Raw genomic sequence first — 57671 nt, forward strand, 5'->3', positions numbered from 1 at the left:
GACTTCCAGGCCGCGGTTGATCTCACCGACAGCGTCCGGGAAGGTCTTGCCGTGTTCGGCGACGATGAGCCGGGCGATGTCTTCACGACGGGTGGCGAGCAGCTCACGGAAGCGGAAGAGCACCTGGGTGCGTTTGGCGACGGACATCCGTCCCCAGCTTTGCGCGGCGACGTGAGCACTCTCGACGATCTCGTCGACCAGCGCAGCATCCGCGAAGTCGACGGTGCCGGTGATTTCGCCGGTCGCCGGGTTGTAGACGTCACCAGTGCGGGTGGCGGTGCCTTCCCAGAGGTGGTGGCCGATCAGGTGGGTGATCCGGGTGGTGCTCACGGTGTTCCTTTCGGTGGCGGCGAGTCCCGCCGGGATGGTCAGTGCTGGTGGAGAGGGAGACGTACGTCGATCTGCTGGCTGGGCCAGGTGTCGCGCACCCAGGCGTGGGATGGGTCGTCGCAGATCAGCCAGACGCGTTGCTCGCCGGGTCCGGCCATGACGTTGAGGTAGTACATGTCGTAGCCGGTGGGGGCCATGGCAGGTCCGTGCCAGCCGTGGGGAATGAGGACGGCGTCGCCGGTGCGGACTTCTTCGAGAACGTCGAGGGGTCGGTCATCGGTGCCGTAGACACGCTGATAGCCCATCGGATCGGGGGTGACACCGGCTGGTACGGCGACGCCGGGTTCGGTGCGCATCTCGTAGTAGTAGATCTCTTCGAGGGCGGACTCGACGCCGTCAATGTCGACGTCGTGTTTATGCGGCGGGTAACTGGACCAGTTACCCGCCGGAGTGATGACCTCACAGGCGATGATCGAGTCTGCATCCACGGTGCCGGGCGTGCCGAAATTCTGCACCTGCCGGGAGGCTTGTCCGGCGCCGCGCAGTTCTACCGGGACGTCAGCGGCGGCGACATACGCGAAGGGATAGGCGGTGCGAGCTTTCGCGAAGGGCAACGCAATCCGCCCGTCCGTGACGGCAGTGACGGTGAAAGTGGCGTCGCGAGGAATGAAAGCACTGTCGGTGGGGCCAGCAAACACATCCGACCGGCCCGCCAGGTCAGCGTGACATTGCTGACCGTGGACCTCGGCGTCCACCCGGAACGATCCGGATAGCGGCAGCACGATCCATTCCGCGTCACCGCAGTCGATGTGTCGGCTTTGACCGGCGCGGAGCGTCGCGGTCCACAGGCCGGTGTGAAACCAACCGGGATCACCAGGGTTGATCTGCAGGTCGTAGCCGTCGTGGGCGGCGCTGCCCGCTCGACGGAACCAGTCGCTCATGCCATTCCTCCGTGTCCTTCAGGGGTGACCTGGGTGGGTGCTGCTGGGTCGGGTGGGATGTCTCCGAGGGGCCGGTCAGAGCGGGGGTGGACCAAGGCGGCCGCTCGGGCTACTGCTGCCGCCACGTCGTCATCACCGGGATAGAGCAGAGCTCGGCCAACGACGAGCCCACGAACGTGGTGATGGTGCAGCGCAGCAGCCCAGTCGTCGTACGTGGTGGCACCTGGCACACCGGGGTCGCCACCGAGGAGAAGCACCGGCAAGGTCGTCGCGTCGAGGACCCGCTCCATGTCCGGGACGACGGGCAGTTTGAGCCAGGTGTACGCACTGGTGGAGCCGAGACCGGCCGCGACATGCACGGATCGGATGACCGAGTCGGGGTCGAGGAAGTTGCACAGCTGCCCAGTCTCATCACGTCCCGACCAAAACGGCTCAATCAAGGCTGGCAACCGATGTGCGGCGAGATCAGTGACTGCCTGGCTCGCAGCGTGCAGCACGCTCACACACGCTGGGTCGGCCAGACTGATCCGAGTCAGCATCTTGCCGCCGTCCAGGCCTTGCCTGGCCAGTGCCGACGCACTATAACCGGTGAACCGGTCATCGAGTTCGTAGCTGGCGCCAGCAAGCCCACCACGATTCATTGATCCGATAGCGAGTTTGCCGTCCAGGAGACCGAGGAGCAGCAGGTCGTCGAGGAGGTCGGCGGTGCCGAGGACCCCATCGACGTCGGGGTGGGCCAGCGCGGTGGCGAGGCGGTGAAGCAGCCCGCGACGGGACGACATGGCGCGGGCATGGCCAGCCACGGCGAGCGCGCCGCGGGCCGGGTGGTCAGCGGCGACGATGAGAAGTCGTCCGTCGTCGGGGAGGAGCGGGCGCCGGGTTCTGGTGGCCCAGGCGTCGCCGATGGCTTCGGGGTGGGTGGCGCGCCGGTGGGTGAGCTCGGCGATCCGGGAGTCAAGGTCAGTGGGCACGGTCGGGCCTGGTGGTGTGTCGGGTGAGCAGGTCGTCGACTTCGCTGTGGGTGGGCATCGCGGTGGAGCAGGCGAGGCGGGAGGCCACGAGGGCTCCGGCGGCGCTGGCGAAGGTGAGGGTGTGGTGCAGGGTCCAGTGGTGGAGTAGTCCGTGGCAGAGTGCGCCGCCGAAGGCGTCGCCGGCGCCGAGGCCGTTGACGACGTCGATGGGGGTGGGTGGGACGATGACGCGTTCGCCGTCGCGGGTTTTGCCGAGGACGCCCCGGGGGCCCATTTTGACGATGGCGAGGTCGAGGCCGTGGGCGAGGAGTGCGTCGGCTGCCCGGTCGGGGTCGGTTTCTCCGACGGCGACGCGGCATTCTTCGAGGTTGCCGACGGCGATGGTGCAGCAGGTGAGGGCGGCTTGGATCTGGCCGGAGGCGTTGGCTTCGTCGTCCCAGAATTGGGGGCGGTAGTCCAGGTCGAGGATGGTGTGGCTGCGTCGGTTGCGGGCGGCCCAGGCGGCACGGTGCGCGGCGCGGCTGGGTTCGCGGGAGAGGCCGGTGGCGGTGGCCCAGTAGATGTGGGCGTCCCGGATGGCGGCCAGGGGCATGTCGTCGGCTTCGATCATGAGGTCGGGGGCGACGGGGTAGCGGTAGAAGTAGAGGGGGAAGTGGTCGGGCGGGAAGATCTCGCAGAAGGTGACGGGGGTGGGGAAGCGGGGGACGCGGGTGACGTATCGGGTGTCGACGCCAATGTCGTGCAGGCTGCGGGTGACGAAGCGTCCGAAGGGGTCGTCGCCGGTGCGGCTGATGAGGGCGCTGGTATGGCCGTAGCGGGCGGCGGCGACGGCGACATTGGCGGCGCTGCCGCCGAGGAATTTCCCGAAGGTATCGACGTCTTCGAGGCTGACGCCGGATTCCATCGGATAGACGTCGACGCCGCAGCGGCCGATGACGACGAGGTCGTACGTCGGTTCGTGTGGGGGGTTCATCGTGCCTCCCGTCGTCCGTGGGTGGGGCGGGTTGGGGGTGTGGTGGTGGCGGTGTTTCCACCCTGCCGGAGGTGGTCGACCCATGTCAACACTTTGTTATTACATATTGACGTCTGATGTTAGTGCATCGGTGTGAGGCTGGACGCACGGCGGGCGAGACCCCACAGGGCCTCGCCCGCCGCCCTACCGACAGACCACACCTGCCGGATGATCAGCGCCCCGAACGACGGTTCTTCCGCTCATCCAGGATCACCGCGACCACGATGATTGCGCCCTTGACGAAGATCTTCATGAACGGCGAGACCCCCATCAGATCCAGACCGTTGTCGATGACCTGGATGATCACCGCACCGACCAAGGTGCCGTAGACCGTGCCGACACCACCGTTAAACGAGGTGCCACCGATCACGGTCGCGGTGATCGCGTCCAGCTCGTAGCCCGTCGCCAAAGTGGGGTTACCCGAGTCGACACGAGCGGCGTAAATCAGACCGGCCAGACCGGCGAACAACCCGATCAGCGTGTACACCCCGACCTGCACGCGGCCGATGTTGATCCCGGATACCCGGGCAGCCTGCTCATTGCCACCGACGGCGTACACATGCCGACCGAAACGGGTGCGCTCCAGGATCGTCCAGGTCAACAACGCGATCAGCGCGAGGATGATGATCGGCACCGGGATCCCCAGCACCGTGCCACTCCCGATGACGGTGAAACCACTGGCCAGACCAGAGACCGGGCGGCCGTCGGAGTAAATCATCGCCAGGCCACGCGCCATGGACATCATGCCCAGCGTCATCACGAAGGGCGCGATCCGGAACCGCGCGATGATCACCCCGTTGAAACATCCCACCAAGGCACCCACAGCCAGCCCCACCACGACCGAGACAAAGACCGGCATGGGCGGATACCCGAACTGGGAGCCAGCGGTCCCGGCTACCTGCGCCAGACTCGCCGCGACCACAGCGGACAGGGCCACTGTCGATCCCACCGACAGGTCGATGCCTTTGGTGATGATCGCGAACATCATGCCCAACGCCAGGATGGCGATCGGGGCGACCTGCACGATGACATTCGACAGGTTTTTCAGTTCCAGGGAACGACCCTGAGTCAACCCGGCGAAAATCGCCATGACCAGGACCAGCACCAGGATGGTGCCGTACTTGCGGAAGAGTGCGCCCAGGTCAACGGAACGCTGCTGCGGCCGGCTCTCTTCAGGGGCCACAGTGGGGGTGGTGGACATGATTGCCTCTCTCAGACCGCAGCGGGGACGCCGCCGGTGGCCAGTTGCATGATCTTCTCCTGGGTCGCCTCGGACCTGGCGAGTTCGCCGGTCACACGCCCCTCGTGCATGACGATGATCCGGTCGCTCATCCCGAGGATTTCGGGCATCTCGGAGCTGACCATGATGACGGCTTTGCCCTGCTGCGCCAGCTTCGACATCAATCGGTGGATCTCAGATTTGGCACCCACATCGATCCCGCGGGTCGGCTCATCGATCATCAGGATGTCCGGTAGCGTGAGCATCCACCGTGAGATCAACGCCTTCTGCTGGTTGCCACCGGACAAGTTCTGAATGAGTTGGTCCAGCGAGGGCGTTTTCACCGCCAATGCGGTGCGCTGATCCTCGCAGTCCTGTCGGATCCGCCTCGGCTGCAACAGCCCTCGCGGGCTGTATCGCGGGAGGGCCGCAGCGATCATGTTGTCCCGCACCGAGAGCACGCCCATGATTCCGCTAGCTTTACGATCCTCGGTCAGCAAGGCCATATCCGCCCGGATCGCGTCCTGCGGCTGCGTGATCCGCACCTGACGCCCCTTGACCGTGATCTGTCCGCTCTGCGCTTTGTGGATCCCGAAGATCGTCTCCAACACCTCGGTGCGACCGGCGCCCATCAACCCGGCGATCCCCAAGATTTCCCCACGCCGTACGGCGAAGCTGACGTCCCGCACTAACGGTCCGCGGTTGAGGTCGGTGACCTCCAGAACGACCTCGCCGATCTCCGCATCCTCTTTCGGGAACATCTGAGTCAGCTCCCGCCCGACCATCAAGGTGATCAGGCTGTCCCGGTCCAGTTCTGACGCCGGACGCGTCGTGATGAGGTGACCATCCCTGAACACCGTGATGTAGTCGGTGATCTTGAAGACCTCGTCCATCTTGTGCGTGATGTAAATGATCGCCACGCCCCGCGCCGTGAGCCGGGCGATCATCGCGTGCAGGTGGTCCACCTCACGGTCAGTAATCGCCGAGGTCGGCTCATCCATGATGATCAACCTGGCGTCATAACTAATGGCCTTGGCGATCTCCACCATCTGCTGCTGGGCGACAGACAAATCCTTCAACTGCGCGCGAGGGTCAATGTCGATCCCCCATTCGGTGAGCAGCTCTGCGGTCATGGCGTCCATGAGTCGGCGACTGACCAACCCGTAACGTCGCGGCTCACGACCCAGGTAGATGTTTTCGGAGACGGTCATCTCCGGGACGGGCGCCAACTCCTGATGGATCATCGAGATCCCCAGGCCCAACCCGGTCTTGGTGTCCGGGATGGTGACCTGACGGCCCTCAAACGTGATCGTCCCAGCGTCCTCGGCGTACATCCCGATGAGGATCTTCATCAGCGTCGACTTACCGGCACCGTTCTCACCCATCAGGGCATGCACCGTGCCGGCCCGGACATTCAGATCAACGTCATCGAGCGCGACGACACCCGGAAAGGTCTTCCGGATCCCTTTCATCACCAGGAGAAACTCGTCCACCATCAACTCTTCCGTCTCGTGCCGTCGGCCCGCACCGACCGCTTGCTGTGGCACCGCCCCGGAGACGTGGAGGAGTCCAGAGCCAGGAGGACTCCTCCACGCCGTCCGATGGTGCGCCGCCCTCGACAGACGGCGCACCGGATCACTTGTTGGCGAATTCCTCCGCCTTGTCCTTGGTCACGGCCTGGAAGGGGACGTTGACGAAGGAAGGCACCTGCTCCTTGTTGTACAACTGCACGATCGAATCGACACCACCGGCACCCTGCCCCTTGGCGTCCTGGAAGACCGTGACCGCCAGGTCACCCTCCTTCAACGCCTTGAGGGCGTCCGAGGTGGCATCCACGCCACCGACCTTGATCTTGTCGAGCTTGCCGGCGTTTTTCAGCGCCTTGATGGCCCCAAGAGCCATGTCGTCGTTGTTGGAGCAGATCGCGTCGATCTGCTGCCCGGACTGCAACCAGTTCTCAGTGATGGTCAGGGCCTTGTCCCGCTCCCAGTTTGCCGACTGCTCCAGGACGACCTTCATGCCGTTCTTTTCAGCGGTCTCTTTGCAACCCTTGGTGCGCATCGTGGCGGCCTCATTGGCCGGGTCACCGATGAGGACGGCGACATTGCCCTTGTTGCCCACCTGCTTGGCGAGTTCGGCCATCTCCAACTGGCCCGCCACGATCGAGTCTGATCCGACGTACGGGACCTTCTCGGGAAGGTTGGCCGGTTTGCGGTTGACATACACCAGAGGAATCTCAGCCGATGTCGCTTTCTGCGTCATCGGGCCGGTCGCGGCAGTGTCCACCGGCACCACGATGACGCCGTCATACTTTTGGGTCACGAAGTTCTCGACCTGACCGAGCTGCTTATCAGTGGACTTCTCAGCGGAGACGATGTCGACCTCAACGCCGTTCTCTGCGGCGCGCGCTTTGATCCCGTCGGCCACTGTCTGCAAGAACTGGTCGTAGACGGCGAAGGTCACCCCGATCTTCAGCTTCTTGCCGTCTTTGGGCTTGATCGGCGTCCCCTTGGTATAGGTCACCCCTGCAGCAGCTGGCCCGCTCGCTCCACCCGCGCTGCCACCAGATGGCGCGGCGGTGGAACCACAGCCCGCGACAAGACCGGAGGCGGCGAGCGCGACGCCCGCCCATGTGAGACCGTGCTTCATTGTCACTTTCCCTCTCTGGCCCGACAGGAAGCTGCCGCCTCCGCCGATCCGTTCGGTCACGCCATCGTGACCGATCACAGCGACCGTAGTCAGCGCTCAGGCCGGATGTCAATACAAACGAACAATTGGATTCGGAGGGGTTTGAAAACCCCCTGAGGAGAACCAGTCTGCGCTGCAATCGGGACTCGGTGAGCCGTCCTGGACCACTGTCTGGGATCACCGCAGCCCGCCCCTCCCCGGACCATCGTGGCTCACTGTTCTCGGTCAGCGATGTCACGGCCGGTCAGGGCTGGCCCGGGTGATCCACAAGATCCAGAGAGCGCACCCCTTTTTTTCCGGTGCTGTCGATGTGACTTCGGGGGCACGGCACGATCAGCAGCAGTCACTGAACCAGCTGGCCATTCCCTTTGTGATTACGTCAACACACCCTCACGAAACACTGGTTCACCGGTGCGTGGGGCCGTATCCTGCCGGTCATGGCCGCTGAGATTCCCCTTGTCATCGACCGGTTGAGCCCGGTTCCCCTCTACCACCAGCTTGCCCAGCAACTCACCACGGCCATTGAGAGCGGCCAACTCAAACCGGGCGATCCTTTTGAAAACGAGATTGCGCTGGCGGAACGTCTCCAGCTGTCTCGTCCTACAGTGCGCCGAGCCATTGCCGAGATGGTCGCTCGCGGTTTGCTGGTGCGCCGTCGCGGCGTGGGGACCACGGTGGCCAACGAGGTCATCCATCGTCGGGATGAGCTGACCAGCTTGTACGACGATCTGCAACGTCAAGGTCGCACCCCCGGCACTCAGGTCCTCACGTTGGAGACTGAGACGTACGACGATCGGGCGGCCACGGCGATGAATCTGCCGGTGGCGACGCCGCTGGTCCTGATCGAGCGGCTGCGCCTGGCAGATGATCAGCCCATTGGGATCCTGCGCAACTGGCTCCCACCGGCGTTCAGTGACCTGACGATGGACGAGCTCACCGCTCATGGCCTGTACGAGTTGTTACGGGCGCGTGGGGTGCGCCCGGCAGTGGCCCATCAAACCATTGGAGCCCGCTCCCCTGGCTCCAAGGAGCAGCGGCTGTTGCGGCTGACCAAGTCGGAACCGTTGCTGACGATGACACGGAAGGCGTTCGACTCAGCTGGCGCGCCGGTGGAGTTCGGCGATCACTGTTATCGCGCCGATCAGTATGCCTTTGACATCACCGTCTATGAGCGGTGAGTCGCTGCGGCAGTTCAGCGGGTCGCCATCGACTCTTCCTGAGTTCCAGCTGTGAATCGACAATGACTCTGCTATCACCGCCAGATAGCAGGTCTCAGAGGAACATTCAACGCCTAGGGTGAGCTCACCTCTCCGATATGAAGGAGCCACGGTGAGCCACACCCCCTCCCCTCGCCTCGCCTCACGCATCGCTCTAGCGGTCACGCTCGGCATGACCGGATCTGTGCTTCACCCCCTCGGGACAGCGTCCGCCGCTGATCCGGTCACCCCCTGGTCGACGCTGCGCGCCGATGCCAATAGGGACGGTGTCGTTGATGTCGACGGCGACGGTGATCAGGAATCCGGGACTGCCACCGTCGATCGGGGGGCAGTGTTCCTGGCGAATGTCGACGACGATTCCGGCCGGTGCAAGGCCAAAGATGGGGAGAAGTTCCTGCCTTTGGCTACCCTAGCGAGCTGCCACGACGGGGCCGATGAGGTCGTCAACGGCCCTGACGATGAAAAAGATTTGGCGCCACTGCGCACCAAAGCGACCCCATCGCTTCCGGCGGACGCTGTGGGACGGCTGCACGTCGAAGGAGCTGCGGCCCGGCGGACTCATCTGTTTCTGCACCGCGGGAAGAACTGGGTGCTGGTCCGACCAACGACCATCATCACCGCCGCTGAGCTGCGGGCTGGTTTACGGCTGGGCTTGGAGGGGACCGACATCCTGCGTGACACGGCAGCCTGGGATGGCACGGCCAAAGTGACCCTGACGATCACCTCGCAAGGGACCTCCCAACGTCAAACGGTGTCCTTGCGGCAAGCTCCCCTGAAGCTGCAACACAACACTCAAAAAGTCACCCGTGCCTTCATCAGCGAAGCCGGTGACAACGTTGATATGCCCGCGTTCTTGTCCCAGTTCAAGGCGGCGCTCACACCATCAGGGGCAACTCTCACCGAGATCACTGGTGGCAACGACATCTGGATTCAAGACCTCTTCGAACCGATGTATCAGCAGATGCCCACTGCCAAGGGCGGCATGCAGACGATGCGGGTCGCCTTGTCTTCCGACCAAGTGCGCAGCGGCAGCCAAGCGATCTATCAGTTGCGCGGCAAGGACATCGGCGTGGTCCGAGCCGGGACCAGGACCGACGAGGACACCCTGAACTCGATGGGCAACCTGGAATCCTTACCGCCGTACACCCATGCCGGACAGTCCTTCCCGATGGGGCGGGCGGTCATCGGGATCCGGGAGAGCAGTCTGACCGAGCCTGGTCGCGCCCCGACACCGACCCCCAAGCCGAGCCGCAGCACCGCGCCGAAACCCAGCAGCACCACGTCCAGGAAGCCCACGGCCAAACCCACCACACCACCCACGGGATCGCCGTCGAGCACCCCACAGCTGAAAGAACCAGGCAGCGACGGACACATCCTGGGCGACCAGAACGTCAAACCCGAGGTGGACAATGACACCCGCCCGTCCACGGCTCTCGTCACCTTGCTCACCGCCCAGTACGGCGTCGCTCCCCTCGAAGTCGATACCGGGTTCCTGTCGGTAGGACATGTCGACGAAATCATGAGCGTGATCCCGGCCAAGAACTCCCGCGGATGGAAACTCGCTGTCGCCGACCCACGAGGTGGAATCAACCTCATCAAAAAAGCCATCGCTGACGGGCATGGCTCTGCGCCTCTGTTTGCTGGTGAGAAGCAGGCCCAAACCCTGGAACAGGTCCTCAAGGACCCGATGGTGATGCTGTCCAACAACAAGGCTGTCCCGGCGATGGATAAGAACATTGCCCGGCTCAAGGACAAGCTCGGCTTGAGCGACGACGACATCGTGAAAATTCCGGTGTTCTACCGCACCGAGTTCGAGGACCCTGAGGAGGGCAAGAGTGGTGTCGGCGCCCCGTTGGGTGCGGCCTCGTTCATCCCCAATGCGGTGAACGGAATCGTCATGGGAGATGACACCGCCATCATTCCCTTCCAGTACGGACCGGAAGTGGGCAAAGACAAGAAGAACATCTTCGGCGACGCGGTGAAAGCGGCCTATACCGCAGCTGGCCTGCGGATCACGACGGTGGTGGACAAGAACGTCTACTACGTCGGTGGTGGAGATATCCACTGCGGCACCAACACATTCCGGGCCGTCCCCACAACCAGCGCTTAATCACGCACCGGCTGTCGCCACGACCCAGTCTGTGGCGACAGTGACAGATGTTTTCAATGTTATTCATGCGCCGGATGTGCCGAAAGGTACATCCGGCGCAGCGTCGTGATCGGCCCCGCAGCATTCAATCACCCCCGTCGACAGCTATGTCACCGGTGATATCCACGGCAATGTCACTCGCCGTCCACCGTGGTCCCACATCGCGGACGTAATATGTCGCGAAATGAGAACTTTGAGCCGGATGATCACCAAGAAAATTTGGGGTGAACTTGCGGCTAACAATCCGATGCGATTGAAGCTAAAGTGATTTCGCATCGCGCCGGCGGATGGGGTGACCGGCTAAACACGTCTGGGGATGGACTGTCGGCACTCACGCCGGCGGGGGCGAAGGGGGCTTTTTCATGTCATTACGTCGAGGTATCCGCTCGCGCAAATTCCTGGTGACAGGACTTGCCATCGGACTCATATCAACCGCCGTCGCTGCCGGAGCGACCGGAGATGTGCCCACCGGGATGTCCCGGGGCGCACCCACCACGACACCCCGAGCGGCACCGGCACCGCCGATCACCCGACCCATGGCGCCGGCCCCCGTGGCCATCGCTCAGCTGCCACCGGTCACACCTCGCCCCATCTGGGGTGAACCAGCATCCCGCGAGCAGCGTGAAGCCACTGTGGCAGCAGTGCGCGCTTATCTCACCGCAGCTGATGCGGTTTACACCCGTGGCTCAGCCGTCGGAGACGCAGAAAAACGCGTCGCCACCGGCGCCGCCCTGGGTGAGATTGCCGCCGCAACTGAGGAACTGACCTCCCAGAAACGCCACCAGTCAGGATCCGTCACGATGGCCTCCGCCTCGGCGTACCTCCAGCCTGAAGAGGACCGGGTGTTGGTGGTGACCTGCCTCGACAGCTCCGCAGTGACGCTGACAGAAGACGACGACACCGGTCGCAACCGGCGGGTACGCACCGCCAGCCGCGCCGGGACCCGTACGGCTCTGCACGAATACACCCTGGAGAAGGCCGGGGACCACTGGGTCGTCCTCCTCCATTCCCTTCCCGACGACATGTCATGTGCACGGTGAGAGGACGATCATGAGCCGCTCTGTCTTGAATGTGCTGACCCTGTCTGCGGCCGCAGCCACCCTGGTCATCGGGACCGTGGCGCCACCGGCGTCGGCACAGACTCTTCCCGTGGCATCTCCTGGTGCCACCACTCGGGCCCTGGCTGACCCACCGGCCGCGCCCACACCTGACGGGTCGTCACCAGCGCGGGCCGCCGCATCATGTTGGGAGGCCAAACAGGTCAACCCGCAAGCCGCTGACGGCATCTATTGGATCGTCACTCCCAAGCTCATCCGACCGGAGCAGTTCTACTGCGACATGACCACGGACGGTGGCGGCTGGGTGCTCATCGGCCGCGGCCGTGACGGGTGGCGCAGTGAATACGAAGGGCTAGGCACGACCGCGGACGTCCGGTCCGTCGTGGACGGCACAGGCGCTTTCCGACCTAAACAGTTGTCCTCCCTGGTCGTAGACGGGCTGCTCAACGGTCAACGAGTCGATGCGCTCCCCGACGGGGTGCGCCTGCGCCGAGCCACCACCCGAGACGGCAGGTCGTATCAAGAGGTCCGCTTTGGGCTGGCTCACCGTGACCGGTGGGTCTGGGCGTTCCGGGCTCGTCACCAACTCAAAAACATCTCGTTCAACGGCATCAATGGCGGCAGCGGATCCTCCAAAGACTTCCAGCAAGGCTTGGACTGGCTCGGATACATGCACGTCAACACCGACATCACTGCTGCCCAAAATTGGAGCGGTGGTTTTGCCTACGGCAGAGCGGTGACTGGATCGTCGTCCTGGGATAGCTACCTGTGGTCAGCCACCGATGGCGGCGGGGCCGCTCGACCGTTCACTCAGGTCTACCTCCGACCACAACTTCGCACCTCTGAGATGACCTACCCACAGGTGCCACCGAGTGGCCTGACCGCGATCACCCGTCGCCCACTGGCAGAGACCAGCGCTATTCCCCAGACCTGGGGCGTCTCGGGTCTGGCCGGAGCCGATGGAGTCACCTCCGAGATGCGCACCGAAGTGCAAGCGTTCGCCCAGATAGGCAACGTGATGTACGTCGGAGGGAACTTCAAACAAGCCCAACGCGGCCAGTACGGCGCGGGCGCTGTCGAGCAGTCCTACCTCGCGGCGTTTGACCTCAGCACCGGGGAGTTCATCCCTGGCTTCCGCCCCGTACTCAACGAACAAGTCAAAGCACTCACCGCGCTTCCCAACGGGATGCTCGCCGTTGGCGGTGAATTCACCGAGGTCAACGGCAAACGCGCTTCCGGGGTCGTGGTCTTGGACCCGGCGACCGGACAACAGGCGCCCGGGTTCAACTTGCAGGTGGTCAACGGGCTGACCAATGGCGTGCTCTCGGTGCGCTCCCTCAAAGCTGAAGGCCGATACCTCTATCTCGGTGGAGCGTTCACCCATCTCATTGGCGGCCCCACCAGCACCAAGGTCTACGCCCGAGCAGCCGGTCGCGTCGACTACGAGACCGGCCTGGCCGATTCCTCGTGGAATCCCGCCTTCAACGGCACCGTCACCGAGATCACGCCGTCTCGGTTTGACCAGCGCGTCTACGCGACCGGGTACTTCAGCACCTCCAATGAGACCGATGTGCTCAGGGTCGGAGCGATCAGCTCTGCGTCCGGAGCAGCCGTGGTGCCATGGAAGCCCAAGTTCAGTGTGTTGGAGGGTGCCCCGGACAGCTTCCAGTTCACCGTGAAAGAAGGAGCTGACCTGGTCTGGGTCGGCGGGTCACAGCACAGTTTCTTCTCGTACAACCGTCCTGAGCTGTCATTCCGTGGCGGCGGCATCTCGTTGGCTGGCGGTGATTTCCAGACGAGTTATGTCGACGGCGGGACGGCGTACGGCGGCTGCCACTGTGGTGATTTCTTCTACTCAGGGGTGACCACATGGAGTCCACGAGAGCTCCCGACAGAGTTCAATCAAGCGGACAAACTCGGCTTCGTCGGCGCCTTCGATGCCTCCACCAGCGAGTACCTGCCCGAGTTCAACCCGATCCTCAATGCCCGCAAGGGGTACGGCGCGTGGTCCAGCATCGTTGACTCCCGAGGCACCCTGTGGATTGGCGGCAGCTTCGACCAGTCCACCGACATTAATGGTCGAGTCCAGTGGTCGGGCGGCTTCGTCAGGTTCGCTGCCCGCGATGTCACTGCCCCACCCGCCCCGCACAATGTCAGCTCCGCCACCCACGGCGACACCGTCACTCTGTCCTGGACCGCGGGGACACCGGCGGAGCCGGGCACCGTCCACGAGATCCTTGCCGACGGCAAGGTCATCGCGACCACCACCGCTACTTCTGTGCAAGTGCCCGTCCCGACCCGGGATACGGCGTACGTCGTGCGTTCTGCCGACCCCAGCGGTAACCGGTCGGACAGCACCGAGGTGATCACCCTCTCCCCCACCCCAGTGGTGCAGCGCACCACCTTGGTGGAGTCGCACTCGACGTGGCGTTGGCGTTTTGACAGCACTGACCTGCCCGCTTCCTGGAACCAGCCCACCTTCGATGACAGCAGCTGGCCTGAAGGCGCTGGGACGCTCGGATATGGCACCGATGGGCTGGGGACCACCCTCACCCCTGCTGGGGATAACCCACCGGTCACCGCGCAATTCCGCCGCACGTTCGCCGTGGATGACCCCAACGCTGTGGGCACCGTCACCATCCGGTTGCCCGCCGATGACGGCGTCGTCCTCTACCTCAACGGTGTCGAGATCGGCCGGAAAAATCTCCCCGACGGCGAGATCACCGCAGGAACCTTCGCGACTCAGGCGCCGACGAGCGCGGACGCTGCCGCCGATCCACTGGTCATCACTCTTCCTGGTTCCGCGTTGATCAGCGGCGCCAACGTCCTCGCCGCGCAAGTCCATCGGCATGACGCGAACACCCCGGATATCTCCTTCGACCTCAACGCAGTAGGAGTACACACATCATGACCTTCCCCGACGACATGTCGAGTGCCCTCCCCACCGTCAGCGCGGTGGTCGGCACCCACGACAGACCGGTTCTGCTCCGCAGAGCCGTCACGTCGATCCTGGAGCAGGACTATCCAGGCACGATCGAATGCATCGTGGTCCGGGATCGCTGTCAGGACGACCTGTCGATGACAGACCTGCCCCCCGGACGGTCGGTGATCGTGGTCGACAACGTCCGCAGCCCTGGCCTGGCTGGGGCCCGCAACACCGGGATCAACCGGGCTAGCGGGGAGTTGATCGCGTTTTGCGATGACGACGACGAGTGGCTGCCGGGCAAGATCTCCGTCCAAGTGGAGATGTTGAGCCAGCATCCAGAGGCCAGTCTGGTCGCCACCGGGATTCGGATCGTCACTGCTGACGACGCTGTCACTCGGATCCCGCCGGCTCAGGTGACCTTGCCCGACCTGTTGCGTTCCCGGGTGGCGCAGATCCACCCGTCGTCTTTCCTGCTCCGCCGGGATGACCTGATCGCTGCCGGACTCGTCGACGAAGAAGTGCCTTCGTCGTTCGGGGAAGACTACGAACTGATGCTGCGGCTGGCACGGCGCGGCCCGATCGTCTCAGTGACCGCCCCGCTGACCGTGGTGCATTGGGACCGGTTGTCGTTTTTCAGCACCCGCTGGAATGGCATCTGTGACGGGCTGGGCTACATCCTGACCAAGTTCCCCGAGTTCAACAGTGACCGGGTGGGGCGGGCAAGATTACGCGGTCAGATCGCTTTTGCGCATGCGGCGGCGCATCGTCGTCGCGATGCCACTCGGTGGGCCGCCGCGACCCTGCGAGATGACCCTCGTCAGCTCCGCGGATATGCGGCGCTGGCCGTGGCCACGGGGCTGGTCCCCCCACAGGCGCTGCTGGAGAGGGTCAATGCCCACGGGCGGGGCTTGTGACTTCCTCGCCTTCTGTTTGCTCGGTCCACTTGCCGGCGTGGCCGCTGCTCGTCGCGCTGGGCGGTATCCCGCTGTGGTGGGTGTTGGGGCTGCTGCCGTTCCTGCCATTGGGGTACGTCGTGATCGTCGCGGTCCTGCTGGTGGGGCTGCCTGATCTCTCGCAGATCAGGCTGCTCCCCGGCAGCGGCTGGCTGGGGATGTTCGTGATGTGGATCCCGTTCAGTATGGCGATGTTGGACTCGGGGATGCGGGTCATCGGTTTTTCGATGCGGTGGGGTGCCTTGCTGGCCGCAGCGACCGTGTTGGTCCATGTGGCGAACTGCCCCACGTTGACGCAGCGGCGACTGCTGACCGCACTGGTCCCGTTGTGGCTGCTGCTCGTGGCCGGGGGCTATCTCGGGGCGCTCATCCCCGATGGCGGCTTCACCACGCCGATGGCTGGGGTGTTGCCCTCTGCGGTCTTGGAAAATGACCTGGTTGCCGAGATGGTTCGGCCACGGTTCGCGGAGGTGCAGCATCCCTGGGGTGCGCAGAGCGCCTTCAACCGGCCGTCGGCGCCGTTCATTTACACCAATAGTTGGGGCTGCGCCTTCGGGCTGCTCACCCCGATGATGCTGGCGTTGCGCAGCCACCTCGATCATCCGGGGTGGCGCGCTGCGGTGCTCGTGGTCATGGCAGCGTCGCTGTACCCGGCCACGATGACCGGGAACCGCGGGATGCTCGTGATGACGGTGTCCGTGCTGGCGACGTATGCCGTCGGGACATTGATGCGGGGTGACCTGCGCCGGTTCGGGCAAGTCGCCATCGGCGGGGCCGTCCTGGCGGCAGGTTTTGTGGCGTTGGGGGTGCCGCAACTGATTGCGGATCGGTCCGCGGTGTCGGACTCCGCTGGAGGGCGGGCCCGGCTGTATCAGCAGACGTGGCAGGTGGTCCTGAACTCACCGATCTTGGGGTACGGGGCTCCACGCCATGCTGAGGAAATCGGGGTAGCGATGGGCACACAGGGGGCGTTTTGGATGTACTTGTTTTCGTACGGAATCCCGGGAGTCGCCGTGTTCCTGGTGTTCCTCGCCGGGGTGATCGTGCGGGGGATCCGGGTGGTCGACCCGTCTGCCACGTGGCTGGTCGCCGCGATGGTCGGGGCCTTGGTCGGGATCTTCTTCTACGGTTTGGACAGCGTGCACCTGCTGGTGTTCGCCAGTGGGGCAGCTTTGGTGCTGACCGCAGCTGCAGACGCTCCTCCCGGTCGGGTCGGTCAGGATGGCCGGGCAGGGTCCACGCATCGTCCTGCGGGGGTGACGGTGTGAGGTCGTCGACCGTGTCCGAACGCGGGGGGATGGTCGCGACTGGGGCGTTGACTCTGGGCGCCGCGATCGTTGGTGCGGTAGCAAATTTCGCGATTGCCGTGGTGGTGGGACGTTCGTACGGCGCCGCCGACACCGGGGTGTTCTTCGCAGTCATCGGGGCTTTCCTGGTGGCAGGGAGCGCCTTGCGGTGTGGCGCGGATACCGGTCTGACCAGGTCAATGTCGCGGCTGCGGGCGTTAGATCGCCAGGCTGACTTGGTGCCGACGGCGGTGGTCGCGGTGGTGCCGGTGGCGGTGGCTGGACTGCTGGTCGCGGTGACGGTGTGGGCGGTTTCGGGTCGAGTCGGGGCAGCTCTGGGCGGCGCGGACAGTGTGGCGCCGGATCTGGTGCATGACGTGGCGCTTTTTGTGCCGTTGTTGTCCTTGCTGACTGTGGTGACTGCTGGCACCCGGGGTCTGGGGCGGGTCGCGCCGTATGCCTTGTTGCAGCATGTGGCGTTGCCGATGACCCGGCTAGCTGGGGTGGGGGCTGCTGCTGCGCTGGGGGCGGGAATTGTCGTCGCTGCCGGATGGTGGGCGTGGGGTTTGCCAGTGGTGACGACTGCTGCTGCAGTGATTTTCGTACGTGAGATCCGGCGAGCTGCGCCGCCCGGGCCGCCATCCTGGGATCGATGGCGAGAGCTGGCAGTGGAGTTTTGGACCTTCAGTCTGCCGCGGGCGGTCTGCGCGATCGTCGAGATCGTCCTGGAGTGGTTGGACGTGATGTGGGTCGCGGTGCTTGCTGGTCAGGAAGCAGCTGGGATTTACGCGGTGGCGACGCGGTTGGTGAAGGTCGCGTTGATCGTCGACCAGGCAGTGCGGGTGACGATGTCGACGCGCATCTCGGCGTGGCTGGCCGTGGGTGAGGTCGCCAAGGTGCAACGTCTCTATGAGGTGGGCACCACAGCGATGGTGTCTTTGGTCTGGCCTTTTGTGATCGTGTTGGGGTGTTTCCCCGACACAGCGATGGGGATGTTCGGGAAGGACTTCCCTGCCGGGTCGGCACTGCTGCTCGTGTTGTGTGTGGGGATGGCCGTGCTGGCTGCGGCTGGGTCGATCCAATCGATCCTGCTACTCGGTGGTCTGAGTTCCCGCCAGTTAGTCAACAAGTCCGTAGCACTGGTCACCTTCGTGTCGCTGGGGATGGTGTTGATCCCTCGATGGGGTGCCTTGGGTGGCGCGTTGACCTGGGCAGGGACGGTCCTGGTGGACACTGCGCTGGCTGCCTGGGCCGTGCAGACCCGCATCGGAGTCCGGCTCACCACCAGGGTCGCCGCGCGTGTCGGTCCGACCGTGGTGCTGTGTGTCGCTCCGGTCGCGGTGGCGATCAGGTTCACGGTGGGCAACAACCTGGCCGGGATGGCGACCGCCGCGCTGCTGGGGCTCTTGGTGTTGGCGGTCGTGATGCGCCGCGACGTCCGCGACGGGTTGTTCGAGATGCGCTGAGGGGGAAACACATGAGCTGGAAGCCCTGAATGGTCCATTCGGTGTGGCGGCCCGTGCCTACCACTGGGGTCGATGGTGGCGAGCGCAGTGCGCTCCGGGTTGGTGTCCGTGATCTTTTCGTGTCGCAGATGGGAAGTGGATGTCGATGAACGTGCAGAAGAGCACGACGGTGGGTGCGGTGTTGTCTCGGCTGTGGGCGAGGCGGTGGATTGTGGTCGCCGGGGCGGTGCTGGGCGTCGCGGCGGGTGCTGCTGCCCCGGTGGTGCTGCCGTCGACGTACACCGCGACGGCGGTGGTGAATGTGGCGCCGACGACGGTGACGCCGTTCAGCACGGTGCAGAGTAATCAGGCCGTGAACATGGAAAGTGAGCGGTCGACGGTCACGTCTCGCAATGTGGTGTCTCGGGCTGCGAAGACGGCGGGTGATGGCGTCAGTGTGGAGTCGTTGCAGCGGTCGTTGAGCGTCTCGTTGCCGACTCAGTCGTTGACGTTGAAGATCCGTAGTACGACGTCGGATCCGAAGACGGCTGCGACGTGGGCGAATGCGGTCGCGAAGGCGTATCTGGATGATCGTGCCGAGGCGGCTAACAGTGCTGCTGCGGTGATCATCAAGCAGTTGCGCTCTGATCTGGAGGCCCGCACTCGCGATTTACGCACGTTGCCGCCCGCGGAGCGTCCCCGGCAGGACCAAGAAGTAGCGGCGCTGAAGGAACGGATGTCGGCGCTGTCCACTGTCGGGTTGAATCCGGGTCGGGTGGTGACGACGGCGTCTGCTCCGTCGGAGCCTTCGTCCTTGGGGTGGTCCGATGTGCTGGTGGCGGGTCTGGCTTCGGGCTTGTTTCTGGGTCTGGTGGCGGCTCTGGTCCGGGATCAGACTGATCGGCGGGTGCGTTCTCGGGCGTGGCTCGCTGCGGTGACGGGTAACGCGGTGGCGGTGGGTGCTGGCGATGGTCGGGCTGCTGCGGCGGAGGTCGCGGAGCAGGCGTTGACGCGGCATGTGCGGGCCCGCGCCGGTTCTCGCTGTGTGGTGATCGACTTGACTGGGGTGGGCGACTCGCCGTTGGTCGAGGCGGTGGCATCGCAGGCTCGGGAGTTGGGCTTGCCGGTGGTGGAGGTGTTGTCGGCTGCCGTGGCGACGTCGAGCGCTGCGGCTGTGGGCACGGTGCAGGTCGTGGATCTGTCCGGGATGTCTCGACCTGCTGCGGCGACAGCATTGGTTGATCAGGGCGACATCGTGCTGTTTGAGGTGGCTTCGAAGACTCGACGTGAAATCTTCCGCACTGCTCACGACGCGGTGTTGGAGCGTGGCGCCACGGTGGGCCCGGTGCTGATGATGCGCCGCCCCCGTCCTGCGCGGTCACGGACCGTGCGTCCCGATGTCGCCGTGGAACGCCCCACCACCAGCCCTGACATGGCTGGTGCTTTCCCCACATCCGATGCTGCTTTGCAGCACACGACCTGAAAGTTGTTTCGTTGTGAAAGCCATGCTCATCGCTTCGACCGGTGGTCATCTGGCCCAGTTGCATGCCGTACGTCGGCACTGGGTGGACACCGATGTTCAATGGGTGACCTTCCCGCAGGCGGATGCCCGCACTCGGTGTGAAGGTGACCAGGTCATCTGGGCGCATTTCCCGACGACGCGTCATCTGCCTAATGCGATCCGGAATTTGCGTCTTGCGTTGCGGACGTTGCGTCGGGATCGCCCTGATGTGATCGTCTCTGACGGGGCGGGGGTGGCGGTGCCATTTTTCTTCGCGGCTCGCCTGTTCCGCATCCCGACCGTCTACTTGGAGGTCTTTGATCGGGTGTCTAGCCCCACCCTGACCGGTCGGTTGTGTTACCCGATCACCGATCAGTTCTTGTTGCAGTGGGAACAACAGCAAGCGAGTTACCCGGAGGGTGCTGTCGTGGGGAGGGTGTACTGATGGGACTGCGCATCATGGTGTGTTTGGGCACTGACCATCACCGTTTTGACCGGCTTGTTGACTGGTTGGACGGATGGATGGAGAGCCACCCGGAGGGGCATCAGCTCACCTTGCAGCACGGGCATTCCCGGCCGTCGCCGTACGCCGATAATCACGTCATCATCTCCCGGGAGGATGTGGTGGCGCAGATGCGGCAGGCGCATGTGGTGATCACGCAGGCTGGTCCGGGGTCGATTTTTGATGCCCACGAGACGGGGCATCGCCCGGTGGTGGTGCCCCGCCGTCGGCAATGGCACGAAGTGGTAGACGACCATCAGGTGGCATTCGCAGATCTGATGGAGAGTCGCGGTGACTGCGTGGTCGCCCGTGACCCTGAGCAGCTGGGTGACCTGCTGGATCAGGTGGTGATCACTCCTGATCTGCTGCGCCGCCCTTATCGGGCCCCGGCCACGGCGCAATGCGCTGACGAGGTGCACCGTCGGATGGAGATCGCGGTGGCTCAGGGCGCGGGATGGCTTGCGCTGCGGCGGTTGGCGCATTCCCTCACTGGGGGAAGGAACGACCCAGCTCAGCTCCCCACCACCGTCTCTTCGTCTGCGCAGTGATCGTCGACACCAGCTACCAGAGGACACCTCATCATGCCCACCGCATCACCTGTCCGCCCGTCGTACCGGGATAATCTCGCGCTGCTCACCTCACGGCAGAAGCGGGGGTATACGGTCGCGGCGTACAGCCATTACATCAATCGCCCGATGGGGCGGCGCCTGGCCGCGGCGGCGGCTGTGCTGGAGATGACGCCTAACCAGGTCACCGCGATCAGCATGATCGCCTCGTACGCCGGGATGGCGTTGCTCTGTCTGGTGGCGCCATCCCCGCTGGTCGGGGTCGGGGTGGGGGTGTGTCTGATCGCCGGATATGCCTTGGATTCTGCGGACGGGCAGCTGGCCCGGTTGCAGGGCAGCGCAGGTCCTGCCGGGGAGTGGCTGGACCATGTCAGTGACCAGGCTCGCACCGTGTCATTGCATCTGGCGGTGCTGATCTGGCTGTGGCGATATGTCGACGTCCCTGCCTGGGCGTTTCTGCTGCCGATGCTGTGGACGGTGGTGTTGAGCACCCGATTCTTCGGTCAGATCCTGGCGGGGCAGCTGCAACTGAAACGGGCTGGCGGGGTGGAGGCGGCTGCCGCGATCGGGGGCGCGTCCCGCCACCAGATCCTGCTGCTGCCCATGGACAACGGCGTGATCTGTCTGGCGTTTGTGCTGGTGGGTGCGCCAGCGCTGTTCCTGTGGGTGTACGGCGCCCTGCTTGCCGCCAACACGGTGAGCACCGTCGCATCTTTACGGCGCCGACACCGGGAGTTGGCGATGGGCGGGTGACTACCACCTGGTGGTCACCCGCCCATGTCACACGGTGCGGGCCAATCAGGCCGGGGTGTAGACCCGCACGTAGTCGATCTCGTAGCTGGCATCCCGCCACGGCGCGAACGCCAAGTTGGTGGTGGGACACTTCGCGGCATCTTTCTCTGGCATCGCCTTGTAGTTCAGCGAGCACCGGCCACCATCGGCAGCCATCCAGCCCAGTTTCTGCTCGGGGTGGCCGACCCAGATGCCACCGACGTTGAGTTGCAGCGCCATATCCCAGGTGGCGTTGCGATCATCGGAGGTGAATGCGGTGGCTTTGGTGTTGATCCAGTCCAACGTGGTCGCACCGTCGATTTTGAAGACGAAACGCACCTTGCTGTAGTCGCCTGCCGTCACCGGCAGGATGTCCACGGAGAAGGTGTGCCAGCCACCTCGGCCCACCACCGGGGTCTCATATTTGGTGGCTTTCTTCGCGACGTTGTATCCCAAACTCGTGGGGAAATGCACGGTGCTGGTGGTCCCGCCAGGGTTTTGCGAGTAGAAGTTCTCCTGAATATCAACCTCCGCGGTGGAAGAGCCCTTGCGGTGCCGCAACCAGAATCCCGGATAGAGGCCCTGACCGTTGGGGATGCGCGCCCGGATCTCGTACCGACCAAACAGCGGATAGTAGCGTTTCACATCACGAGTACCCAAAAAGCCCGACGAGTAATTCCACACGGTCCCATTCGGGCAGGTGACTTTTTCTTTCTTCGCAGTGATCTTCATCGTTCCCGCACTGACCGACACATTATTGGGGGTGAGGCACTGCAACATGCCCGGATCCGAATCGCCGTACGTGTTGTGGTAGGCCTGCCAGCGGGTGGTGTCCAGAGCGGTCCCGTTGAACTCATCAGCATAAAAGAGCTTCCACCCGGCCGGGGCAGGGGTCGCGGACGGCGGGGTGTTGATGACGATCGCCGAGACCGTCGGCAGGTCAGTCTTCGCCACAAAACCCAGATCCAACTGGCCGTCAGTGACCTGTACTCGGAACGTCCGATCGTAAGCGGCATTCTTACCCACCGTGGCATACACATCGACGTCGGCCAACGCCAACGCACCCTCCGCAGTGACATCGAACACCCGTTTCTTCGGGGCGTTCCAATAGTTCTCCTGCATCTTCAATGTCACGTCATACAGACCGTTCGGCACGGCCCGTTTCCATGCGGTCATTCCGTACCGCACCGGACGGTACAGCGCGTCTTCAGTGGTGCCTGCAATATCACCGGCGTACGGCGTACTCAGCTTGCCGCCGACAAAACCGCTTTGCGCGCTCCACGTCTTCCCCGCACTATCCACGACCGCTTTGTCACCGGCGACCATCCGGAACGGGAAACCACTGGCGCTCACGTCCGGCACCGGCGCAGCCACCGGAGTCGCCACCACCGACACCTTTGCGTCGAAGGTCGAATCACTGCTGATCCACGTGCCAGTGAAACTCTGATGCACCTCGACCGCCAGAACATTGACCCCGGCACGTAAGGCGCTAGCCGGGACCGTCCAGGACTGCCAGCGGGTGCCATCCCAGGTGTCCACACCAGAAGCAGAGGTGTCAAACCCGACGGGACCTGACGGCATATTGGTCCGCGCCAGCTCCACCCCGTTGAGATACAACACCGCACCGTCATCGACCCGAACGTTGATCGTCGCAGACTGCGCAGTGTGCGACGCGGGAATCGTGAACGCACACCGGTGGTACGTCGTCTTCGCGGGAATGCCAATGTCCGTAGCGACCTTCTCCTGGTGCCCCATCGGCAGGGCCCCCTTGGACCACCCAGACTCGTCAACAGACACACCTGACCAGCCCTGTGGCGGAGCAGCTTTGGGATTGAGATAGCTGCACGTTGAACCGGCGACCAGCGGCTCCAAGGTCACCGGAGCCGGATCAGCTGCTGAAGCTGGCACCGCGGCCAGACCCGCGCCGAGAAGAACGACAAGAACACTGCTGGATGTCAAGGCACGCCGATATGAAAGGGCCACGCTATCTGCCTCTCTGCGCAGGGATTGCTCACCCCTGACGAGACGAGACGATCGTCACCGGACGCAGGCACACCTGGGTAGGGAAACAGGTGGCCTGGAGCAGGGGAGGCGACGATCCGCCGTCAGGGGGAAAGTGGGGTCGCTGTGAGCATCGACCCCAGACCAGCCGACCTGAGCCGAACAGCCGGAACGAACCCCACCCCATCGCGGGAGGGTGTGGTGCCTCCCGGCCGGTCCGTCACCACAGACGCACAGGCCGGGAGGAGCAGAGAGCGGCAACCGTGGAGTCCTCAACCCACGGACGGTGCCACCGGAACGGACTCGAAAGCCCGGAACGGAACTACAGGTAGTGACGCTGCGCGCGCTTCTCCACGACGTAATCGTCGTACGCCGTCTGCGTCGACTCCAACTCGCTGACCTGCGCGACCGGCACATCCCACCAGGCACACCCCGGCGGGTTAGGGCCGTACAGGTCTGTTTCGATGTAGAGCACGGTCGGACCGTCGGCGGCGACAGCCTGCACAAAGTTGTCCCGGAACTGCGCCACCCCCTCGCAGCGCAACACCGTCGCACCCCAGCTCTCAGCGTTCTTCGCCAAGTCAAAGGGCACATCGGACCCGTCCAGACGCCCCGACCCGCCGTCACGACGACGGTACCTGGTGCCGAAGCGTTGGCTACCGCGACTCTCCGACAGCGCCCCGATCGACGCGAACCCATGGTTCTGCAACAACACCAGGACGACCTTCAACCCCTCCTGCACCATCGTGGCGATCTCTGCAGGCAACATCTGATACGTGCCATCCCCGACGATCGCGACCACCGTGCGGTCCTGATGACCCGCGTCATCCAACGCCATCCGCACCCCGATCGCCGCCGGGATCTCATACCCCATGCAGGAGAACGCATACTCCAGGTGGTACTGCTCCGGGGTGCTCGCCCGCCACAATGCCTGCAAATCACCAGGCATCGACCCAGCCGCGTTGATCAGGACATCCCGCTCCCCCATCAGCTCGTTCAACGCGCCAAACACTTCGGTCTGCGCTGGCAACGGCCCATGCCCCCGGTGATAACACTCGTCGACAACGCCCTGCCAAGCGGCATACCGCTCCCGGCCACGCGCCGCCCACTCCTCATCAACCCGCCAGCCCGACAACGCCACCCGCAACGCATCCAACGCCTCACGAGCATCAGCGAGCACCATCTGAGCCGCATGTTTACTCGCATCAAATGACCCCACGTTGACGTTGACGAACCGCACCTGCGGATCCGCGAACACCGAATGACTGGCCGTCGTGAAATCACTAAAGCGCGTCCCCACCCCGATCACCAGGTCCGCTTCGCGCGCCAACGTATTTGCTGCGTCATTACCCGTCGAGCCGACCCCACCAACGGCGCACTCGTGATCCCAGTTGATCGCGCCCTTCCCAGCCTGAGTGTCCGCGACCGGGATCCCCGTCGCGCTGGCAAAAGCACGCAAGGCCTCGCTCGCCCCGGAATAGACCACACCACCACCGGCGACCAGCAACGGCCGTTTCGCCGTACGAATCGCCTCGACCGCCCGCGCCAACGCGGCCGGTTCTGGCACTGGACGACCCACATGCCAGACCCGCTTGCGGAAGAACTCCACCGGCCAGTCGAACGCCTCAGCTTGCACATCCTGCGGCAGGCACACCGTCGCTGCGCCCGTCTCCACCGGATCAGTCAGCACCCGACAGGCCCCCAACAACGCCGGAATCAGCTGTTCCGGACGGTGCACCCGATCAAAGAAGCGCGACACCGGCCGGAAGGCGTCATTGACCGTCACCTCCGGGCTGTACGGCTGCTCCAACTGCTGCAACACCGGATCCGGCACGCGCGTCGCAAACGTGTCCGAAGGCAACAACAACACCGGCAACCGGTTCGTCGTCGCCAATGCAGCGCCAGTGACCATATTCGTCGCCCCCGGACCGATCGACGTGGTCACAGCAAGCGTCTGCAAGCGCTCGGTGGTCTTCGCGTACGCCGCCGCCGCATGCACCCCGGCCTGCTCGTTCCGGATCAGGAAATACGGCAGCTCTGCGTCCTGCGCGCCCCGGTCAGCCGCCAGCTCTGCCTGCAGCAAGGCCTGACCGACACCGCACACATTGCCATGCCCGAAGATCCCAAACACTCCCGCGAACAGTCGATGCTCCACCCCATCCCGTTCGGACCATTGGTTGGCGAGGAAACGCACCACGGCCTGGCCGACGGTGAGACGGATCGTGGACGACATCGAGACTCCTTCGTCAGAACTGGCCGACCCCGCACGGACCGACCCGGTACAGCACTGCCACGACACGACATATCGACGCACCGCAGCTGGTATCGCTTCCCGTACGTCGTACCATCCTCAGCCAGAGACGGGCGGCGTACGGGAAGCGACAGCTCACGGAGCGGGAACGATCACATCAGCCACGATCTGATCGAGTTCCGCGTCTGCGGCGAGGAACTGCCGCAACGTCTTACGGGTCGCCCCAAAATCGTCGAATTCAGCTGGAGACATCCCGTCGACGTCGTACGCCTTGCGGAACTCCGGCATCTGCGCATACAAGGTGTCCACGATCTGCGGGTCCACCGGCTCGTCCATCCGCGGCTGGGGGTCGATCCCACTGCGTTGGAAGCGCTGCTGCCACGCGAAAGGCGGCGACAACACCAGGTCACCACCGACGAATTCGGTCCACTGCAACGCATTCCGGTACGCCGCAGCGAGCAAACGCGGACGCAACCCCCGCGACCGGAACTCCGCATAAGCCTTCTTCATCACCGCAACACCTGCCCACTCCAGGTACCCCGGATCGAAACACAACGCGTCCTTGGCGTAGCACTCCTTCAACCAGTCATCGATCCGCCCGACCATGATCGTCACCACCGGGCCCATCTCATCGACCGGTAGGCCCTCCGCTTCCCGCCGTTGCAAACCCCGCTCGATCGCCTCCCCAGTGGCCACCGCCTGCGCCACCGTGAACGACACCGTCACATTGACCGACACACCCCGGTAGGTGGCCTCTTCGATCGCTTCAACACCCACCGATGTCGCCGGGATCTTCACGATGATGTTTGTGGCCAACCCGTGGAAGTACTCCGCCTGATCGGCCAGCGCCTGAGCATCGCGGTGCAGCCGCGGATCGGTCTGCATCGAGAGCCGGCCGTTGCGTCCGGCGTACGTTTTGAAGGCCGGTTCCAGCAGTTTCGCCGCATCAATCGACAACTCTTCGACGACTTTCCAACCGATCTGCGACTCCCCCATCGTCGGGTGCTCCGCCGCGATCTGCGCGATCCGAGCACTCCACCGCGGCAGATCCGCTTTGATGCAGGTCACCGCGATGACCGGATTGCAGGTCGCTCCAACCGCGCCATAGGAGATCGACTCGGTGAGCTCACGCGGGTCAGCCGAGTCATTCCACAGCACGGTGGGTCCGGCCTCGGTCATCGTGTTCAACGGACGCGGGTTGGAGCTCATCAAAAGGCCTTTCGATCCGGTAGGGCCGACCCGGCACAGTGCGCGACGGTCGTACGGCGAGGAACAGCAGCGGACGAGGCACCGGGGACGAGCGTCACCCGTCGTACGACGTCATGACATGACCGAATGTCATGACTGACGGCGCACAGCGGGACGATACGGCAGGGCCGGAGCTCAACCACGGACAAACCGCACTGTCCGCTCATGATCGGTCCCGTGGAGCCGGTAAGCCCGACCGGCTCGGCGGGTTCAGTAGACCCGGCGGGCTCGGTAGACCCGAGTCGCTGACCGATCAGGTCGCCGCAGTGCGTCCTGTCGTGGCGCTACCCATTCAACGACGCCCCTGAGTCGCTGTCAACATATTGTTCGGACATTCAGACATCGGTGGGCGGTGGTGGTGACTTCCCTAGGCTGATGCGAGGCGACGGCCAGCGCCCTCAAGACCCCTGACTAGTGCGGGAATCCACTCGACCAGCATGACCATCCGTGCGCCATGGCGCGCCCGCCCGACGCTCATACAACGCCAGCGCAGCACTCACCGACACGTTGAGAGATTCGACATCCGGATGGATCTCAATCGTGACAGTCGGATCGGCGTGCGCTGACATCGCGGCAGACGGGCCATGCTTTTCACTGCCGAGGAGCAATGCGACCCGCCCTGGAAGTGCCGCGATACTCGACAGCGGCTGCGGCGCCCGAGGTTCCAAAGCGACGATGCGAATGCCACGGTCCGCCAGCTCTGGGAGCACCGTATCGGCATCGGCAAGGGCGATCGGCAGGGAAAACACACCGCCACGGCTAGCGCGAATGAGGCGACGATCCATCACGGTGTCTAAAGCGCTATCCAACAACAGGATCCCTGAGGCACCGAGCGCTTTGGCGCTGCGGGTGATCGCGCCAATGTTGCCCATCAGCCGCACCCCGTCAAGGATGACCACATCTCCGGGGAGGTCCAGCAGCTCCGAGACCTTCCACGGGCGTGGTTTCAGCGCCAACGCAAACACCCGCGACCGGCGTTCGACGCCAAACAATTCCTTCGATAGCCGTATCGACAATTGCTGAATGTCAAGGTCATCCGCGAGCAAATCCACCAGATCAGCACTAAGGTCGGTCCCCTCAGAGATGAAGACCGTGAAGATCTGGATGCCCTGCCGAAGAGCTTCAGCGATATTTTCTTCATCATCGATGATCATCACGCGGGTGCGCTTATTTTTCCCTTTAAGCAGGTCCACCACTTTGCGGACGCGAGCATCATGCTTGTCGTCGATGATCGGATCCGGCAGGTTGAGGGACATGAACTCCTCCTGAGTGTCAGTGCTGACGTGGGGACGTGGAGCCCACAACGGCATGCGCCGCACCCGGGACAGAGCCGACGCATCGATGCCCCTGATCAGGCGGAGAGCGATGGTCGACCTCTCACAGGTCCGTCACATCTGTCGCCGAGTCTAGGTGGGTCACAGCTGCGCCATGAATTGACAGACCCCGTCGCGACACCGGAGCGAGGTCGCATCGATGGACGGGAGCGGCGGGGACTCAGCCGAGGCGCGCCAAAGTCAGGTCGTCCCGGGATCCGCCAAAGCGCCCATCCAGTACGTCGGAAAACACCGTCCAGGCGCTGTCGGAATCAGCAGGAAAACTGACGGGACTGACGGTGCGATGTGACGGTTCACCATCAGGGGTACCGGCCGGGGGCTGAGCGGCTAGCGTCGTCGTTGATGCCGCTTCAAAGAGCGTCATGGAGCTCCGCAGTTTCATCGCATCAACGGGCCCAAAAATCTGCTGCACGTCCGTGACTACCGATGTCAGCACCGCCATCGACGCCTCGTGCAGACGCGGCCCCAGAACCGGGTGGCTCAGATAGGCGCGGGCATCATCACGACCGGATATCGCAAATCGCTGCGCCATATGGCTGCGTCCCAACCCCGCGACCTGCGGAAAAATGAACCACATCCAATGGCTGTCTTTGCGTCCCCGCAGAATCTGCGCGACAGCACTGCGATAGCAGTCATGGCTGTCTTGTGCTGCCTGAAAATGCGACAGGTCAACGCTCATGGCTTTATAGTGCCACGAGCGTCGACCTGTCGGCAGGACGCGTCAGAGACGGGGATTGACATCATCCTCATCGAACACCACGAGGTTATTCACCGATGGTGGCCATCAGTGAAGAACCTCGACACATCCATCAGCTCATAGATCTGGATTCCAGAAACTATCACCGTTAATGATGTAGTCATCAAGGGAAAATTCCTGCCCTGGTGCAAGATCAGCCTCAACAACAATGACATGCTTCCCCGGGTTCATCACGGTATACCCGAGGTGATCATAACCCTCATGATCCGCATGTGAATGCAGTATTCCTAGCACCTTCCCATCAACATACACCGTGGCATTACCTCCACGAGGCCCCTTGTGCCCTAAGAAATCAATAGAAGCACTGCTACGCTCATCAGCTGTGATAGTCACACGTGCTTTATTCACAGTTGTCATCACGTTAGTCCCAGCCCAAGCTTTGTCGTCACGCCGCTGAACCCACGACGAATCTGCCATTTTGCCAGTGACATCTCGAGGTGTTTCCGGAGTGGCAAATTTATACTGAGCGGTACTACTGTACTTCCCATCTGGGAAGCGAGCTGTCACCCGCACCTCATAAGCCGCCGAGTACTGACCGTGGAAAACTGCACTGGTCCGAGGTGTCCCAGCAAGCCAAGACTGCTCAGGTCCATAGACACTGCCGTCCTTCCCCTTGCCCAGGATCGGAAGATAGTTCACGAAGTAGATCGTTCCTTGAGGAGTCACTGTCAGCGGCCATTCGATCTCACGATCAGGACTAATGACACTCGCTGTTTTAAAACTGATCTGGGGCATCGGCACTGAAGCATCAAAAGAAAGATCTTCGTATGGGAATTGATTCCCCTTGAGAATTAACCCACTTTCGGCAGGCGCCCCCACCGGAACACCATTGACGACCCTCGATATTCCCGACTGTTCTGACGCATCAGGACCAAGATTGGCACCAGCAATCGGCGCCGCCCCAGCAGGAGCAGCCGTAGCCATCACCAGACCGGTGACGCCAGCGGCCAGAATTGACACTGCACAGCGATACGAAAACATCACAACGCTCCTACCTGGGCGGCGACGAAAAATGGATGACGTCATCGATGAATGTCACTGAACTACGGCCCCACCATCGACATCCTGGATGACATCACTCAAACTAATCCCGACACTCTCCCGCAAGGAAGAGGGGGTTACCGACACGTCACCGACGTATCCTTAATGCAACCTGATGACTCTGAAAGCCAGCGATTCCGTGATCTCGCCGATATCGCACCGTAAGCTCTGACATCTGATGGTGACCTGTCGCTCATGACCTGCTCACGGCACGAAGCCTCATCCTCCGTGTCTTCTCGCGATTCGAACCCCTCAGCTCCGGTTCCTCCCCACGGCTATGGCACTGGGGTCGGCTCATCGGTTCCGCGCTAAGTCGTTTCGTCAGACGCAAAGCCGCCCACGGGCGACACACCACTCAGCAAAAGCCGCCCACGGGCGACATTCCCCCACAAAACCCCAGGACACCCCCCACCAAACCCGCCCACGGGCGACACACCACTCAGCAAAACCCGCCCACGGGCGACATGGTTGAGATTCATGTCACCCACGGGCGGGAAGTGCGCAACGGCGCGTCAGGTGACGGGGCAAGGACCACTCCACATGGGGAGCGCAGCCCTGTCAGACGTAGCGGGAGCCGACCACCCCGGCCTGAGCGGACGCGGGCACCCCAACGTCGCAAGACACGGCCAGATCAGACGCCGGAAGACGCGATCCGGTCAGGCGTTGGGTGCGCTATCGGTGCCGACGCCACGGCGACGGATCTTCACCGCGGTGACACCGTCAGTGCTGCCCATCTGCCCAGTCGCCGCGTCACCGTGGCCGCCATGCTCACCGTGGCCGCCATGCGCACCATGGTCCTCATGCGCACTGTGCCCGTCATGGTCACCGTCGTGGCTGTGGGCACCTCCGCCGCAGGATCCCGAACCACCACATGATCCGGAGCCGCCGCAGGACCCGGAGCCACCACAGGTTTGACCGACGACGTGGGAGTGTCCTTCAGCGACCCCGTGGACATGGCCGTGGGTGGCGGCTTCAGCGGCGGCGAGGATCTCTTCGGGGGTGCCGCCGCCTTCGATGGTGAAGCCGAGGTCGGAGATCATCTGTAGGTCCGCGGCGCCAGCCTGGCCTTCAGAGGTGAGGTAGTCGCCGAGGAAGATGGAATTGGCGATTTCCAGGGCAAGCGGTTGCAGACTGCGCAGGTGGTATTCGCGTCCAGCTGCCGCGCGGACCTCGGTGTTGGGGTGCACGAAACGGACCATCGCGAGGATGCGCAGGCAGCGTTGCGGGGTGAGCGCGAGGTGTCCACCGAGGGGGGTGCCTTCGAAGGGCAGCAGGAAGTTGACGGGGACGGAGTCGGCGCCGATGTCCCGAAGCGCGAAGACCACGTCGACGAGTTGTTCGTCGGTTTCGCCCATGCCGGCGATCAGGCCGGAGCAGGCTGACATTCCACCGGCGTGGGCAGCTTCGACGGTGGCTTCCCGGTCGGCGTAGGTGTGGGTGGAGCAGATCTCGTCGTACGCCGATTCAGCGGTGTTGAGGTTGTGGTTGTAAGCGTCAGCACCTGCCTGGTGCAGGCGGCGGGCTTGGTCTTCGGTGACGAATCCGAGGCAGGCGCATACTTCGACCTCGGGGTTGTCGGCTTTGATGCCTTCGATGATTCCGGCGACTTTTTCGATTTCCCGGTTGCTGGGGCCTCGGCCGGAAGCGACGAGGCAGACGCGTCGAGCGCCACCGGCGACTCCGGCAGCGGCGGCTGCAGAGGCTTCGTCTTGGCCAAGCCAGCTGTATTTGAGGACGCCTGCTTCAGAGCCGAGGGCTTGGCTGCAGTAGTGGCAGTCCTCGGGGCACATGCCGCTCTTGAGGTTGATGAGGTAGTTCAGTTTGATGGTGGTGCCGAAATGGGCTCGACGGACGGTGGATGCCGCTGCCACCAGGCTCATCAGCGTGTCGTCACCGGAGCGCAGGATCGCGAGGGCCTGCTCCCGGGTGACGGATTCGCCGCGCAGCCCAGCCGCGATGAGGGCGTGCAGGTCCAGCGTCGCAGCGGTGGGCGGCGTTTCGAGCGTGGTCATGCGGTTCACCTTTCGTGGGTGGGTCCGAGGGCGGGTACGACGATGCCGGGGTCAGGCGTGGGAGGCCCGTCGGATCGAGGTGGGGGTCATCAGGGGAACGACGTCGGAGATGTCGCGAATCGCGGTGGGATCAGCGCCGATCCCTTGAGGAATGCAGCAGAGCAGGGGAGCGGCGCAAACGTCGGCGAGTTCAGCGAGGTTGCATCGTTCGGCGAGGTGGTCTTCGCTGTCAAGGGATTCCGCTGGGGGGCAGGATCCGACGACGAGCCCGGCCAGGTCGTGGCCGTGGGCGCGGATGGCTCGGCAGGTCAGCGCACTGTGGTTGAGGGTGCCGAGGCCGGCGCGGGTGACGACGACGAAGCGGGTGGCGACGCCACGGCCGCGCAGGGCGTCGGCGAGTTGGAGCAGCCCGTGTCCGGCGCTGTCGAGTCCGACGAGGATGCCTCCGGCGCCTTCGACGAGGACGGATTCGTGGCGTTGCGCGAGCAGGGCGATACGGCGGGCGTGTTCGGCGACAGTGGGCAGAGCCACGCCTGCTCGTCGTGCCGCGGTGGTGGGTGCGAGCGGCTCGGGGAGACGCACGTATTCGTGGCGTCGTTCCGCGTCGATCCCGGCAAGGTCGCCGATGATGTCGACGTCGCTGCCCTGTTCGCTAGGTTCCAGGCCTGTTTGGGCGGGTTTGACCACGGCGACGTCATGTCCGTTGCCGATGAGTGCCGCTGCGAGGACTGCGGTGAAGACGGTTTTACCGACGTCGGTGTCGGTGCCGGTGACGATGGTGACTCCGGTGGTAGGGAGCGCCGCGACGTGCACGGTATCGCCGGGGTAGGGGGTAGCGCTGTGGTGGGGGGTGGTGAGCGTCGTACTCATCGGGTGTGCTCCTCGTGCGCCGCGACGACGGCGCGGATTCCTCGGGCGATCGTGGTCAGGTCATCGTCGCTGCTGATGTACGGCGGCATGGCGTAGACCAGGTTGCGGAAGGGGCGTAGCCACACTCCGTGGTCGACGGCGACGCGGGTGGCCAGTGTCATGTCGACGGGGTGGGTGAGGGCGACGGCGACGCTGGCGCCGATGATCCGGACGTCTTCAACGAGGGGGCTGTCCAGGCTGGTGGGGGTATCTGGTCCGGTGAGTTCGCGGCGAAGGACGTCTCCGACACGGCGCACGTCGTCCTGCCAGTGGCCATCGCGGAGCAGCGTGATGCTGGCTCGGCTGACGGCGCTGGCGAGGGGGTTGGCCATGAAGGTGGGGCCGTGCATGAGGGCGCCGAAGGGTCCGTGTCCGATTTCAGCGGCGATCTCGTCGCGGGCGATGACGGCAGCTTGGGTGAGATATCCGCCGGTCATGGCTTTGCCGACGATGAGGATGTCGGGGGTGATATCGGCCCATTCGCAGGCGAAGAATCTGCCGGTGCGGCCGAATCCGGTGGCGATCTCGTCGGCGATGAGGAGGAGTTCGTATTCGTCGGTGAGGTCGCGCAGCGCCCGCAGCGCGAGAGGTGACCAGGACCACATGCCGCCGGCGCCTTGCAGGATGGGTTCGACGATGACAGCGGCGAGATCGTCCCGATGGGTGTGGAGGATCTGGCGGGCTTGGTCGGTCCAGTCGGTGACGTGGGTGTGGTCGGCGTCGAACGCGGGGGGTCGGGGCAGGAAAATCTGGGCGGGGATGCTGTCGGCGAAGGCGGCGTGCATGCCGCCGTCGGGGTCGCAGACGCTCATCGCGGCGAGAGTGTCGCCGTGGTAGCCGCCGCGGAGGGCGGCGATGCGGGTGCCGCCAGCGCGGCGGCTGCTGCCGTCGGGTCCGTGGACGTGACGTCGGGCAGCCCGGGTGAGTTGCAGTTGTCGGGCCAGTTTGAGGGCGACTTCGACGGCGACGCTGCCGGAGTCAGCAAGGAAGACCCGGTTGAGCGGGGCGGGGGTGATGTCGACGAGGTCTTGGGCTAAGGCGACTCCGGCCGCGTGGGTCAGCCCACCAAACATGACGTGGCTGAACTGGTCGACTTGGTCGTGAAGGGCCTGGTCGAGGGCGGGATGTCGGTAGCCGTGGATCATGCACCACCACGACGCCATGGCGTCGACGACGTGATGGGTGGTGGTGCCGTCGTCGAGGGTGAGCCGAGTCCCGGCAGCGGACTGGACGACGTACAGCGGGCCAGGGGTGGTGGTGGAGGCGTAAGGGTGCCAGACGTGGGCACGGTCCTGGGTCAGGATCGTGCCAGCGTGGTCCGTGCTGCTCGTCGGCATGACAGCGAGGCTACCAGCCGAGTTGAACGCCGTTCAGGTGCGAAAGGTCCCGAAGCCAGACGGGTGTTACAAGGTGGTGGCGCTGCCGCCGAGTGCGGCCATGGCGGAGTCGGACAGCAGCCCGTGGCCGGCGGCGTTGGGGTGGTCCCCGTCGTCGATGAGGTATTTGCCGGGATCTTGGTCACCGGCCCCTTTGAAGGGGGTGTAGAAGTCGGCGTACCCCACTCCGGCTTGGGCAGCGACGTCATTGATGATCGTGTTGACCCATCGGGTGAGCTGATCGGCTCCCGTGACGTAGACCTCGCCTTGTTGACGACCGACTTCGCCGTCACGGAAAACGTTCCAATAGCCAGCGACCAGGATGGTGGCGTTGGGCACGGTCTGGAGCTGTTTGACCCGCTGAATGATGGTGGTGAGGTTGTTGCGCAGCGCGGTGGCGGTCTCGGCGTAACACGGGGAGTTCCGGGACGGTTGGCAACGAGTGTCGTAGGCGTGACTCTCATCAAAGTCGTTTGCCCCGATCTCAATGACGACCAGTTCAGCGGTTTTCAGCGCGGATTGCACGCCAGGGTCGTCGAGTTGGGCGAGGAGATCTTGTGAGGTGGCTCCCGGGACAGCGGTGTTGGTGACGGTGACGGGGCGTTGTTGGATCTCCCCGAGCCGATGCCCCACTGATTCGACGTAATTGGTGCAGTCGCAGTTGTAACCGGATTCGATGGAATCACCGAGTCCGACGACGGTGAGAGGGCCACGAGATCGGGGCGGTGGCGCCGAGGGCGGCGCAGGCGGCGCTTCGGGGGTCCCGTCGTCTGGCGCGGGGCGTTCTTCGTCCGGGGCAGGCCGATCAATGGCAGGGCGGTTGCCGCTGATGATCGAGGACGAGTGCGACGGGTCGGTGGTCTCACCCGAGGTGGGGGCGAGGCCCTTCAGTCCAGAGTCGAGGCCGACTCCCACACCGGCTGCTGCGGGAATACTCACCGCGCCGACAGCGGAAGACGAGGCAAACAGCATCGACAAGAAAGCCGCCCTACGACGGCCGCTGCGCCGGGGTTTCCGGTGCGCACCGCCGGAGCGGGGTATCGACGTGTTCGACATCATCCACCTCGTGTAGTCGGCTGACAGACCGTCGCCATCGACGCTTCTGGACGCATCGGTGAAGGCGACCCGTGCGCACCTCGGTCCCAGGGTGACGATCGGCGGTATGGACCAGTACACCTGCACGACATAAGGCGATACCTATGCTATGCCTGTCAAGGACCTGTGACCGATCAGCCTAGTTGTCGACACCTCGACGACACCGGAGCGCTCACCCTCAATCGGCACCGCCACCACGTTCCCAAGGAAAACTCCATCACGTCGAGTATTTCCGATGATGACGTGAAAAACCTTGAACCGCTAGGCGAATGGTCCATTGACAGTGGCCCTCCACCGTGACGACCGCCCTAGCCTCGCTCCTGCCCGGACCTCCACACCCCCAGGAGCACCCCCATGCCCGACCCCCGAGGCACCATCACCACCTACCGGATCGCTACCACCCTGACCATCGCCACCGTCGCCATGGGATCTCTCGTCTGCGCCACCGAATCCGGGGCGGCCTGCCCCACCTGGCCTGGGTGTTTCCCCGACCGGATCACCCCCGGCGCCCACCTCAACCCGGTCATCGAATGGACCCACCGCGTCATCTCCATCGCCTGCGGCCTGTCCATCGCCGCTGCTGCCCTCGCCGGACGACGACTCCCCCGCCGATCCCTCGCCCGCATCGCACCCTGGGTCGCCCTCGCCGGCGCAGCCATCGCCGCCATCCTCGGCCGACAGATCGTGCTGCACGGCCTCAGCCGTCCCTGGGGCGTCGTCGACCTCGCCGCCTCACTGATCGCCATGGCCGCCCTCATCATCGGCGCTGTCGCCGCCCCTCGCATCCCCTATGCCATCCACTTCGACCGCGCCGGACAATGCGCCTGGGCTGCTGTCGGCACCACCATCGTGATGCACCTCACGGGAGTGCTCACCGCCGCCGAAGGCTCCTTCACCCGATGCTTGGGCTGGCCCATCTGGCGGATCATCGAATCCGACCAGATGGTCGGCCTCCAGATCACTCGGATCATCCTGGCCCTGGCAACAACCGCGCTCGTTATCACCGCCCTGATGACCGCCTGGCAGCGCCGCGACCTGCACCGCATCGCCGGGATTCTGGCCGGATGTGGGGGCGCCGAACTCGCTGTCGGTATCGCCATGGGCGGCCAACGCCTCGAACCAGTCTCGGCAGCGCTGTACTCCCTCATCGCCGTCGCTCTCCTGGCCACCATGATTCTCTTCGCCACCCGCCTGGTCCTCGAACCGATCGACCGGCCCCAAAGCGACCACCCCGAGAACAGCCTTCCAGACTCCGAGCTGTGCGATCCTGCTCCCCAACGGCCGGTCACCACATGAGACTCGCTGCACCCCAGTCCACCTCGCCATAGTCGTCGAGTCCGCCAGGAGCCCCAGTCATGACCCACGCCTACCTCGTCGGAGGCGCCCGCACCCCGGTAGGCCGTTACGGCGGAGCCCTCGCTGCGGTCCGCCCCGACGACCTCGCCGCCTTGGTCATCGGGGCAACGCTCCACCGCGCCCACCTCGACCCTGAAGCCGTCGACGATGTCATCCTCGGCAATGCCAACGGCGCTGGCGAGGAAAACCGCAACGTCGCGCGCTTAGCTTGGCTCCTCGCCGGGCTCCCTGACACCGTGCCTGGCATCACCGTCAACCGGTTGTGCGCCTCCGGGCTATCCGCCATTGCCCTCGCCGCTGACATGATTCGGGCCGGATCTGCCGACATTGTCATCGCTGGCGGGGTCGAATCCATGTCTCGCGCCCCGTGGGTCCTCGCCAAACCCGAAACCCCCTACGCCAAACCCGGAGAGATCGTCGACAGCTCCCTCGGCTGGCGCCTGGTCAACCCGCGGCTGACCACGGGCCCACTCAGTCGCGGCGGCAAGACGACATACTCCATGCCACAAACCGCTGAAGAACTCGCCGACATCGACCGGATCAGCCGCGCCGACGCCGACACCTTTGCCGTCCGCAGCCACCGCCGCGCCCTGGACGCCATCGCCGCCGGACACGGCGCCGACGACATCGTCCCAGTGGAGGTCACCGGCCGGAAAGGAGCCCGCACCACCGTCACCACCGATGAGGGACCGCGCGAATGCACCCTCGACGATCTCGCCGCGCTCCGCCCCGTCGTCCGCCCCGACGGTGTCGTGACCGCAGGGAACTCCAGCTCCCTCAACGACGGCGCCACCGCCCTGATCGTGGCGTCCGAAGAGGCGGTACGCCGCCACAATCTGACCCCACGCGCCCGCGTCGTCACCAGCGCCGTCGCCGGCGTACCACCCCAGATCATGGGAATCGGGCCGGTCCCGGCGACTCGACGCGCCCTTGACCGTGCGCGCTGGGATCTCGACGACCTCGACGCCATCGAACTCAACGAGGCGTTTGCCACCCAATCCCTCGCCTGCCTGCGCCGTCTGGGACTCGCCGACGACGATCCTCGCGTCAACGCCGACGGCGGCGCTATCGCGCTCGGGCACCCCTTAGGCAACTCCGGTGCCCGCATCACCCTCACCCTCCTGGACCGCATGCACCGCGACCACGCTCAGCGAGGCTTAGCCACCCTCTGCATCGGCGTCGGCCAAGGAGCAGCACTCCTCCTCGAACGGTCCTGACCAGATCCTCCAGCCTGACCAGACACTCCAGCCACGAGAGGCCCCCGATGAGCGACTTCCCCACCCGCGTCGGTGTCCTTGGCGGCGGCACCATGGGCGTCGGCATCGCCCACGCCTTCCTCCTCGCCGGGAGCCACGTCATCATCGTCGACCCCTCCCCCACTGCGGTGCACACTGCCGGAACCCGGCTCGATCAGACCCTGCTGGCGTCCGTGGAACGCGGCCGCCTCGACAACGCCGAACCGTGCATGCAACGCACCACCCTCAGCACCGACCTCGCCGACCTGACGGACCGGGACCTCGTCGTCGAAGCGATCCCTGAAGATCTCAGCCTCAAACAAGAGGTCCTGCGCGACGTCGAAACCCGCATCAGCGCGCAATGCCGCCTCGCCAGCAACACCAGCGCCCTGTCCATCGCTGACCTGGCTGCATCCCTGCAACACCCCGAACGATTCCTCGGCTTGCACTTCTTCAACCCGGTCCCCGCGAGCGCGTTGGTAGAGGTGGTCGTCGGGCCGCGCACGGAGGCGCATCTGGTGGAGGTGGCGCGGGGATGGGTGGATCGGTTGGGCAAGTCTGCGGTGGTGGTTCAGGACAGTCCGGGTTTTGCGTCCAGTCGCTTGGGAGTGCATCTGGCGTTGGAGGCGATGCGGATGGTGCAGGAGGGGGTGGCGTCGGTGGAGGACGTGGATCGGGCGATGGAACTTGGCTACAAGCATCCGGTAGGTCCGTTGCGGACCACCGATATCGTCGGATTAGATGTTCGGCTCGGCATCGCAGAACATCTGCACGCCACTCTCGGTGATCGCTTTACCCCACCGCAGATCCTGCGCGACAAGGTCGCCCGCGGTGAACTCGGCAAGAAAAGCGGCAAGGGGTTTTACGACTGGTGACTCGTCGTACCCCTGTGGACTCTCCTCGGGAAGGGAACGCCATGACAGCACCACAGCTTGTGCCCGCCGTCGTCCCCAGCTATGTCGCCGATCGGTGGTGGCAGCCCTCAGGAGCAGTGACTGCTGAGGACATCCATGACGCGGCTACGGGGGATGTGATCGCCCGGGTGTCGACGACAGGTTTGGATGTCGCGGCGGCCGTGGATCATGCCCGATCGGTGGGCCGCCGACGTCTGGGCCGCACCACGTTGCACGAACGGGCGCTGCTCATTAAAGAGTTGGCGTTATATCTCGATGATCCGGGTCGTAAGCAGCAGTTGTATGACTTGAGTGCGGCGACTGGTGCGACGAGGGCGGACAGCATGATCGATGTCGATGGTGGCATCGGGGTGTTGTTCACTATGTCCAGTCGAGGACGCCGGGAGCTCCCCAACAGCAATCTGATCATCGACGGGGGCATCGAAGTGATTTCCCCCGACGGCAGCTTTGTGGGGACGCACGTTTACACCCGGATCCCAGGGGTCTTGGTGCAGATTAATGCGTTCAACTTCCCGATCTGGGGGATGTTGGAGAAGTTTGCGCCAGCGTTCATCGCGGGGGTGCCGTCCATTGTGAAACCGGCCGTGCAGACCGGGTATCTCGCGGAGGCGGCTGTCCGGATGATGTTGGAGTCCGGGGTGCTCCCTGATGGGGCGATCCAACTGGTCAGCGGCGGCGCGGTGGATTTCTTGGAGTATCTGGACCATCGGGACGCGGTGCAATTCACCGGGTCGTCTGCGGTGGCACATCGTCTGCGAGGTCACCGTCACGTCGTGGAGGGTGGGGTGCGGTTGACCTGTGAAGCTGACTCGTTAAACGCAGCGATCCTCGCCCCGGACGCTGAGGTGGGCAGCCCGGAGTTCACCGCGTTTGTCCGCTCAGTGGCGGTGGAAATGACAGCGAAGGCCGGGCAAAAGTGCACCGCCGTACGGCGAATTCTGGTGCCGACGTCGATGGTGGACGCGGTCGCTGAAGCGATCGGGGCAGCGCTGGAGCGTCGCGTCGTGGGGGATCCGCGCAGCACCGGCACCACCATGGGCGCGCTGGTCAGCACCGACCAGTTGCAGGCCACCGCGGAGCGGGCCCGCCGGATGGCTGCATCCGGCGGTGAACTGGTGTGGGGTGATCTGTCCGATGATCTCGGCGGGTCGGGGGCGTTCATGACGCCAAAACTGTTCCGGTGGGCTGACGCAGGCAACGCTGTCCTGCATTCGATGGAAGCGTTCGGGCCGATCAGCGGGATCGTCGGCTACCGCACTCTCGATGAGGCGGTGGCGCTAGCGGCGCGGGGCGGCGGGTCGCTCGTGGCGACGGTCTGCACGAATGACCCCGATACGGCTCGTCGGCTTGTCCTGGGGATCGCTGCGCACCACGGTCGGGTCCTCATCCTCAACCGTGAGGACGAACGCACCTCCACCGGTCACGGGTCACCGATGCCGATGCTCACCCACGGCGGGCCGGGTCGAGCTGGTGGTGGCGAAGAACTCGGCGGGGTCCGGGCCATCCTGCACACCATGCAACGCACCGCTTTGCAGGGGTCACCGGACATGCTGACGGCGGTCACTGGGGTGTGGCATCCGGGTGCGCGTCGACGGTGCGCTGGCGACCCGACGTACGGCGGTTCCCCGGACGAGGTGCATCCGTTCCGGAAATCGCTGGTGGATCTGCGGGTCGGTGACGCGTATGCGTCATCATTGCGACCGGTCCGCCCGGAGGATATCGCTGGGTTTGCCGACCAGACTGGTGACACTTTTTATGCGCACACCCACCCGCAGGCGGCCGCCGCGAACCCGTTCTTCCCAGGGATTGTCGCGCACGGATACCTGCTGGTGTCGTGGGCTGCCGGGCTGTTTGTCGACCCGGCCCCAGGGCCGGTCCTCGCCAACTATGGGCTGGATCATCTGCGATTCCGCACCCCGGTCAGCGCGGGCGATGCGATCCGGGTGACCCTCACCGCAAAACGGATCACCCCTCGTGTCACCGACGATTACGGCGAGGTCGTCTGGGACACGGTGCTCCATAACCAGCATGGTGAGATCGTCGCGACGTACGACGTACTGACCTTGGTCGCGAAGACCTGGCCACTACCTCCGACCCAGGAATAAGCGGCACCGACAGCGGTGCAGGCGCCGACCCCGTCGAGGGTCGGCGCCTGCACCTTGAGCTGTCGGTCAGGTCAGGCCGCCGTACGTCGACGGTAGGCCCGGTAAGCGACCACGATGCCCCCGGAGAGCACCACCGTGACCAAGACGCTGGCTTCTAGGCCGTAGGAGCCGCCGCTGAGCAGTGCACCAGTGGTCGGGTCAGGGACCATGCGGAACAGTGACGTCCCGCCGTACATCCCGGAGACCGGTGAGCCCCACAGGCTGCCTTGGGACCAGTTCCACACCGCGTGGAAGGCGCACACCCCCCACAGACCATTCTCCGCCAATGCCCAATACCCCAGGAAGACCGACACCAGGACCAGGTTCAGGACCGCCATCGGGTTGATGTTTTTGTTGCCGAGGTGCAGCGCGGTGAACACGACAGTCTGGACGACCATCGCGACGACGATCCCCTTTTTCCAGGCGATACCTTGCATGATGTAGCCGCGAGTCATGATCTCTTCAGTGCTGGCCTGCACCATGAAACCCATCAGCAAAATCGCGACCGGGAGCAATGCTGCGCCGGAGAAGTCCGTCAGCTCTGCGTGACCGGTCATCACGTTGAGCAGGACGATAATCGTGGAGAAGGCCACCGCGATGCCCGCGCCCCGCAAGAAGAGCTGACCCGCTCCGTGAGTGGCGAGCCCCAGCGACGCCAGCGGACGCTGCTCCCGATAACGCACCCACGCCAGCAAGAGGAGCAACTGCACGGCGAAACCGAAGGTCAACGCCGCCTCAAACCAGAACGGCTTCGTCCCCGCTGCCGGGTCAGGAATCACCGCCAAGAAACCCTGACCGAGCAGGGTGGTCCCCACCACAGCCCCCATCACCAGCCATGGGCCGCTGGGTCGACGCGCCTGAGCCATCCCCGACATCAACGTCGAGCCTTCAACCTCAACCGATTTCATGAAGTCCCTATCGAGCAGAAAACCAATGATCTGAGCCGACCCCTCCACCGAGGCATCCCCCGGCACAGCTCCGAGGCCATCAGGAAGTCAGGCCTGATCACAGGGTGTCACTGCAGGCCGGACGACACCTGGGAAGTCCCTCCACGTCCCCTCTTGACCCGCCCCGCCCACCAGCCGTGCCGCGGCGCACCAACCCAGGCCACAAAAAACAGCGCCGAGGACACCAACACGATGGTCCCGCCCGCCGGGAGGTCTAACGACCACGACAGGTAGATCCCGAGCACCGCAGCACCAGCCCCGAAACCCGCCGAAGCCAGCATCATCGGAGCCAACCGTTCGGTGAGTAGCCGCGCCGTTGCCGCTGGCGTGACCAGCAGAGCCAACACCAAGATGTTGCCGATGGTGCGGATCGAAATCACCACACTGAATGTGACCAGCAGATACAACGCCAAATCGAGCAGAAACACCGGCAAACCCAACGCCCGAGCCGTCTCCCGCTCAAAAGACACCGCCACCAGTTGCGGACCGATCGCTAGGACCGCACCGACAATCAGCACCGTCGCCCCCGCCACGACGTACACATCCGTGGCCGGGACCCCACTAATCGACCCAAACAAGAAACTCGTCAACGATCCGGAATATCCAGGCGCTTTGGAGATGATCACGATCCCCAAAGCAAACGCCGCCGTAAAGAACACCCCGACGACACTCTGCTCCGACACTCGCCGATTCTGCGAGAACACGGTCACCAACACCGCAGTTGCCACCCCCGCGATCAGGCCGCCGAGCAGCAACGAACCCCCGGTGAGGAAGGCCACCGCCAGGCCAGGAAAGACCGCATGGGACACGGCATCCCCGACAAACGCCATTCCCCGCAACACCACATGAGTGCCCACCACCCCGCAGACCACTGCCGCCAGCACCGACACCAGCAGCGCTCGCGGCAAGAAAGCTAACAACGGATTGGTGAGATCGGTGAGGAACTCCCACGGGGTCAGCATGATCCCTCCAGAGGGGTGCTCCCGGCGGCGACCAGGTCCGCGGCGTCAGTGGATTCAGGGTCGGCCGCAGAGGCCGAACCTGCGGTGGGATCAAGGTCAGCGACGGTAGGGACAGATTCAGCGACGGTAGGGGCGCCTTCCGCTGCCGGGAGGACCAGGCCCAAACCGGCCAGCAACGGCGAGTCCAGCCGCACTTGGAAGGTGCGCGACCAAGGTTCAGCGTCCCGCAGCTGCGCCGGAGAGCCCTCAGCGATGACGCGACGGCGAATCAGCACCATCCGGTCACAGCTTGCCGCGGCTCCGGTCAGATCGTGAGTCGACATCAGCAGCGCTTCTCCCTCCTCCGCGAGACGGCGGAACAGGTCGGTGAGGACCTCTTGAGTGGGCATGTCCAGGCCGGTAAACGGCTCGTCGAGCAACAACACCCGAGGTTCAGCAGCTAAAGCTCTCGCGATGAGCACCCGTTGCCGTTGCCCACCGGACAACTCCCCGAGCGGGCGGTCCGCCAGGTGTTCCATGCGCACTCGATGCAAAGCCCGTTGCGCGGCCAGATAGTCCTCCGTGCCTGCTCGCCGTAGCCACCCGACGCGTCGCACCCGCCCGCCAAGGACAGCGTCATGCACGCTCATCGGGAACGACCAGGCCACGTCATGGCGTTGCGGCACATAGCCGCAGGCGATACGACGGGCATCGACGTCCGTGTGACCGTCAATACTCACCTGGCCGCGTGTCACCGGCACCAATCCCAGCATGGCCCGGAACAGGGTGGTTTTCCCGGCACCATTGGGCCCGAGCAGACCGACGAGTTCACCTTGACCCACTTGCAGGGTGATGTCCTCCAGAACGGGCCGCCCACCCAAGGTGACCGCCAGATTGGTGACGTCAACGGGATGATTCATCGTCCGCCCCGATCGGTGACCTCGTGGACGGGTGATTCAGCTGATGACGTGGATGCTGAGTCAGCCCCGGTGTCCGTAGTCGCGGCTTGGGCTTGTTCCCGCAAGGTACGCCGCCGCCGCCAGGTGAGCACCCCACCGACAGCCGCGAGCGCAGCCAGCACTCCGACCCCGCCAATGACCGGCCAGACCCCAGCTGACGGGGGGTTGTCAGTGCGGCCTGTCCCGCTGGCCCCCGACTCGCCCGCGGTGGGGGTGAGGGCGGCATGCGCGGGATCGGTGCGCGGAGCAGCCAAGGCCCTGACTTCGTCTTCTTTCACTGCGTCTCCGACGGCGAACCGGAGCGTGGCTTGTGCGCCACGCGCTGTCCCGTCGTGGGTGTGTCCACGGACTTGCACGGTCACGGCGTACGCCCCGGGTCGGGTAAACACCCAGTTGGCGTGCACGTGGGTGTTGGTTTCGGCCCATATGTCTTGCGGCGCCGGTTTGCGGCTGTCCCACAAGGGTCGAGCCCCACCAAAGGCACCGTCTTGCAGGAAGAGCACGAGGGCGCCTGGACCGGACGTACCGAGGAGTCGCAGGTTCGCCCCGCGGGAGAGTTCTGCGACGACGGCGGGGTCTTGGGTGTTCCATCCCACCCAGATGGTTTGCGAGTTTTGGGTTTGTGGCACGACGTGGACCGGTGTGCCCGCATCCACGCCCAGGAAGTGATAGCGGTCTCCACCGGGTGCGGGCAGCGTGGCCTGGTCTTTCACGCGGAGGACGACGTCTTCGGGGCGTCGCCATACTGGTGGTTGGACGGTGTCATCGCGCAGGTTCAACTGCCAGGTGCCGTCGGTTTTTTTAGGTCCTAGGTCGACATGTCCAGCATCAATGACAGCGGGTGTCCCGACGACGGTTTTTTCGGCGGCATCGACTCGTTGCCGCAGCGAGGGGTCGGTGTCTTCTGCGACGGCGGTGGTGGTGGACGCGGCGACGAGCAGCGTGACTACGGCGGCGAGTGCAGGCAGGCGCCAGTGTCGGGTGGGATGTGCCGGTGGGGCTGGGTCGGTGGTGGAGGTCATGTCAGGCAGGTCCTCAGGGAGCGGGCGTCAAAACGCATCAGGTCGATATAGCTGTGCACGTCCGGGGTGAACGAGTCGGACAGCAGCGGGCAGGCTTTCAGTCCCATATCTCGGGCGACGTCGACGAGCACGGAGCGGGTGCGTAGTTCGGTGGGTGAGACGAAGACGGCGGGTACGGCGAGGTCTTTCAGGGTGCGGACCAGTCGGGACCGGTCAGCGACGCTGGGTTCGGTGGCGGGACTGGGGGTGACAACCCCGGCGACGGGCAGGTCGTAGGCGTGGCTGAGGTAACCGAACGAGTCGTGGGTGGTGACGAGGTGTCGCCGTTGGGGTGGGATTGCGGCGAGTTCTCGGGCGACCTCAGCGTCGAGGTCGTCGAGTTGCCGCAGGTAGCGGTCGGTGTGTTCTCGGTACGTCGAGCTGCCTGGGGGGTCGAGGCGTTGCAGTTCGTCGCGGATCAGGTGGGCGTAGGCCTTGACATTGCGGACGTCCATCCACAGGTGGGGGTCGATCTGGCCGTGGACATGCCGACCAAGTACGGCCTGGGGTAGCTGGTAGACCTCAGTGCCGGGGCGGGCAATGAACCGGAATGCGGGGTCGGCGGGGACTGGGGCTAACGCTTTGGTGGGGACGTCGATGACGACATTGGCGGGGTCGAGGGTGCGGGTCCCGTCGGGTCCGCCGGGGCTTCCTGGCCGGCGGGCCGGGTCGACTCGGGCGACCATGGTGCCGGTGTCGACGTCGACACCGAGGTCGGCGTGCTCGCGGGTGAGGACGGTCGCGTCGGGCCGTCGTACGGCGCTGTGCGGGTCGACACCCACGGCGAAGGTGACCACGGTGGTCCCGAGCGGGACAGGGGTGCTGTCTCTGCTGGTGATGAGGTCAGCTTTGAGGTGGAGTCGGTAGATTCCAGCGGCGGTGAACGCCCAGGACATGTGGGTGTGCGCGTCGACCGGGAGGGTGATGCTGTCCTGGTCGCTGGCGTCGTCGCCACGGGTGATGCCGTCCCCGGAGTCGAAGAAGACCCGGGGGTTACCGAAAGTTTCAGTGACATAGGCCGACAGCGCTCCGGGTCCTTCGACATCGGTGGCGCGCAGGCGCACGCTGGAAGCGCGGGTGGCGCCGCGGGATTGTCCAGTGCCGACGACCCGCAGGCCTAGCCACACGGTGTCTAGAGCAGCATTTTCGGTGAGGGAGATGACTTGTCCACCGTGGCGGGTGGCCCCTTCGGCGAGGGATACGTGCCGCACCCCGGGGGCGATATTCGCTTCGACTGCTTGGATGAGGGAGTGCTCTTCCAACATCAAGTAATTGGATAAGGCGAGGTCGGCGTAGGCGACGTCACGGATGGCTCGCAACCCTGGTTCGTAGGCGTGTGGGTCGGCACCGATGGGGACCATGGCGGTGGCTTGGACCCGGTCGCCACCGACGTTGCGCACGATGTCAGCGATCAGTGGGGTGGTGGCGACGACCCGGACGGGGCGGGCGCCGTCGTAGCTGCCGACGACACCGGGGGTGGTGCCCGTGTGGCTGGGAACGGCGCAGCCGGTGAGTGCGAGGAGCATTCCGAGCAGCGCCATGCCGCTGGTACGGCGCCGACGCCGGGGAGGACCGCCCGTGGGGCGGCCCTCCCCGGCTGGAGTGTCGGCGATCACGACGCGGGCACTGTCGTGTCAGGGTCGTCACTGCCGGGTGGGCGAGTGCGTCGACCGCGGACGACCATGCCGAGCAGGACGAGGTTGAGCACGACCAGCAGGATCAACAAGGTGTTGGTCAGGGCCGACCCTTGCAGGACGTTCTGGCCGGTCAATGCCATCGCGGCGGGATCCTGCGGGGTGTCCTTAACGGCGGGGACAGCAGCGTCCCCGGCCGGTTCAGCAGTGCAACCACCGGCCACCACGGTGAGGGTGGTGGTGGCGTTGATCTTCTTCCCGGCTGTGGTGGTGGCTTCCTGGGTGAGGTTGAGCCGATACTCCCCCGGAGCGTCAAACACCCAGATGCCGTGCTGGTGAGTGTTGGCGGGGATGGTGTAGCTGGTGGGCCCACCCACCGTGTCCATCAGCCTGGTCCCCACACCGCTGCCCAACGGTCCGGGCAAAAAGTGGGCGACCTTGCCTGGTCCGGTGACCCCAGTGACCCTGATGGTGAGGGGCCCGCTGGTGCCGTTCACGATGCTGGGGTGTTGCGAGTTTTCTCCCACCCAGGGCACACCGGCTTCCTGCGTGGAGCCGATCATCCAGATGTCGCGGCCTTCAGCGGCGATGAATTCCAGCCCGGGAGGCGCTTGATGTTTGGCACGGTCAGTCAACCCGAAGAAGACCTTGGCCGGATCGGTCCACACCGGTGGAGCTTTTCGGTCATCTTTGACGGCTGCTTTCAGGGCCCCATCAACAAGCTGGGCTCCCACATCGAAATGCCCTTCGGTGAGAGCACCTTGTGGCATTCCAGGCCGGTTGCCGTGGGCGGCGCAGACACCGTTAGCGACCGTCTTGGCAGCAGCGGTGAGAGCTGTGCCAGCGGGAGCTGCGGCTGGGGCAAGCGCGGCCGCACCAGCTGACGGTGCGGTATATGACGCTGGGGATGCCCCGTCGACACTGCTCACCGTGGGGACAGCAGCGGCGACGGCGGTGCGTCCCACCGCGATGGTGTACGTCGCCGTACGGGTCTGTCGTCCTTGAGCGGTGGCGCGTGCGGTCAGGGTGTAGGTGCCTGGCGCGGAGAAAATCCAGTTGGCGTGGACATGAGCCGGCGTGGGCACCTGGATCCGGCCCGGGAGCTGCAGTGATCCGCTGGTCAGGACACTGCTGGGCTTCCCGCCGAATCCGGTGCTGAACAAGGAAACCCGTCCAGGACCAGTGACGGTGACGTCGATATCGGCGGCGCTCATTCCCGCTGCCCGCAGCGGTTCAGTGCTCCACCCTGGCCACAACAACTGAGGGTTCTGGGTGATGGGCAGTACGTAAGCTTGTCGACCGGCTTCGGGGAGCCCCGAGGGCACGGTCATCACAGCGTTATCCCCGACGAGGAGTCGGACATCTTCGGGGCGGCGCAGGACACCGGAACCGGTGATGTCTTCCCGGAGCATCATGTCTAATCCACCCCTTTGCGGGGTGACATAGAACAGATCAGTGTGGCCCTTACTAAACGCCACTGCACCAGTCGCGGGCCGAGCCACCGGCCGGGCCGGAGGCGCTGGGGGTGCCGGTTGAGCTGGCGGTGGCGGCGGTGGCGGCGGTGGCGGCGGCGCGACCGGACCAGGGGTGGTCGCGGAGTCACTCGGAGGCGGAGTTGGTGTCGTCGGGGTGGGAGAGTCCGTTGTCGGTGTGCTAGTTGGGGTCGCGGTCGGCTCAGGAGTGGACGTCGGTGTCGGTGTGGGGGGTGAAGTGGGGGTCGGTGTGGGCTCGTTCTTCGCCCCCACCTGCCAGGTGTACGTCGACGCCGCCGTCTCCAACCGGGCCCCACGGTGCGTCGTGACCGCTTTGACCGTCATCGTGTAGGTCCCGGCCGCGCTGAACACCCAGTTCGCGTGGACGTGTGCTGGTTCTTCCACCCGGATCGTCCCGGGAAGGGTGAATCCACCCCCGGTGAGCAGCGATTCAGCAGATCCGTCGAACGCTTGGGAAAAAACATGGACGTTCCCAGGGCCACTCACGCCGGTGACAACGATATCCACCGGCCCAAAACCGGCAGCCCGCGTCTCCAGGGTGTTCCACCCCGGCCAGAGCAGGTCGGCATCTTGAGAAAGCGGCAAGAGATAACCCGCCGGAGCACCCGGATAACCAGCAGGAATGTCAGACCATGCCTTCTGCTTCACCGTCAGTAGGACACTCTCCGGCCGGTGAACGACATGCTGGCCGGTGACATCCTCTCGGAGCCTGAGGATCGGCTTACCTGCCTGGGCGGCCACGTCAAACACGTCAGCGTGACCGGCATCAAGGACCAACGGACCAGCAGCGCTCGCCGTCAGGGGGTGCCATGCGGTCGGGGCGAGGAGCGCGAGGACACCGACGAGCGCCACCAGGATCGGAGTGGTCCTGGGGCGGTACGGCGCGGCGTCGCCGGGCCCACGTCGTACATGACGCGAGCCCGGGACGCCGTGGTGCCCGTGTGAGCGGGACAGGATCATCGACGTGCGCCTCCTGCGGCGTCGATGGCGTCCTTACCGACCAGGATCCTCAAGGTGTGCCGGCCGCTGTCGAGCGCAGCGTTGGCTTTGCTCTTGGCGGTGTAACGCACTGCCACGTCGTACACACCAGGCTTGCTGAAGACCCAACCGCTGTGCACGTGCGCGGCCGTGGGCATTGAGATGGTGTTCATCCCTGGTTTGCTGCTGTCGACCAGGAGCGAGGGCCCGGTGCCCAATGACCCCATGGCGAAGAGCTTGACGTCACCGGGACCGGAAACCTTGTCGAGCGTCAAGGTCACTGGACCATTGAGCTGGCTGTAGTCGATGGTTTCGGTGGAATACCCCGGCCAGATCAGACCGGCTTTCTGGGTCGCTGGGAGGATGTAATTGACCGACCCGATTGGCCCGAGGAAATCCCAGTTTTTGCTGCTCATGGACGAGGTCCGGGTGGTTTTGGCGTGGTTTTGCACACCCAGGGCCACCGTGGCGATGTCACGTTGGACCGCCCCGGGGCCAGCGATGCCGGTTTCGTCTTTGACCTTGGCGGTCAAGGTGTTGCCGGTGAGGAGGGCCTGCAGATCAAGGTGGCCCTTGTCCAGGATGAGACGTCCCGGGGCGGGCGCAGCAGCGACGGCTTCGGTGTTGCTGCGCTGGACCAAGGCGGCCGGGGCGGCGTCAGCTCCCGAGTAGCTACTCAGGTGAGCAGCGTGCCGGGCTGACGGGGTCCGTGCGGGGTCGGTGGTGCCGCGTGGAGCGACCCCCTTGCCGGCGTACGTGCGACCCACCTCGTAGCTGTCAGTCAGGTTGAGCTGGTGCGAGCGCAGGTTTTTCATCGTGGCGTGCGGCACGAAGCCCAGTCGAGCGTTGAGGCCTTGGACGCTGTCCGCACCTTCAATGACGGTTTCCCATTTGCCCTGGTGAATGGTGCCGAACCAGCTCGCGGTGGGATATTTTTCGCCTTTATCGTAGAAACCGAGTTGAGCGAAACCTCGAATGGCAGGGTCTTTGAAGTCGACGGTGACCCGCATGGTGTTCTTGTATTTCCCTGGTTCGACCGTCGCGGTGTAAGGACGGTCGGCGGCGACAGTGACCTCATCGCGGGGCGCCGCGGGAGCGGGCCGGTCAGGGCGTGGTTGGGGGAACGTCCCGGTCCCTTGGGCGGCAGTGGTCTGCGCGGATCCGCCGCGGCGATAGGTCACTTCCGGAGAAATCCACCGAACGCCACCGCTGGTGGGGGTATAGACCACCTGGTAGCGGGCTGCGTCCACGGAGGGGAGTTGGACGAGTTGTCCGACGCCATTGGTGACCGGGATGTCAGCCATGTGGTAGCCGTCGATGAGGACGGTGGCGGTGCCAGTGGAGCGGTCACCAGTAGCGAAGCGCCACCGGCTGAGCCGCCCGGCAGCAGCTTTGTCTTGCCCTTCGGGTGACTTCTCGTCAGTGATCGCGAATGTGTAGCTGGCGGGCACCTGACCAGCGGGAGCAGCGTTGTAGCGAGCCTCAGTGCTGGGGGTGGCTTGGGCGGAGGGAGTGGGACCACCGACCTGCCAGTCCATGGTCGTGGGCGGCGAGGTGATCAGTGATCCGTTGACGTGACGGGCCGTGGTCCGGAAGGTCAGCCGGTAGTGGCCAGGCTTAGAGAACAGCGTGGTGATGTGGTTGTGGCTGCCTGGTTCCAGCGCGGAGCTGCGGTAGGCGAGGTCATGGCTAGAGAGCAGCCGGGTGAGGCCGCCGTACTCCTGTCCTTCGTCGTGATACCAGGAGAAGAACTCCACCTGTCCTGGCCCGTCGACGTCGAGCAGGTCCAGGGAGAACGAACTGTCACGGAAGGTGTTGGCGGGGATGCCGGTGTCCGCACCGAACCCTGCCCAGATGGTGGCATTGCGGGCTTGTTCGGCGGGAGCCATCCACCAGGTCTTGCCGACGCCCCCGAGGAAGGCCAGTTCAGGGGCCTTGTCCGGGACGGTGAAGAGATATTGCGGACGGCCCTCTTCGTCGTACCCCTTGGGGAGGTGGTTAACGGTTTTGGCGAGGGGGTAGGTCGTGCCGCCGATTTCGGAAGTGAGGGCGAACGTGCCGTTCTTCCAGAACGTCTTCGGTGCGTCGACGTGGACATGCGCGGCCACTGTCTTGCCGTCGGCAGGTCCGGCGGTGGCTGAGGTGGCGTTGAGGAGGGATAGCAGTGGAAGGGCGGCGACGACGGTGAGCAGACGCCGGGTCGGTGAGGACAGGGGTGTACGCGTCATACCGTTGCCTTTCTCGTGAGTGGGTCAGTACCCAGGAATGATATTCATTCTCAGTTAGTTGATGTGAGTTACCCCCCGCCTGATGCCGCCACCGGCACCGACAGCCGGAGATGCCCGCCTGCCCTGTCCGGACACACCAGACCAGCAGCGAGACCCCACACCCCCCTTTTTTTGGTCAGACACAACGCCGACCGGGAAGGATGACACCTCCCCGGCCGGTCACTAGCTCAGCCCGCACCCCGCCATTCAGCGGCTCACGCGTCAGTCGGGAACCCCGCCGTGGACCTCAAGGCCACGGAAGACCATCGACACCAACGCGTCAGCCACTTCTTCGACGCTGTGCTCCCCCTCAGGCCGATACCACTCGACCAACGAATTCACCGTGCCGTAAACGAATCTCATAGTCAATAGGGGATCAAGATCAGCCCGCAACGAACCCTCCGCCCGCGCCTGATCGACCAATTCAGCGCACCGATGATCCAACTGACGACGCCGCTCCAATGCCGCCCGCTCCACCTCCGTGTTGCCCCGCACCCGCAACAACAAGGTCACATAGGGCAGCTGGTCGTGCAGCACCTGCACCGCCCGCCGCAACAACAACTCCAACCGATCCCGCGCCGACCCCTCACTGGCGATGACCTCGTCCAGCGCCTCCTCCAGCGATCTCAGCGCGCGATCGCAGGCTCTAGCCAGCAGGTCCTCCTTGCTGTCCACGTGATAGTAGATACCCGCCTTGGAGATCCCGAGCCGTCTGGCGAGCACCCCCATCGACGTACCGTCGTAGCCATGGGTGTTGAACACCTCTACGGCGACGGCCAGGACCGACTCACGGTCATACCCCGGGCGACGGCGGCGGCCACGGTCAACGCCACTCTCGGACGCTGCACCTTCATCGGACGACTTCAACGACAGAGAACTGCTGGTCACATCGTCATCCTCTCATCGGCACCAGAGCTTTCATACCAACAGCACTTCACACCCCCCTCACCCGCACCACTCGACTCCTGCATCAAGCACTGACAGCCCACTGCAATACGGCGGGAAGTGGAGGAAGAAGGAGGCCAGTCTCGCCAAAGCCCTTGCTGTCGCCCGACCACACCCGCACCCCAACGAAGAGATCCTCCGCGGCCGACCGCGTTGTCCACAGCCCCCACCCCCTCACCCCGTACGACGCGCCCCCAACCCGCACCCTGACCTCATGCAACACGACCTACCCCATGTGCTCCGCACCCGCGGCGACCTGCCCCGCAGCGAGATCCTGCGACTCGGACACACCGACCGTGACCTGAGCGCCCTGCTCCGACACGGCGCCATCGAACGGATCGGTCGAGCAACATACGGCCTGCCCCGCCCCGACCTGCGCCCCGAAGAACGGCACATCAGGACCACCCGAGCCGTCCTGCACCGGTACGCCGGGCGAGCCGTAGCCAGTCATCACAGCGCACTCGCCCTCGCCGGGCTGCCACTGCACGACGTGCCCTGGGACGAAGTCCACGTCACAGCCCTCCACGCGCGGAGTTTCCGACGCCGCAGCGACCACGTCCTCCACGCCGCGGACGTCTCCACCCGGCACGGGGCGCACCCGGCACACCCCCATCGAGTCACCCTCGCCGATGCCCTCGTCCAAACCGGGAAACAGTGGGGACCAGGGGCCTTGCTGGTCCCCGCCGACCAGGCACTCCGCCGCACCATGCTCACTGTCGACGAACTCGCCGCAGCGGTGAAACGCTACGCCCACGCGCCAGGCCTGACGCAGGTCAAAGCCGCCGTGGCGCTCGTCGATCCGTTGGCGGAATCCCCCGGAGAAAGCCTGCTGCGATGGGTGCTTCACCAGCTGGGACATGTCACCCGCGCGCAGGTCGACGCGGGCCTACGACACCGGGTCTGCCGGATCGACCTGGTCATCGAAGGGACCCGAATCGCACTGGAATTCGACGGGATGGGCAAGTACGAGCTTGGTCCCAGCGGAAACGAGCACACCCGGCAACGCCTGCTACGCGCCGAGAAAGCCCGTGATGAGGATCTTCGTGCAGCAGGATGGTACGTCGTACATGTGACGTGGCCAGAGCTGTTCCACCCGGAGGTCATCGCGCGACGGATCGAGGCGGCCAGGACCTGGTCGGCGCGGGCCATGTGATGGCTGCAGGTCATGGCCTCATGTCATGGCCACAGGTCATGGCCACAGGTCATGGCTGCAGGTCATGGCTGCAGGTCATGGCTCCACGTCATGGCTCCAGGTCATGGCTCCAGGTCATGGCCTCATGTCATGGCTCCAGGGCGAGGACGTGACGTCGCTCACCCGTGTCCGCGCCCTCGCCACCATCCCCTCGCCAGCGCCCTCGCCACCATCCCCTCTCCCACACTGAACACCTGTTATCCCCACCCACAGCACCGTTGATTCGGACGTCCAGCGCCAAAACATGGAGTTGAGTGCAGGGGCGGGGATGAGGCGGCGGGCGGTTGGTCGAAGCCGTAACAGCCATTTCGGGGCGTTCACCGCGTAGCGTCCTGTCCTGACGTCGTACGACGACACCCCTGACGCTGAGCACCACCCCCGCCAGAACCCGAGGTGACCGCCATGACGCACACCCCCACAGCGGTCGGCGCACTTGCCCCCGACCCCTCGAATGCGGCGCAGCACGACCCGGCGCAGCATGACGCAGAGCGTCACGACCCGGTGCAGCACGACCCGGCGCAGCATGACGCAGAGCGTCACGACCCGGCACCTCACGATGCTGCGTCAGCACACGGTGCTTTCGACCGCCTCATCGCTGAAGACTCCCGCGTCGAACCTCGCGACTGGATGCCCGATGGCTACCGCCGTACCCTGACTCGGCAGATCAGCCAACACGCCCACTCCGAAATCATCGGGATGCAGCCCGAAGCAAACTGGATCACCCGCGCTCCCAGTCTGAGACGCAAAGCGATCCTCATCGCCAAAGTCCAGGACGAAGCCGGTCACGGCCTTTACTTGTATAGCGCCGCCGAAACCCTCGGTACGCCGCGAGACACCCTGGTGCAGCAGTTGCTCGATGGCACCGCGAAATACTCCTCGATCTTCAACTATCCCACGTTGACCTGGGCGGATGTGGGCGCGATCGGGTGGCTCGTCGACGGTGCTGCCATCGCTAACCAGGTGCCCTTGTGCCGGTGCAGTTATGGCCCTTACGCCCGTGCCATGGTGCGGGTCTGCAAGGAAGAGAGTTTCCACCAACGCCAAGGGTGGGAGATCCTGCACGCGTTGTCACATGGCACCCCCGATCAGAAAGAGATGGCGCAGGACGCAGTGAACCGGTACTACGGGCCGTCATTGCAAATGTTCGGCCCGCCGGACGGGGAGTCGACGCACAGTCGCCAGTCCATGGATTGGAAGATCAAACGGTTCAGCAACGACGAGCTGCGGCAACGGTTCGTGGACATGATCGTCCCGCAGGCTGAAGCGCTCGGACTCACTCTGCCCGACCCTGACCTGGCGTGGAACGAAGCCCGCGGCCATTACGACTACGGCGAACTGGACTGGGCTGAGTTCACGTCAGTGCTCCGCGGGCACGGCCCGTGCAATGCGCAACGGATGGAACGTCGACGTACCGCTCACGCTGATGGCGCCTGGGTGCGCGATGCCGCTGCTGCCTACGCCGCCCGCACCTCCGATCAGCGTGACGCGTCGATGAAAGGCGTTTGAGCCGACGCCTCCCTACCTCTCCCCGCCTCAATCTTTGGAGCCCCTATGAGCGACAACGACGTCGACCCGCAGTTCCCGGATGGCAGCACGTGGCCGTTGTGGGAGGTGTTTGTGCGATCCGGACGGGGGTTGTCCCATGTGCACGCCGGGTCGTTGCATGCCCCGGACGCGGCGATGGCGGTGCGCAACGCCCGTGATCTCTACACCCGCCGCGGCGAAGGAGTGTCGGTGTGGGTGGTGCCGTCAGCGGCGATCACCACCTCCGACCCGGACCACAAAGGGGCATTTTTCGAGTCAGCTCAGGGTAAGGACTACCGGCATGCGACGTATTACACCCTGTCAGAGGGGGTGAAGCATCTGTGAACGGCGGCTCAACCTCCACGATGCGCCTGCGCCCCGACCAGCTGTCACCGTCACCCACAACTCCGACAGTGACGGGAGGGACGGGAGTGACGGCGACGCTTCCCGGGCCGGATGTCGCCGCCTACGCCCTGCGCTTGGGTGACGATGCGCTGGTCCTCGCCCAACGGCTGTCCTGGTGGGTGTCTCGGGCCCCAGAGATGGAAGAGGACATCGCCCTGGCGAATATCTCGCTGGACCTGCTGGGTCATGCCCGCAGCTTGCTCACCTATGCGGGCAGCGCTGAGGGCCGCACCGAAGACGACTTGGCGTTTTTTCGAGACGCACCGGATTTCCGATGTGTCCACCTCGTGCAGCTCGACAACGGCGACTTCGGGCAGACCATCGCCCGCCAGATCATCGTCAGCCTGTCTCAGCTCGGGCTGTATGACGCATTGCAGCACAGCAGTGACCCGGTGCTCGCGGCGATCGCTGCCAAAGCGGTCAAGGAGGTCGAGTATCACGTCGACCATGCCTGGCAGTGGACGCTGCGGCTGGGGGTGGGTACGCCGGAGTCGGCACGTCGGATGCAGCAGGGCCTCGACGTGGTCTGGCCGTACGTCGAGGAGCTTTTCACCGACGACGAGCTGATCGACCGCCTCGGGGTGATCGGCGAGACTGACGGTGGGGTGGCGGTGCGTCCCAGCGCATTACGGGCCCAGTTTGAGGAGCGACTGAGCAGGCTCCTCGCCGAAGCCGAGCTGGTGCGGCCCACCCTCCCAGCGGCCCGCACCGGTGGACGGCAGGGCGTGCACCGGGAATCGCTGAGCCTGCTGCTCGCCGAAATGCAGGTTTTGGCTCGACAGCACCCAGGTGCCAGCTGGTGAGCGGACATGTTGATCTCGACGAGGCGCGTGCCTGGGATCTCGCCGCGGCAGTGCCCGACCCGGAGATCCCGGTGCTCACCATCGCAGATCTCGGGGTGTTGCGGTCGGTGCGGGTCGACTCGCGCCTGGTTGACGGGGTGCTTCGCCGTACGGCGTTCGTGCAGGTCACCCCGACATACTCGGGATGCCCGGCGATGGAGACGTTCCGCAGGGACGTGGTGGCGGCACTACTAGCGGGGGGATTCGACGACGCGCAGGTGGAACTGGTGCTTTCCCCAGCGTGGACCACCGACTGGATGACCCAGGCTGGCCGGGACAGATTGGCGGCCTATGGGATCGCTCCTCCGGTGGGTGGCTCCGCCGCCGTACGGACCGAACCGGGTGTCCCGCGCTCGCTGGCGTTGTCGGTGCGATGCCCGCATTGCGGGTCGTTACGCACCGTGGAGAAGGCACGTTTTGCGTCGACGTCCTGCAAGGCGCTCTACAGCTGCCGGGATTGTCTGGAACCTTTCGACTATTTCAAGGTGCTCTGATCATGGTTGCCCTATCGTCGTCTCCTGCCGTGTCTTCGCCCTCAAGTGTTTCGTCGTCCTCTACTGTTTCGTCGTCCTCCGCGGTGGGGCGCGCTCACTTTTATCCGCTGACGGTCCGGGAGGTACGTCGCCTCACCGACGACGCCGTCGAGGTGGTTTTGATAGTCCCGCCGGAGCTGGTGCCTGTGTTTGATCATCACCCCGGCCAGTACGTCGCGGTGCGGGCTGAGGTGGGAGGCACGCAGGTACGGCGAAGCTACTCGTTGTGCGGGCCCCCAGCTGTCGGGGAGATCAGGATCGCCATCAAACGAGACCGCGGTGGGGTCTTCTCGACCTGGGCGAATGAGACGTTGCAGCCGGGTATGACGGTCGAAGCGATGAGCCCACGCGGTGGGTTTATCAGTCGGTGTGGGGTCGGAGACGGGGACGATGCCGAGGGTCTGGTCGCAGCGGACAAGACGAGTCGATATCTCGCGGTGGCTGCCGGGTCAGGGATCACCCCGATCGTCGCGATCGCCCGAGGGGTGCTTCACCGATCCCCGCGTGCTGTTTTTGACTTAGTTTTTGCTAATCGGACAGCGAACGATGTGATGTTCGTGGAAGAAATAGCGGATCTGAAAGACCGTTACCCGGCGCGTTTCGCCGTCCATCACGTATTGTCACGGGAGCAGCGGTCCAGCCCGTGGCATTCGGGGCGGATTGACGATGTGAAACTTCGCGAATTATTCGATGTGGTGGTGCCGGTCGCAGAGGTCGATGAATTTTTTCTGTGTGGTCCGTT

47 protein-coding genes (2 of these 47 cut by a window edge) are annotated in these 57671 nt (G+C 64.6%); 22 read left to right on the forward strand and 25 right to left on the reverse strand.

Going from position 1 to position 57671, the window contains the following annotated elements; genetic code table 11:
* The 7 genes from KEM60_RS06915 to KEM60_RS06945 all read right to left on the reverse strand — a co-directional run.
* On the reverse strand, positions 1 to 330 hold the 5' end (the start) of the coding sequence (locus KEM60_RS06915) for a CoA-acylating methylmalonate-semialdehyde dehydrogenase (protein WP_219106786.1). 1173 nt of this gene lie to the left of the window's left edge; only the first 330 of its 1503 coding nucleotides appear in the window; it begins with the start codon at positions 328 to 330; its stop codon lies beyond the left edge, outside the window.
* A 38-nt stretch (positions 331 to 368) separates the two neighbouring features.
* Positions 369 to 1271 carry a 5-deoxy-glucuronate isomerase gene (gene iolB / locus KEM60_RS06920; RefSeq protein ID WP_219106787.1) on the reverse strand — a complete coding sequence of 301 codons (903 nt, stop codon included), beginning with the start codon at positions 1269 to 1271 and terminating at the stop codon, positions 369 to 371.
* Entirely contained in the window at positions 1268 to 2242 is a 975-nt protein-coding gene (locus KEM60_RS06925) for a deoxyribose-phosphate aldolase (RefSeq protein ID WP_255574345.1), read from the reverse strand. The genes iolB and KEM60_RS06925 overlap by 4 nt, the downstream gene beginning before the upstream one ends.
* Positions 2232 to 3215, reverse strand: a complete 984-nt coding sequence (gene iolC, locus KEM60_RS06930) for a 5-dehydro-2-deoxygluconokinase (protein ID WP_219106788.1) — start codon at positions 3213 to 3215, stop codon at positions 2232 to 2234. The genes KEM60_RS06925 and iolC overlap by 11 nt, the downstream gene beginning before the upstream one ends.
* A 211-nt stretch (positions 3216 to 3426) precedes the next feature.
* Positions 3427 to 4455, reverse strand: a complete 1029-nt coding sequence (locus KEM60_RS06935) for an ABC transporter permease (RefSeq protein ID WP_219106789.1) — start codon at positions 4453 to 4455, stop codon at positions 3427 to 3429.
* A gap of 11 nt (positions 4456 to 4466) precedes the next feature.
* Positions 4467 to 5969, reverse strand: a complete 1503-nt coding sequence (locus KEM60_RS06940; protein WP_255574346.1) for a sugar ABC transporter ATP-binding protein — start codon at positions 5967 to 5969, stop codon at positions 4467 to 4469.
* Positions 5970 to 6108: 139 nt separating this feature from the next.
* The gene (locus KEM60_RS06945) at positions 6109 to 7122 is read right to left on the reverse strand and encodes a sugar ABC transporter substrate-binding protein (RefSeq protein WP_219106790.1); all 1014 of its coding nucleotides are present in this window, start codon (positions 7120 to 7122) and stop codon (positions 6109 to 6111) included.
* Positions 7123 to 7598: 476 nt separating this feature from the next.
* Here KEM60_RS06945 and KEM60_RS06950 point away from each other — a divergent pair, with 476 nt between their 5' ends.
* The 11 genes from KEM60_RS06950 to KEM60_RS07000 all read left to right on the forward strand — a co-directional run bounded on the left by KEM60_RS06950 (position 7599) and on the right by KEM60_RS07000 (position 21517).
* Positions 7599 to 8339 (forward strand): GntR family transcriptional regulator, encoded by a 741-nt coding sequence (locus KEM60_RS06950; protein ID WP_219106791.1) that lies wholly within the window; start codon positions 7599 to 7601, stop codon positions 8337 to 8339.
* A 151-nt stretch (positions 8340 to 8490) separates the two neighbouring features.
* Complete coding sequence (locus tag KEM60_RS06955) at positions 8491 to 10488, forward strand: protein-arginine deiminase domain-containing protein (protein WP_219106792.1); 1998 nt, start codon at positions 8491 to 8493, stop codon at positions 10486 to 10488.
* 401 nt (positions 10489 to 10889) lie between these two features.
* Complete coding sequence (locus KEM60_RS06960) at positions 10890 to 11567, forward strand: hypothetical protein (RefSeq protein ID WP_219106793.1); 678 nt, start codon at positions 10890 to 10892, stop codon at positions 11565 to 11567.
* A gap of 10 nt (positions 11568 to 11577) precedes the next feature.
* Entirely contained in the window at positions 11578 to 14496 is a 2919-nt protein-coding gene (locus tag KEM60_RS06965; RefSeq protein ID WP_219106794.1) for a fibrinogen-like YCDxxxxGGGW domain-containing protein, read from the forward strand.
* On the forward strand, positions 14493 to 15425 hold the full coding sequence (locus KEM60_RS06970) for a glycosyltransferase family A protein (RefSeq protein WP_219106795.1): 933 nt from the start codon (positions 14493 to 14495) through the stop codon (positions 15423 to 15425). Before KEM60_RS06965 ends, KEM60_RS06970 begins: the two co-directional genes overlap by 4 nt.
* 29 nt (positions 15426 to 15454) lie before the next feature.
* Positions 15455 to 16732, forward strand: coding sequence for an O-antigen ligase (locus tag KEM60_RS06975; RefSeq protein WP_219106796.1), 1278 nt, complete (start codon positions 15455 to 15457; stop codon positions 16730 to 16732).
* Between the two features lie 11 nt (positions 16733 to 16743).
* Positions 16744 to 18216: a lipopolysaccharide biosynthesis protein gene (locus KEM60_RS06980; RefSeq protein ID WP_219106797.1), complete on the forward strand. Its 1473-nt coding sequence runs from the start codon at positions 16744 to 16746 to the stop codon at positions 18214 to 18216.
* Positions 18217 to 18361: 145 nt separating this feature from the next.
* On the forward strand, positions 18362 to 19678 hold the full coding sequence (locus KEM60_RS06985) for a Wzz/FepE/Etk N-terminal domain-containing protein (RefSeq protein ID WP_219106798.1): 1317 nt from the start codon (positions 18362 to 18364) through the stop codon (positions 19676 to 19678).
* A gap of 22 nt (positions 19679 to 19700) precedes the next feature.
* Positions 19701 to 20141 carry a UDP-N-acetylglucosamine transferase subunit ALG14 gene (locus KEM60_RS06990; RefSeq protein ID WP_255574347.1) on the forward strand — a complete coding sequence of 147 codons (441 nt, stop codon included), beginning with the start codon at positions 19701 to 19703 and terminating at the stop codon, positions 20139 to 20141.
* Positions 20141 to 20746, forward strand: coding sequence for a glycosyltransferase (locus KEM60_RS06995; RefSeq protein ID WP_219106800.1), 606 nt, complete (start codon positions 20141 to 20143; stop codon positions 20744 to 20746). The genes KEM60_RS06990 and KEM60_RS06995 overlap by 1 nt, the downstream gene beginning before the upstream one ends.
* Positions 20747 to 20779: 33 nt before the next feature.
* Positions 20780 to 21517 (forward strand): CDP-alcohol phosphatidyltransferase family protein, encoded by a 738-nt coding sequence (locus KEM60_RS07000; protein ID WP_219106801.1) that lies wholly within the window; start codon positions 20780 to 20782, stop codon positions 21515 to 21517.
* Between the two features lie 45 nt (positions 21518 to 21562).
* On the opposite strand, the gene KEM60_RS07005 is transcribed toward KEM60_RS07000, so the two are convergent.
* From KEM60_RS07005 to KEM60_RS07015, 3 genes are all read right to left on the reverse strand, one after another.
* Positions 21563 to 23518 (reverse strand): malectin domain-containing carbohydrate-binding protein, encoded by a 1956-nt coding sequence (locus KEM60_RS07005; RefSeq protein WP_219106802.1) that lies wholly within the window; start codon positions 23516 to 23518, stop codon positions 21563 to 21565.
* 340 nt (positions 23519 to 23858) lie between these two features.
* Positions 23859 to 25769 (reverse strand): 3D-(3,5/4)-trihydroxycyclohexane-1,2-dione acylhydrolase (decyclizing), encoded by a 1911-nt coding sequence (gene iolD / locus KEM60_RS07010; RefSeq protein WP_219106803.1) that lies wholly within the window; start codon positions 25767 to 25769, stop codon positions 23859 to 23861.
* Positions 25770 to 25922: 153 nt separating this feature from the next.
* Positions 25923 to 26996 (reverse strand): transaldolase family protein, encoded by a 1074-nt coding sequence (locus tag KEM60_RS07015; RefSeq protein WP_219106804.1) that lies wholly within the window; start codon positions 26994 to 26996, stop codon positions 25923 to 25925.
* A gap of 131 nt (positions 26997 to 27127) precedes the next feature.
* Here KEM60_RS07015 and KEM60_RS07020 point away from each other — a divergent pair, with 131 nt between their 5' ends.
* Positions 27128 to 27343: a hypothetical protein gene (locus KEM60_RS07020; protein WP_219106805.1), complete on the forward strand. Its 216-nt coding sequence runs from the start codon at positions 27128 to 27130 to the stop codon at positions 27341 to 27343.
* A gap of 90 nt (positions 27344 to 27433) precedes the next feature.
* On the opposite strand, the gene KEM60_RS07025 is transcribed toward KEM60_RS07020, so the two are convergent.
* The 7 genes from KEM60_RS07025 to KEM60_RS07055 form a co-directional block, all read right to left on the reverse strand.
* On the reverse strand, positions 27434 to 28291 hold the full coding sequence (locus KEM60_RS07025) for a TrmH family RNA methyltransferase (RefSeq protein ID WP_219106806.1): 858 nt from the start codon (positions 28289 to 28291) through the stop codon (positions 27434 to 27436).
* A 238-nt stretch (positions 28292 to 28529) separates the two neighbouring features.
* Positions 28530 to 29048, reverse strand: coding sequence for a DUF1810 domain-containing protein (locus KEM60_RS07030; protein ID WP_219106807.1), 519 nt, complete (start codon positions 29046 to 29048; stop codon positions 28530 to 28532).
* A gap of 135 nt (positions 29049 to 29183) precedes the next feature.
* The gene (locus tag KEM60_RS07035) at positions 29184 to 30107 is read right to left on the reverse strand and encodes a hypothetical protein (protein ID WP_219106808.1); all 924 of its coding nucleotides are present in this window, start codon (positions 30105 to 30107) and stop codon (positions 29184 to 29186) included.
* Positions 30108 to 30823: 716 nt separating this feature from the next.
* Positions 30824 to 32179, reverse strand: a complete 1356-nt coding sequence (bioB, locus tag KEM60_RS07040; protein WP_219106809.1) for a biotin synthase BioB — start codon at positions 32177 to 32179, stop codon at positions 30824 to 30826.
* A 51-nt stretch (positions 32180 to 32230) separates the two neighbouring features.
* A complete protein-coding gene (gene bioD / locus KEM60_RS07045) occupies positions 32231 to 33049 on the reverse strand; it encodes a dethiobiotin synthase (protein WP_219106810.1) in 819 nt (272 codons plus the stop codon).
* Positions 33046 to 34425, reverse strand: coding sequence for an adenosylmethionine--8-amino-7-oxononanoate transaminase (gene bioA / locus KEM60_RS07050; protein ID WP_219106811.1), 1380 nt, complete (start codon positions 34423 to 34425; stop codon positions 33046 to 33048). Before bioA ends, bioD begins: the two co-directional genes overlap by 4 nt.
* Before the next feature lie 66 nt (positions 34426 to 34491).
* Positions 34492 to 35520: a GDSL-type esterase/lipase family protein gene (locus tag KEM60_RS07055; protein ID WP_219106812.1), complete on the reverse strand. Its 1029-nt coding sequence runs from the start codon at positions 35518 to 35520 to the stop codon at positions 34492 to 34494.
* 393 nt (positions 35521 to 35913) lie between these two features.
* Here KEM60_RS07055 and KEM60_RS07060 point away from each other — a divergent pair, with 393 nt between their 5' ends.
* Genes KEM60_RS07060 through paaZ form a run of 4 tightly spaced genes read left to right on the forward strand, consistent with a single transcriptional unit; the run spans position 35914 to position 41169 of the window.
* Positions 35914 to 36855, forward strand: coding sequence for a hypothetical protein (locus tag KEM60_RS07060; RefSeq protein ID WP_219106813.1), 942 nt, complete (start codon positions 35914 to 35916; stop codon positions 36853 to 36855).
* A 59-nt stretch (positions 36856 to 36914) separates the two neighbouring features.
* A complete protein-coding gene (locus KEM60_RS07065; RefSeq protein ID WP_219106814.1) occupies positions 36915 to 38132 on the forward strand; it encodes an acetyl-CoA C-acyltransferase in 1218 nt (405 codons plus the stop codon).
* Positions 38133 to 38179: 47 nt separating this feature from the next.
* Complete coding sequence (locus KEM60_RS07070; protein WP_219106815.1) at positions 38180 to 39025, forward strand: 3-hydroxyacyl-CoA dehydrogenase family protein; 846 nt, start codon at positions 38180 to 38182, stop codon at positions 39023 to 39025.
* A 41-nt stretch (positions 39026 to 39066) separates the two neighbouring features.
* Positions 39067 to 41169 (forward strand): phenylacetic acid degradation bifunctional protein PaaZ, encoded by a 2103-nt coding sequence (gene paaZ, locus KEM60_RS07075; RefSeq protein WP_219106816.1) that lies wholly within the window; start codon positions 39067 to 39069, stop codon positions 41167 to 41169.
* A 71-nt stretch (positions 41170 to 41240) separates the two neighbouring features.
* Here paaZ and KEM60_RS07080 read toward each other — a convergent pair whose 3' ends face one another.
* From KEM60_RS07080 to KEM60_RS07115, 8 genes are all read right to left on the reverse strand, one after another.
* Positions 41241 to 42182: a CPBP family intramembrane glutamic endopeptidase gene (locus KEM60_RS07080; protein ID WP_219106817.1), complete on the reverse strand. Its 942-nt coding sequence runs from the start codon at positions 42180 to 42182 to the stop codon at positions 41241 to 41243.
* Between the two features lie 41 nt (positions 42183 to 42223).
* Positions 42224 to 43117 (reverse strand): anchored repeat-type ABC transporter permease subunit, encoded by an 894-nt coding sequence (locus tag KEM60_RS07085; RefSeq protein WP_219106818.1) that lies wholly within the window; start codon positions 43115 to 43117, stop codon positions 42224 to 42226.
* On the reverse strand, positions 43111 to 44016 hold the full coding sequence (locus KEM60_RS07090) for an anchored repeat-type ABC transporter ATP-binding subunit (protein ID WP_219106819.1): 906 nt from the start codon (positions 44014 to 44016) through the stop codon (positions 43111 to 43113). The genes KEM60_RS07085 and KEM60_RS07090 overlap by 7 nt, the downstream gene beginning before the upstream one ends.
* Positions 44013 to 45077, reverse strand: a complete 1065-nt coding sequence (locus KEM60_RS07095) for a choice-of-anchor M domain-containing protein (RefSeq protein ID WP_219106820.1) — start codon at positions 45075 to 45077, stop codon at positions 44013 to 44015. Before KEM60_RS07095 ends, KEM60_RS07090 begins: the two co-directional genes overlap by 4 nt.
* Positions 45074 to 46732 (reverse strand): anchored repeat ABC transporter, substrate-binding protein, encoded by a 1659-nt coding sequence (locus KEM60_RS07100; protein ID WP_219106821.1) that lies wholly within the window; start codon positions 46730 to 46732, stop codon positions 45074 to 45076. Before KEM60_RS07100 ends, KEM60_RS07095 begins: the two co-directional genes overlap by 4 nt.
* Positions 46729 to 49203 (reverse strand): TIGR03773 family transporter-associated surface protein, encoded by a 2475-nt coding sequence (locus KEM60_RS07105; RefSeq protein WP_219106822.1) that lies wholly within the window; start codon positions 49201 to 49203, stop codon positions 46729 to 46731. The genes KEM60_RS07100 and KEM60_RS07105 overlap by 4 nt, the downstream gene beginning before the upstream one ends.
* Entirely contained in the window at positions 49200 to 51449 is a 2250-nt protein-coding gene (locus tag KEM60_RS07110) for a choice-of-anchor M domain-containing protein (RefSeq protein ID WP_219106823.1), read from the reverse strand. The genes KEM60_RS07105 and KEM60_RS07110 overlap by 4 nt, the downstream gene beginning before the upstream one ends.
* A gap of 261 nt (positions 51450 to 51710) precedes the next feature.
* A complete protein-coding gene (locus KEM60_RS07115) occupies positions 51711 to 52376 on the reverse strand; it encodes a TetR/AcrR family transcriptional regulator (protein ID WP_219106824.1) in 666 nt (221 codons plus the stop codon).
* A 271-nt stretch (positions 52377 to 52647) separates the two neighbouring features.
* Between KEM60_RS07115 and KEM60_RS07120 the strand changes: the two genes are divergently transcribed.
* The 6 genes from KEM60_RS07120 to paaE form a co-directional block, all read left to right on the forward strand.
* Positions 52648 to 53586, forward strand: a complete 939-nt coding sequence (locus KEM60_RS07120) for a hypothetical protein (RefSeq protein WP_219106825.1) — start codon at positions 52648 to 52650, stop codon at positions 53584 to 53586.
* A gap of 441 nt (positions 53587 to 54027) precedes the next feature.
* Positions 54028 to 55131 carry a 1,2-phenylacetyl-CoA epoxidase subunit PaaA gene (paaA, locus tag KEM60_RS07125; RefSeq protein WP_219106826.1) on the forward strand — a complete coding sequence of 368 codons (1104 nt, stop codon included), beginning with the start codon at positions 54028 to 54030 and terminating at the stop codon, positions 55129 to 55131.
* Between the two features lie 45 nt (positions 55132 to 55176).
* Complete coding sequence (gene paaB, locus KEM60_RS07130) at positions 55177 to 55494, forward strand: 1,2-phenylacetyl-CoA epoxidase subunit PaaB (protein WP_219106827.1); 318 nt, start codon at positions 55177 to 55179, stop codon at positions 55492 to 55494.
* A gap of 20 nt (positions 55495 to 55514) precedes the next feature.
* A complete protein-coding gene (gene paaC, locus KEM60_RS07135) occupies positions 55515 to 56357 on the forward strand; it encodes a 1,2-phenylacetyl-CoA epoxidase subunit PaaC (RefSeq protein WP_219106929.1) in 843 nt (280 codons plus the stop codon).
* The gene (gene paaD / locus KEM60_RS07140) at positions 56354 to 56890 is read left to right on the forward strand and encodes a 1,2-phenylacetyl-CoA epoxidase subunit PaaD (protein ID WP_370626319.1); all 537 of its coding nucleotides are present in this window, start codon (positions 56354 to 56356) and stop codon (positions 56888 to 56890) included. The genes paaC and paaD overlap by 4 nt, the downstream gene beginning before the upstream one ends.
* A 2-nt stretch (positions 56891 to 56892) precedes the next feature.
* Positions 56893 to 57671, forward strand: partial view of a 1,2-phenylacetyl-CoA epoxidase subunit PaaE gene (gene paaE, locus KEM60_RS07145; protein ID WP_219106828.1) — the 5' portion only. 427 nt of this gene lie beyond the right edge of the window; 779 of the gene's 1206 nt are visible here — the first part of the coding sequence; it begins with the start codon at positions 56893 to 56895; its stop codon lies beyond the right edge, outside the window.

The organism is Austwickia sp. TVS 96-490-7B, from assembly GCF_019331795.1.
Taxonomy (GTDB): Bacteria; Actinomycetota; Actinomycetes; order Actinomycetales; family Dermatophilaceae; genus Austwickia.

What these genes read in the sequence shown, in the direction of transcription:
- KEM60_RS07025 (WP_219106806.1), bottom strand. Translation starts at nt 28,291, where the DNA reads ATGTCCCTCAACCTGCCGGATCCGATCATCGACGACAAGCATGATGCT.
- KEM60_RS06935 (WP_219106789.1), bottom strand. Translation starts at nt 4,455, where the DNA reads ATGTCCACCACCCCCACTGTGGCCCCTGAAGAGAGCCGGCCGCAGCAG.
- bioD (WP_219106810.1), bottom strand. Translation starts at nt 33,049, where the DNA reads ATGAGTACGACGCTCACCACCCCCCACCACAGCGCTACCCCCTACCCC.
- KEM60_RS07070 (WP_219106815.1), top strand. Translation starts at nt 38,180, where the DNA reads ATGAGCGACTTCCCCACCCGCGTCGGTGTCCTTGGCGGCGGCACCATG.
- KEM60_RS07060 (WP_219106813.1), top strand. Translation starts at nt 35,914, where the DNA reads ATGCCCGACCCCCGAGGCACCATCACCACCTACCGGATCGCTACCACC.
- iolB (WP_219106787.1), bottom strand. Translation starts at nt 1,271, where the DNA reads ATGAGCGACTGGTTCCGTCGAGCGGGCAGCGCCGCCCACGACGGCTAC.
- KEM60_RS06995 (WP_219106800.1), top strand. Translation starts at nt 20,141, where the DNA reads ATGGGACTGCGCATCATGGTGTGTTTGGGCACTGACCATCACCGTTTT.
- KEM60_RS06990 (WP_255574347.1), top strand. Translation starts at nt 19,701, where the DNA reads ATGCTCATCGCTTCGACCGGTGGTCATCTGGCCCAGTTGCATGCCGTA.
- KEM60_RS07090 (WP_219106819.1), bottom strand. Translation starts at nt 44,016, where the DNA reads ATGAATCATCCCGTTGACGTCACCAATCTGGCGGTCACCTTGGGTGGG.
- KEM60_RS07105 (WP_219106822.1), bottom strand. Translation starts at nt 49,203, where the DNA reads ATGATCCTGTCCCGCTCACACGGGCACCACGGCGTCCCGGGCTCGCGT.
- KEM60_RS06985 (WP_219106798.1), top strand. Translation starts at nt 18,362, where the DNA reads ATGAACGTGCAGAAGAGCACGACGGTGGGTGCGGTGTTGTCTCGGCTG.
- KEM60_RS07110 (WP_219106823.1), bottom strand. Translation starts at nt 51,449, where the DNA reads ATGACGCGTACACCCCTGTCCTCACCGACCCGGCGTCTGCTCACCGTC.
- bioB (WP_219106809.1), bottom strand. Translation starts at nt 32,179, where the DNA reads ATGACCACGCTCGAAACGCCGCCCACCGCTGCGACGCTGGACCTGCAC.
- iolC (WP_219106788.1), bottom strand. Translation starts at nt 3,215, where the DNA reads ATGAACCCCCCACACGAACCGACGTACGACCTCGTCGTCATCGGCCGC.
- KEM60_RS07120 (WP_219106825.1), top strand. Translation starts at nt 52,648, where the DNA reads ATGCAACACGACCTACCCCATGTGCTCCGCACCCGCGGCGACCTGCCC.
- paaA (WP_219106826.1), top strand. Translation starts at nt 54,028, where the DNA reads ATGACGCACACCCCCACAGCGGTCGGCGCACTTGCCCCCGACCCCTCG.
- KEM60_RS07015 (WP_219106804.1), bottom strand. Translation starts at nt 26,996, where the DNA reads ATGAGCTCCAACCCGCGTCCGTTGAACACGATGACCGAGGCCGGACCC.
- KEM60_RS06940 (WP_255574346.1), bottom strand. Translation starts at nt 5,969, where the DNA reads ATGGTGGACGAGTTTCTCCTGGTGATGAAAGGGATCCGGAAGACCTTT.
- KEM60_RS07000 (WP_219106801.1), top strand. Translation starts at nt 20,780, where the DNA reads ATGCCCACCGCATCACCTGTCCGCCCGTCGTACCGGGATAATCTCGCG.
- KEM60_RS07035 (WP_219106808.1), bottom strand. Translation starts at nt 30,107, where the DNA reads ATGTTTTCGTATCGCTGTGCAGTGTCAATTCTGGCCGCTGGCGTCACC.
- bioA (WP_219106811.1), bottom strand. Translation starts at nt 34,425, where the DNA reads ATGCCGACGAGCAGCACGGACCACGCTGGCACGATCCTGACCCAGGAC.
- KEM60_RS06960 (WP_219106793.1), top strand. Translation starts at nt 10,890, where the DNA reads ATGTCATTACGTCGAGGTATCCGCTCGCGCAAATTCCTGGTGACAGGA.
- KEM60_RS07085 (WP_219106818.1), bottom strand. Translation starts at nt 43,117, where the DNA reads ATGCTGACCCCGTGGGAGTTCCTCACCGATCTCACCAATCCGTTGTTA.
- KEM60_RS07095 (WP_219106820.1), bottom strand. Translation starts at nt 45,077, where the DNA reads ATGACCTCCACCACCGACCCAGCCCCACCGGCACATCCCACCCGACAC.
- KEM60_RS07055 (WP_219106812.1), bottom strand. Translation starts at nt 35,520, where the DNA reads ATGTCGAACACGTCGATACCCCGCTCCGGCGGTGCGCACCGGAAACCC.
- KEM60_RS06945 (WP_219106790.1), bottom strand. Translation starts at nt 7,122, where the DNA reads ATGAAGCACGGTCTCACATGGGCGGGCGTCGCGCTCGCCGCCTCCGGT.
- paaC (WP_219106929.1), top strand. Translation starts at nt 55,515, where the DNA reads ATGCGCCTGCGCCCCGACCAGCTGTCACCGTCACCCACAACTCCGACA.
- KEM60_RS06965 (WP_219106794.1), top strand. Translation starts at nt 11,578, where the DNA reads ATGAGCCGCTCTGTCTTGAATGTGCTGACCCTGTCTGCGGCCGCAGCC.
- paaZ (WP_219106816.1), top strand. Translation starts at nt 39,067, where the DNA reads ATGACAGCACCACAGCTTGTGCCCGCCGTCGTCCCCAGCTATGTCGCC.
- iolD (WP_219106803.1), bottom strand. Translation starts at nt 25,769, where the DNA reads ATGTCGTCCACGATCCGTCTCACCGTCGGCCAGGCCGTGGTGCGTTTC.
- paaB (WP_219106827.1), top strand. Translation starts at nt 55,177, where the DNA reads ATGAGCGACAACGACGTCGACCCGCAGTTCCCGGATGGCAGCACGTGG.
- KEM60_RS07030 (WP_219106807.1), bottom strand. Translation starts at nt 29,048, where the DNA reads ATGAGCGTTGACCTGTCGCATTTTCAGGCAGCACAAGACAGCCATGAC.
- KEM60_RS06970 (WP_219106795.1), top strand. Translation starts at nt 14,493, where the DNA reads ATGACCTTCCCCGACGACATGTCGAGTGCCCTCCCCACCGTCAGCGCG.
- KEM60_RS06950 (WP_219106791.1), top strand. Translation starts at nt 7,599, where the DNA reads ATGGCCGCTGAGATTCCCCTTGTCATCGACCGGTTGAGCCCGGTTCCC.
- KEM60_RS07020 (WP_219106805.1), top strand. Translation starts at nt 27,128, where the DNA reads ATGACTGACGGCGCACAGCGGGACGATACGGCAGGGCCGGAGCTCAAC.
- KEM60_RS07065 (WP_219106814.1), top strand. Translation starts at nt 36,915, where the DNA reads ATGACCCACGCCTACCTCGTCGGAGGCGCCCGCACCCCGGTAGGCCGT.